The organism is Streptomyces sp. B6B3, assembly GCF_039871525.1.
Lineage (GTDB): Bacteria > Actinomycetota > Actinomycetes > Streptomycetales > Streptomycetaceae > Streptomyces.
In genome coordinates, this window is the sequence record NZ_JBDPLU010000023.1 from 1 (window position 1) to 57,671 (window position 57,671).

At 70.9% G+C, this 57,671-nt stretch carries 44 protein-coding genes (1 of these 44 running past the window's edge); 11 read left to right on the top strand and 33 right to left on the bottom strand.

The features are described from left to right. Window positions 1-255 precede the first annotated feature (255 nt). From ABGB06_RS32805 to ABGB06_RS32820, 4 genes are all read left to right on the top strand, one after another. Window positions 256-1,545, top strand: a complete 1,290-nt coding sequence (locus ABGB06_RS32805) for an extracellular solute-binding protein (RefSeq protein WP_347596810.1) — start codon at window positions 256-258, stop codon at window positions 1,543-1,545. 2 nt (window positions 1,546-1,547) lie between these two features. Continuing rightward, complete coding sequence (locus ABGB06_RS32810) at window positions 1,548-2,519, top strand: sugar ABC transporter permease (RefSeq protein WP_347596813.1); 972 nt, start codon at window positions 1,548-1,550, stop codon at window positions 2,517-2,519. Then, a complete protein-coding gene (locus tag ABGB06_RS32815; protein WP_347596816.1) occupies window positions 2,516-3,373 on the top strand; it encodes a carbohydrate ABC transporter permease in 858 nt (285 codons plus the stop codon). The genes ABGB06_RS32810 and ABGB06_RS32815 overlap by 4 nt, the downstream gene beginning before the upstream one ends. A 217-nt stretch (window positions 3,374-3,590) precedes the next feature. Continuing rightward, entirely contained in the window at window positions 3,591-4,616 is a 1,026-nt protein-coding gene (locus ABGB06_RS32820; protein WP_347596819.1) for a LacI family DNA-binding transcriptional regulator, read from the top strand. Window positions 4,617-4,650: 34 nt separating this feature from the next. Here the strand turns inward: ABGB06_RS32820 and ABGB06_RS32825 are convergent, their stop codons facing one another. From ABGB06_RS32825 to ABGB06_RS32850, 6 genes are all read right to left on the bottom strand, one after another. Further along, the gene (locus tag ABGB06_RS32825) at window positions 4,651-6,675 is read right to left on the bottom strand and encodes a TIM-barrel domain-containing protein (RefSeq protein WP_347596822.1); all 2,025 of its coding nucleotides are present in this window, start codon (window positions 6,673-6,675) and stop codon (window positions 4,651-4,653) included. 73 nt (window positions 6,676-6,748) lie between these two features. Next, a complete protein-coding gene (locus tag ABGB06_RS32830) occupies window positions 6,749-7,579 on the bottom strand; it encodes a carbohydrate ABC transporter permease (protein ID WP_347596825.1) in 831 nt (276 codons plus the stop codon). After that, on the bottom strand, window positions 7,576-8,463 hold the full coding sequence (locus ABGB06_RS32835; protein ID WP_347596828.1) for a sugar ABC transporter permease: 888 nt from the start codon (window positions 8,461-8,463) through the stop codon (window positions 7,576-7,578). Before ABGB06_RS32835 ends, ABGB06_RS32830 begins: the two co-directional genes overlap by 4 nt. Before the next feature lie 109 nt (window positions 8,464-8,572). Further along, entirely contained in the window at window positions 8,573-9,781 is a 1,209-nt protein-coding gene (locus ABGB06_RS32840; protein WP_347596831.1) for a sugar ABC transporter substrate-binding protein, read from the bottom strand. 149 nt (window positions 9,782-9,930) lie between these two features. Next, window positions 9,931-11,211 (bottom strand): nickel-dependent lactate racemase, encoded by a 1,281-nt coding sequence (gene larA / locus ABGB06_RS32845; RefSeq protein ID WP_347596834.1) that lies wholly within the window; start codon window positions 11,209-11,211, stop codon window positions 9,931-9,933. Between the two features lie 289 nt (window positions 11,212-11,500). After that, window positions 11,501-13,147 carry a ricin-type beta-trefoil lectin domain protein gene (locus ABGB06_RS32850; RefSeq protein WP_347596837.1) on the bottom strand — a complete coding sequence of 549 codons (1,647 nt, stop codon included), beginning with the start codon at window positions 13,145-13,147 and terminating at the stop codon, window positions 11,501-11,503. A 670-nt stretch (window positions 13,148-13,817) separates the two neighbouring features. On the opposite strand from ABGB06_RS32850, the gene ABGB06_RS32855 reads away from it, so the two are divergent. Beyond that, a complete protein-coding gene (locus ABGB06_RS32855; protein ID WP_347596840.1) occupies window positions 13,818-15,158 on the top strand; it encodes a mucin-2 in 1,341 nt (446 codons plus the stop codon). Window positions 15,159-15,320: 162 nt separating this feature from the next. Then, window positions 15,321-17,786 (top strand): non-reducing end alpha-L-arabinofuranosidase family hydrolase, encoded by a 2,466-nt coding sequence (locus ABGB06_RS32860; RefSeq protein ID WP_347596843.1) that lies wholly within the window; start codon window positions 15,321-15,323, stop codon window positions 17,784-17,786. A gap of 64 nt (window positions 17,787-17,850) precedes the next feature. On the opposite strand, the gene ABGB06_RS32865 is transcribed toward ABGB06_RS32860, so the two are convergent. Together ABGB06_RS32865 and ABGB06_RS32870 are read right to left on the bottom strand one after the other, a co-directional pair. Continuing rightward, a complete protein-coding gene (locus ABGB06_RS32865) occupies window positions 17,851-18,903 on the bottom strand; it encodes a LacI family DNA-binding transcriptional regulator (protein ID WP_347596846.1) in 1,053 nt (350 codons plus the stop codon). 253 nt (window positions 18,904-19,156) lie between these two features. Next, on the bottom strand, window positions 19,157-19,930 hold the full coding sequence (locus ABGB06_RS32870) for a FadR/GntR family transcriptional regulator (protein ID WP_347596849.1): 774 nt from the start codon (window positions 19,928-19,930) through the stop codon (window positions 19,157-19,159). A gap of 336 nt (window positions 19,931-20,266) precedes the next feature. Between ABGB06_RS32870 and ABGB06_RS32875 the strand changes: the two genes are divergently transcribed. Then, window positions 20,267-22,282, top strand: a complete 2,016-nt coding sequence (locus tag ABGB06_RS32875; RefSeq protein ID WP_347596852.1) for a right-handed parallel beta-helix repeat-containing protein — start codon at window positions 20,267-20,269, stop codon at window positions 22,280-22,282. 83 nt (window positions 22,283-22,365) lie between these two features. Here ABGB06_RS32875 and ABGB06_RS32880 read toward each other — a convergent pair whose 3' ends face one another. From ABGB06_RS32880 to ABGB06_RS32910, 7 genes are all read right to left on the bottom strand, one after another. Further along, on the bottom strand, window positions 22,366-23,490 hold the full coding sequence (locus ABGB06_RS32880) for an arabinofuranosidase catalytic domain-containing protein (RefSeq protein WP_347596855.1): 1,125 nt from the start codon (window positions 23,488-23,490) through the stop codon (window positions 22,366-22,368). A gap of 125 nt (window positions 23,491-23,615) precedes the next feature. Beyond that, complete coding sequence (locus ABGB06_RS32885) at window positions 23,616-26,750, bottom strand: ThuA domain-containing protein (RefSeq protein ID WP_347596858.1); 3,135 nt, start codon at window positions 26,748-26,750, stop codon at window positions 23,616-23,618. 46 nt (window positions 26,751-26,796) lie between these two features. Then, complete coding sequence (locus tag ABGB06_RS32890) at window positions 26,797-27,666, bottom strand: sugar phosphate isomerase/epimerase family protein (RefSeq protein WP_347596861.1); 870 nt, start codon at window positions 27,664-27,666, stop codon at window positions 26,797-26,799. Next, window positions 27,663-28,877 carry a substrate-binding domain-containing protein gene (locus ABGB06_RS32895; RefSeq protein WP_347596864.1) on the bottom strand — a complete coding sequence of 405 codons (1,215 nt, stop codon included), beginning with the start codon at window positions 28,875-28,877 and terminating at the stop codon, window positions 27,663-27,665. Before ABGB06_RS32895 ends, ABGB06_RS32890 begins: the two co-directional genes overlap by 4 nt. Further along, window positions 28,874-29,839, bottom strand: coding sequence for an ABC transporter permease (locus ABGB06_RS32900; protein ID WP_347597017.1), 966 nt, complete (start codon window positions 29,837-29,839; stop codon window positions 28,874-28,876). Before ABGB06_RS32900 ends, ABGB06_RS32895 begins: the two co-directional genes overlap by 4 nt. A 65-nt stretch (window positions 29,840-29,904) precedes the next feature. Then, window positions 29,905-30,957: an ABC transporter permease gene (locus tag ABGB06_RS32905; RefSeq protein ID WP_347596867.1), complete on the bottom strand. Its 1,053-nt coding sequence runs from the start codon at window positions 30,955-30,957 to the stop codon at window positions 29,905-29,907. Then, window positions 30,957-32,453, bottom strand: a complete 1,497-nt coding sequence (locus ABGB06_RS32910) for a sugar ABC transporter ATP-binding protein (RefSeq protein WP_347596870.1) — start codon at window positions 32,451-32,453, stop codon at window positions 30,957-30,959. The genes ABGB06_RS32905 and ABGB06_RS32910 overlap by 1 nt, the downstream gene beginning before the upstream one ends. 139 nt (window positions 32,454-32,592) lie before the next feature. Between ABGB06_RS32910 and ABGB06_RS32915 the strand changes: the two genes are divergently transcribed. Beyond that, window positions 32,593-33,798: an ROK family transcriptional regulator gene (locus tag ABGB06_RS32915; protein WP_347596873.1), complete on the top strand. Its 1,206-nt coding sequence runs from the start codon at window positions 32,593-32,595 to the stop codon at window positions 33,796-33,798. Here ABGB06_RS32915 and larA (ABGB06_RS32920) read toward each other — a convergent pair. From larA (ABGB06_RS32920) to ABGB06_RS32940, 5 genes are all read right to left on the bottom strand, one after another. Then, a complete protein-coding gene (larA, locus tag ABGB06_RS32920; RefSeq protein WP_347596876.1) occupies window positions 33,793-35,022 on the bottom strand; it encodes a nickel-dependent lactate racemase in 1,230 nt (409 codons plus the stop codon). The genes ABGB06_RS32915 and larA (ABGB06_RS32920) overlap by 6 nt on opposite strands. A 115-nt stretch (window positions 35,023-35,137) precedes the next feature. Next, window positions 35,138-36,394 (bottom strand): mandelate racemase/muconate lactonizing enzyme family protein, encoded by a 1,257-nt coding sequence (locus ABGB06_RS32925; RefSeq protein WP_347596879.1) that lies wholly within the window; start codon window positions 36,392-36,394, stop codon window positions 35,138-35,140. A 1-nt stretch (window position 36,395) separates the two neighbouring features. Further along, entirely contained in the window at window positions 36,396-37,223 is an 828-nt protein-coding gene (locus tag ABGB06_RS32930; RefSeq protein WP_347596882.1) for a carbohydrate ABC transporter permease, read from the bottom strand. Next, entirely contained in the window at window positions 37,223-38,068 is an 846-nt protein-coding gene (locus ABGB06_RS32935; protein WP_347597020.1) for a sugar ABC transporter permease, read from the bottom strand. The genes ABGB06_RS32930 and ABGB06_RS32935 overlap by 1 nt, the downstream gene beginning before the upstream one ends. Window positions 38,069-38,189: 121 nt before the next feature. Continuing rightward, window positions 38,190-39,455: an extracellular solute-binding protein gene (locus ABGB06_RS32940; RefSeq protein WP_347596885.1), complete on the bottom strand. Its 1,266-nt coding sequence runs from the start codon at window positions 39,453-39,455 to the stop codon at window positions 38,190-38,192. Between the two features lie 630 nt (window positions 39,456-40,085). Here ABGB06_RS32940 and ABGB06_RS32945 point away from each other — a divergent pair. Further along, on the top strand, window positions 40,086-40,847 hold the full coding sequence (locus tag ABGB06_RS32945) for an SDR family oxidoreductase (RefSeq protein ID WP_347597022.1): 762 nt from the start codon (window positions 40,086-40,088) through the stop codon (window positions 40,845-40,847). Window positions 40,848-40,928: 81 nt separating this feature from the next. Continuing rightward, window positions 40,929-42,272: a glycoside hydrolase family 43 protein gene (locus ABGB06_RS32950; RefSeq protein ID WP_347597025.1), complete on the top strand. Its 1,344-nt coding sequence runs from the start codon at window positions 40,929-40,931 to the stop codon at window positions 42,270-42,272. Window positions 42,273-42,352: 80 nt separating this feature from the next. On the opposite strand, the gene ABGB06_RS32955 is transcribed toward ABGB06_RS32950, so the two are convergent. From ABGB06_RS32955 to ABGB06_RS33005, 11 genes are all read right to left on the bottom strand, one after another. Then, the gene (locus ABGB06_RS32955; RefSeq protein WP_347596887.1) at window positions 42,353-43,288 is read right to left on the bottom strand and encodes a PHB depolymerase family esterase; all 936 of its coding nucleotides are present in this window, start codon (window positions 43,286-43,288) and stop codon (window positions 42,353-42,355) included. A 68-nt stretch (window positions 43,289-43,356) separates the two neighbouring features. Then, complete coding sequence (locus ABGB06_RS32960; protein WP_347596890.1) at window positions 43,357-44,298, bottom strand: PaaX family transcriptional regulator C-terminal domain-containing protein; 942 nt, start codon at window positions 44,296-44,298, stop codon at window positions 43,357-43,359. 62 nt (window positions 44,299-44,360) lie between these two features. Continuing rightward, window positions 44,361-44,816 carry a MaoC family dehydratase gene (locus ABGB06_RS32965; RefSeq protein WP_347596893.1) on the bottom strand — a complete coding sequence of 152 codons (456 nt, stop codon included), beginning with the start codon at window positions 44,814-44,816 and terminating at the stop codon, window positions 44,361-44,363. A gap of 34 nt (window positions 44,817-44,850) precedes the next feature. Next, complete coding sequence (locus ABGB06_RS32970; RefSeq protein ID WP_347596896.1) at window positions 44,851-46,359, bottom strand: long-chain fatty acid--CoA ligase; 1,509 nt, start codon at window positions 46,357-46,359, stop codon at window positions 44,851-44,853. Window positions 46,360-46,382: 23 nt separating this feature from the next. Continuing rightward, the gene (locus ABGB06_RS32975) at window positions 46,383-47,270 is read right to left on the bottom strand and encodes an amidohydrolase family protein (RefSeq protein WP_347596899.1); all 888 of its coding nucleotides are present in this window, start codon (window positions 47,268-47,270) and stop codon (window positions 46,383-46,385) included. Beyond that, window positions 47,270-48,244: an SDR family oxidoreductase gene (locus ABGB06_RS32980; protein WP_347596902.1), complete on the bottom strand. Its 975-nt coding sequence runs from the start codon at window positions 48,242-48,244 to the stop codon at window positions 47,270-47,272. Before ABGB06_RS32980 ends, ABGB06_RS32975 begins: the two co-directional genes overlap by 1 nt. Before the next feature lie 62 nt (window positions 48,245-48,306). Then, window positions 48,307-49,359, bottom strand: coding sequence for a branched-chain amino acid ABC transporter permease (locus tag ABGB06_RS32985; protein WP_347596905.1), 1,053 nt, complete (start codon window positions 49,357-49,359; stop codon window positions 48,307-48,309). A 32-nt stretch (window positions 49,360-49,391) separates the two neighbouring features. Continuing rightward, on the bottom strand, window positions 49,392-50,252 hold the full coding sequence (locus ABGB06_RS32990) for a branched-chain amino acid ABC transporter permease (RefSeq protein WP_347596908.1): 861 nt from the start codon (window positions 50,250-50,252) through the stop codon (window positions 49,392-49,394). Beyond that, window positions 50,249-50,977, bottom strand: coding sequence for an ATP-binding cassette domain-containing protein (locus ABGB06_RS32995; protein WP_347596911.1), 729 nt, complete (start codon window positions 50,975-50,977; stop codon window positions 50,249-50,251). Before ABGB06_RS32995 ends, ABGB06_RS32990 begins: the two co-directional genes overlap by 4 nt. Next, complete coding sequence (locus ABGB06_RS33000) at window positions 50,967-51,770, bottom strand: ABC transporter ATP-binding protein (protein WP_347596913.1); 804 nt, start codon at window positions 51,768-51,770, stop codon at window positions 50,967-50,969. Before ABGB06_RS33000 ends, ABGB06_RS32995 begins: the two co-directional genes overlap by 11 nt. Further along, the gene (locus ABGB06_RS33005) at window positions 51,767-52,954 is read right to left on the bottom strand and encodes an ABC transporter substrate-binding protein (RefSeq protein ID WP_347596916.1); all 1,188 of its coding nucleotides are present in this window, start codon (window positions 52,952-52,954) and stop codon (window positions 51,767-51,769) included. Before ABGB06_RS33005 ends, ABGB06_RS33000 begins: the two co-directional genes overlap by 4 nt. A 231-nt stretch (window positions 52,955-53,185) precedes the next feature. Here ABGB06_RS33005 and ABGB06_RS33010 point away from each other — a divergent pair, with 231 nt between their 5' ends. Beyond that, complete coding sequence (locus ABGB06_RS33010) at window positions 53,186-53,605, top strand: MarR family transcriptional regulator (RefSeq protein ID WP_347596919.1); 420 nt, start codon at window positions 53,186-53,188, stop codon at window positions 53,603-53,605. 60 nt (window positions 53,606-53,665) lie between these two features. Here the strand turns inward: ABGB06_RS33010 and ABGB06_RS33015 are convergent, their stop codons facing one another. Together ABGB06_RS33015 and ABGB06_RS33020 are read right to left on the bottom strand one after the other, a co-directional pair. Further along, entirely contained in the window at window positions 53,666-56,695 is a 3,030-nt protein-coding gene (locus ABGB06_RS33015; protein ID WP_347596922.1) for a family 16 glycoside hydrolase, read from the bottom strand. 216 nt (window positions 56,696-56,911) lie between these two features. Further along, a protein-coding gene (locus ABGB06_RS33020; protein ID WP_347596925.1) for a cellulase-like family protein crosses the window boundary here: on the bottom strand, window positions 56,912-57,671 show its 3' portion. Its footprint extends 506 nt past the window's final position; 760 of the gene's 1,266 nt are visible here — the last part of the coding sequence; its start codon lies beyond the right edge, outside the window; its stop codon occupies window positions 56,912-56,914.

The following is a 57,671-nucleotide window of genomic DNA, read 5'->3' on the forward strand; positions in this document are numbered from 1 at the left end:
GAGCGAGACCCCGACGTGTTCGGCGATCTGCGCGATGGTCAACGGACCGCTGGGCGGCTCGTCGGGCGCCTCGTTCGCCCTGACGCTCCCAGGTGCTGAGGTCATGCCACGCAGTGTAACCCCCGGGGTAAGTGACCGTTTCGGGAAGCGAACCGGTCACAGCAGGATCTTGACCGCGTCGTGAAGCACCTTCTACAGTTCCGGCCACGTAAATATTCGATCTGTTCATCGAAAAGATCAGGACAGGGGCGTCCGATGATCAAGAGGAAGACCTCCACCGGGCTCCATGGCGTGTCGATCGCGCTCGCCCTTGCCCTCGCTGCCCTCACCAGCGCCGGCTGCTCGACCGCGAACGAGCCGGGAAGCGGCGACGGCAGCTCCTTCGAGTTCTGGTCGTTCACCGGCATCGACCAGGGGACTCCGGTCGCGGAGTACGAGCAGGCCCATCCGGATGTCGACGTGAAGCTGACCGAGGTGGGCAGCACGGTGGAGACGGCGCAGGCGCTGACCATCGGGCTCGCCGGCGGCAAGGTCCCCGACCTGGTGCTCATCCAGGGCGACGACATGCCCCGGTTCGTGGACCAGCCGCAGAACTTCCTCGACCTGCGACAGTTCGGCGCCGACGAGATCCAGGGCGACTACCTGGACTGGGTGATGAGCCAGAGCATCGCCGAGGACGGCTCGATCATCGGCGTGCCGACCGACGTCGGCGGGATGGCGATCGCCTACCGGACCGACCTGTTCGCCGAGGCCGGCCTCCCCACGGACCGTGACGAGGTCAGCCAACTGTGGCCGACCTGGGAGGACTTCATCGCCACCGGGGAGCGGTACACCGCCGCCACGGGCGAGCCGTTCGTCGACAACGCCGCCACCAGCGTCTTCTACCAGGCGGTCAACCAGGTGTCGCAGAAGTACTACGACGACGAGGGCGAGCTGATCTACGACGAGAACCCCGAGATCCGCGACGCCTTCGAGCTGGCGCTCCAGGCCATGGAGGCGGGCATCACCGCCCGGCAGAGCACCTTCACCGAGGGCTGGAGCGCCGCGATGAAGCAGGGCGACTACGCGGTGGTGTCCGCCCCGTCCTGGATGCTCGGCAGCATCCGCAGCAACGCCCCGGACACCGAGGGGCAGTGGGACATCGCCACGATCCCCGGCGGCGGCGGCAACTGGGGCGGCAGCTACCTGGCGATCCCGGCCGACGCCGAGAACCCCGAGGCCGCGTGGGACTACATCAGCGAGATGCAGTCCCCCCAGGGCCAGCTGGAGCACTTCACCACCTCCGGCTCCCTGCCCACCACTCCCTCGGTCTACGAGGACGAGCGCCTCGCCTCGCACACCGACCCGTTCTTCTCCGACGCCCCGATCGGGCAGCTGTACACCGACTCGCTGCTGGGTCTTGAGTCGTTCCACATCGGCCCGGACAGCGCGCCGATCGGCCAGGAGTTCCTGAACGCCCTCACGGACGTCGAATCAGGCTCGGGTGATCCCGACGAAGCCTGGGAGAACGCGCTCCACAACATCTACGTCTCCATAGGGGAGTGACCGTGACCACCACACGGCTTGACCCGGAGCCGGCGGAGGCTCCCGTCTCCGCGGCGCCCACGCGCCGGGCCGGGAGAGGCGTCCGCCACGGGATCGTCGAACGCGTCGCCCCCTACGCCTACATCGCGCCGTTCTTCCTGATCTTCGCGGTGTTCGGGCTCTTCCCCCTGCTGTTCACCTTCTACATAGCCCTGTTCGACTGGAACCCCATCGGCGACCACACCTTCATCGGCTTCGACAACTTCACCCGCCTCTGGGAGGACGGACGCTTCTGGAACGCGTCCGGCAACACCCTGAGCATCTGGCTGCTGTCCACCGTCCCCCAGCTGGCGCTCGCCCTCGGCCTGGCCCACCTGCTCAACCACGCCCGCCTGAGGTACGCCGCGTTCTTCCGCATGACGATGCTGGTCCCCTACATCACCTCGGTCGCCGCGACCACGATCGTCTTCGCCCAGATGTTCGATCGCGACTACGGCCTGCTGAACTGGCTGCTCGGACTCGTCGGTATCGGCCCGATCAACTTCGTCCAGTCCGTCCCCGGCAGCCACCTGATGATCGCGACGATGGTGATGTGGCGCTGGTTCGGCTACACCACGCTGCTCTACCTGGCCTCGCTGCAGGCGATCCCGCGCGAGACCTACGAGGCCGCGGCCGTGGACGGCGCCGGCGGATTCAAGCAGTTCTGGCACGTCACCGTGCCCTCGCTGCGGCCCGTCATCATCTTCACCGTCGTGACCTCCACCATCGGCGGCCTCCAGATCTTCACCGAACCGCTGCTCGTCTCCCGCGCCGCGCCACTGACCTGCGGGCCCGCCCGGGAGTGCCAGACCCTCACCCTCTTCCTCTACGAACAGGGCTTCGGCGTCTTCGAGTTCGGATACGCGGCCGCCGTGGGCGTGGCGCTCTTCGTCATGGTCGTCGTCCTCACGCTGATCAACTACCTGGCATCCACCCGTATCCGCTCGGAGCGATGATGACCACCACACCACAACCGCGCTCCCACCGTCCCGTCGACCGGGTCCGCTGGTGGACCTACGCCCTGCTGGTGCTGGGTTCGGGGGTCTGTCTCTTCCCCGTGTACTGGATGTTCGTCGTCGCCTCGACCGACACGGCGACGGCCACCGAGATGCCCCCCGAGATCGTCCCGGGCGGCAACCTGCCGCACCTCATCGACCTCGTCTTCACCACCGTCCCGTTCCTCCAGGCCCTGATCAACAGCGTGATCGTCGCCGGCCTGATCGGCGTGGGGCACGCCGTCCTGTGCTCCCTGGCCGGCTTCGCCTTCGCCAAGCTGGCCTTCCCCGGCCGCGACACGCTGTTCCTGATCGTCGTGCTCACCATGACCGTGCCGACCCAGCTGGCGATCATCCCGCAGTTCCTGATCGTCGCCGAGCTGGGCTGGGTGGACACCCTGCAGGCGCTCGTCGTGCCCGGCCTGGCCAGCGCGTTCGGCATCTTCTGGATGCGGCAGCACCTGACCACCGTGCTCAGCGACGAGCTCATGCAGGCGGCCCGGATCGACGGCGCGAACAGCTGGCAGATCTTCTGGCGCATCGCCTTCCCGATCGTCCGCCCCGCCGCCTACGTCCTCGGGCTCTTCGGCTACGTCACCGCGTGGAACGACTTCCTGTGGCCCTTCGTCGTCCTGAAGTCCCCGGACAACTACACGGTCCAGATCGCCATCAAGGCCCTCCAGAACAGCTTCGACGTCGACCTGGGCCTGGCCATGGCGGGCTCCTTCGTCGCCACCCTCCCGCTGCTGGTGCTGTTCGTCTTCGTCGGCCGCCGCATGGTCGCCGGGATCATGGACGGCGCCTTCAAGGGGTGACGCGGGTTCCCGCGACTCGAAGGGACTCTCGTTCGGCGTCGTCTTCGAAAGAAGTTCTCGCGCGAACGACCGCGAACGACCGCGAACGACCGCGGAGGACCGCGAAGGGCCCGGAGAGCTCTCGCGGAGCGCCGTCGCGGCGCCTCGGGGGGCGGCGTCGCGACGGCCTGGCCGCGGTCCGGTGCGCCCGTGCCCGTGCCGCTCTACAGTGGCCGTCATGGCGACGATCCGGGACGTGGCCGCCGACGCGGGTGTCTCTCGCAGCACGGTGTCCTACGTCCTCACCGGCAAGAAGCGGCTGAGCCCCGCCACCATCGCGCGCGTGCGGGCCAGCATGGCCAAGCTGGGCTACCGTCCCGACCCGGCCGCCCGGGCCCTCGCCCTGGGCCGGACGGGCATCCTCGGCCTCCTCGCCTCGGTCTCGACGACCCGGCCGGAGACCGGCGTGGAGATCTTCATGCACTTCGTGCGCTCCGCGATGTACTCGGCGCGGGAGCGCGGCTTCGACCTGCTGGTGATGGGCAAGGGGGACGACGAACTGGCGGGGGACATCCTCGCGGACGCCCTGGTCGTCATGGACGTCCGGATCGAGGACCCGCGGCTCCCGTTGCTGAAGGAGATCGGGCTGCCGGCCGTGCTGATCGGTTACCCGGAGGACGCGCGGGGCCTGAGCGCCGTCGATCTCGACTTCGAGGCGGCGGCCCGCACCGCGGTGGCGCATCTGGCGGAGCTGGGCCACGAGGAGATCGCCGTGCTGGGCTTCCCCGAGGAGCCGGGGGCCGAGCTGTCGTTCGTCACGCGGTTCCGCCGCGGTATCGGCGACGAGGCCGCCGCGCACGGCGTCGCGACGAGGTTCCTGGCCTGTGAGCCGGACCGGGAGGGCGTCGAGGCGTGGCTGGCCCGGGTCGTCGGGGAACTGCCGGGGCTGAGCGCCGTCGTCGTGCTGGAGAGCAACGGGCTGCGCCCGCTGCTGGACATCTTCCACGAGCGCGGCGTCGTGGTGCCCCGCGACTGCTCGGTGCTCACGCTCTCCCCGCACCCCGTCGCCGCCCACCAGCGGCAGCCGATCACCTCCATCGACCTGCCGGGCGGCGAGATGGTCTCCCGGGCGGTGAACCGGGTGCTCGACGAGATGGCGGGCACGGCCGAACCGGGGGCGCTGGACCTGCTGCCCCCGGCCCTGAAGAACAACGGCTCCACCGCCCCCCGGCTGACCGGGGGGCGCCGGAGCCCGCTGCTCTGACCGCCGTCTCCGAACCGACGGTCGCGCTGTCGCCTCAGACGGCGCCGACGAGGTCGGCCAGCGCGCCGTCGCGGGCGAACACCGGGATCCGCTCCAGCGGCGCCTGCGCCTGCACGGCCTGCCCGCCCTCGTACACCTTGCCGGTGTGCAGGTCCGTCCACGACGCCCCGCGCGGCAGGTAGACCCGCCGCGAGTCCGCCCCCGCCTCCACCACCGGCGCGACCAGCAGGTCCGCGCCGAACATGTACTGGTCGCCGGGGAGTCCCCAGCAGGTGAGGTCCTCGGGGAACTCGTGGAACATCGCGCGCATCAGCGGCTGCCCGTCGTGGTGCGCCTCCGCCATCAGCCGGCGGACGTAGGGCCGCATCGCCTCCCGCAGCCGCAGGTACCGGGTCAGCACCTCGTACACCTCGTCGCCGTAGCTCCACAGTTCGTTCGCCGCGCCGGAGTGGCAGCGCCTCGTCCCCGTCGCGTCGCGCACCTCCTCGACCGGCCTGCGATCGCCGTGCATCCGCATCACGGGGCAGAACGCCCCGAACTGGAACCACCGCACCAGCAGCTCGTGGAACGCCGGATCCGCCACGTCCCCGCCGTGGAAGCCGCCGATGTCCGTGGTGAACCACGGAATGCCCGCGATCCCCATGCTGATCCCGGCGGCGATCTGCCGGCGCAGCGCCCAGAAGGTGCTGTGGATGTCGCCCGACCACACCAGCGCCCCGTACCGCTGGCTGCCGGCCCAGGCGCACCGCACCAGGTTGACGACCTCCTCCTGGCCGGCGGCCCGCTGGCCCTCGTGGAACGCACGGGCGAACGCCTGGGGGTAGATGTTGCCGACCTGGACGTTCGGGCCGAGGTGGTAGCGGTAGTTGTCGAAGTCGTAGACCCCGTACTCCGGCTCGGCCTCGTCGAGCCAGAAGATGCCGATGCCCCGGTCGTGGTAGTTCCGCCGGCAGATCTCCCAGACCCGCTCGCGGGTGCGCGGGTTGGTGACGTCCAGGAACATGCTGGGCCCCTGGAAGGACATCTGCACGTCGCCGCCGCGCTCGGCGCGCACCAGCAGGTTGTCGCGCCGCAGCGCCTCGAAGTTCTCGGACTCCACCGACACCTGCGGCCAGACGGACACCATCAGCTCGATGCCCAGCTCCCGCAGCTCCGCGACCATGGCGTCCGGGTCCGGCCAGAACTCCTTCTCGAAGCGGTAGTCGCCCATCTTCGGCCAGTGGAAGAAGTCCGCGACGATCACGTCGAGCGGCAGGCCGCGGCGGTGGTGCTCGCGCGCCACGTCCAGCAGCTGCTCCTGGTTCCAGTAGCGCAGCTTGCTCTGCCACAGGCCCAGGCCGTACTCGGGCATCATCGGCACGTGCCCGGTGGCGTTGGCGTACGCCGCCGTGATCTCCGCCGGGGTGTCACCCGCGGTGATCCAGTAGTCGAGCTGCTCGGTGCTCTCCGCCACCCACTCGGTGCGGTTGGTGCCGAACGTGGCCCGGCCGATGGCCGGGTTGTGCCAGAGGAAGCCGTATCCCCGGCTGGACAGCACGAACGGCACCGACGCCTGCGAGTTGCGGTGCGCCAGCTCCAAAGTGCTGCCCTTCACGTTCAGCAGGTCGTGCTGGTACTGGCCCATGCCGAACAGCTTCTCGTCCGGTTCGGCCGCGAAGCTCGCGGTGAGGTGGTGCGGCCCTCCGAGGAGCGCCCGGTAGGCCCGGGCCCGGAGCTTGAGCGAGCCGCCGGGGTCGAGCTCCCGCAGCAGCGGGTTGCCGTGGCGGTCCTGGAACGCGACGGAGCAGCGGAAGACGCGGTAGCCCACCGCCTGGTCGACGCGGTCCTCGGCGGTCAGCACCGCCGTGATGTTGCCGTTCGTCAGCCGCGCCTCGGCGCCGTCCGTCACGATCGTCGCGTCGGTGGGCGGCTGCGGCAGCAGGGCGAAGTCGGTGTCGGAGACGTCGGCGGACCGCGTGGCGCGCACCCGCAGACTGTGGCGGCCCCAGGGCTCCACGACGAGCGTCTCGCCCCCGCCCCGCCATATCAGCCGGTCACCGGCACATTCGAACACGGTCACGGAGAACTCCTTGGAAGGTTTTGCCTGAAGAGAAGATGAAGAGAAGAGAAGGACGAGGGCCGGGGGCCAGGGGTCAGTCCTTGACGGCCCCGGCCGTCACCCCGACGGCGACGTAGCGCTGGGCCACGATCAGCAGCAGCGCCGCCGGCACGGAGGCGAGCACGGCGGTGGCCATCACCGCGTTCCAGTCCGTGGTCTGGGCGCCGATGTAGCGGTACAGCCCGAGCGTGAACGGCACGATGTCGTTTCCCGACGTCAGCGACGCGGCGTGCAGGAAGTCGGCCCAGGCGAAGAGGAACGAGAACAGCGCGGCCGTCACCACCGCGTTCCGGCTGATCGGCACCACGACGGACACGAACGCCCGCACGTTGCCCGCCCCGTCCAGCTTCGCTGCCTCCAGCAGCTCGTCGGGGATCTGGAGCATGAACGCCCGCAGCACGATGACGGCCAGCGGCACGGCCGCGGTCGCGTCCGCCAGGATCAGGCCGGCGTACGAGTTGAGCAGCCCGACCGACTGGTAGATCGTGTACAGCGCCATCACGGCCACCACGCCGGGCAGCATCTGGGCCAGCAGGAAGAGGAACATCACCAGGCCGGAGCCGGGCGCGCGCAGCTTGGCCATGGCGTACGCGGCGGGCAGCGACACCGCGAGCGTCAACGCGACCGTGCCCAGGGCGATGACCAGGCTGGTGAGCAGGTGCGGAAGCTGGCTGTCCAGGGCCTGGACGTAGCCGTCGAACGTCGGGTTCGTCGGCAGGAACCGCGGTGGGTTCCTGATCAGCTCCGTCGGCTTCGTCAGCGAGACGTTGACCATCCAGTACAGCGGGAACAGCAGGACGGCGCAGACGGCCAGCCCGATGCCCGTGTCCGTCCACCGACGCCAGGTGGGTCGCCGCGTGTTCATGCCCTCAACTCCCTGCGCTGCGCCCGGATGTAGATCGCCCCGAAGACCAGGGCGACCAGCACGAGCAACTGACCCGCCGCCGCGCCCACCCCGAACTCCAGGTCGGTGAAGGAGAACTGGTACGCCCAGGTGGCCATCGTGTTGGAACTGTTGACCGGGCCGCCCTTGGTCATGATCCAGATGACGTCGAACACCTTGATCGTGTAGACGAGCCCCAGCAGCAGCGTCACCGACGTCACGGGGCGCAGCAGCGGCCACGTGATGCTGCGGAACGCCCGCCACGACGAGGCGCCGTCGATGGCCGCCGCCTCGTAGAGGTTCTGCGGGATCCCCTGGAGGCCGCCGTACAGCAGGACCATGTTGAACGGGATCCCCAACCAGATGTTGGTGATGATGACCGTCCACAGGGAGATGTCGGGATCGGAGAGCCATCCCACGGGGTCTGGCAGGAACGCGTTGACGATGCCGAACTGCTCGTTGAACATCCAGCGCCAGGTGGTCGCGGAGACGATCAGCGGCAGCAGCCAGGGGAGCAGCAGCAACGAGCGCAGCGTGACGGACAGCGGGAAGCGCCGGTTGAAGAACAGCGCGAGCGCCATCCCGATCGTGAACTGGCCCACCAGCGAGCACACGGTGAACAGCACGGTGTGCCAGACGATCGTTTCGAAGAGCGGATCGTTGATGACCCGCTCGTAGTTGTCCAACCCGACGAAGTCGGCCTCTCCGGTGACGAACGACGCGGCGGTGTAGTCCTGCATGCTGAGCAGGACCACGCGCCCGATCGGATACACGAAGAAGATCGCCAGGAAGACGAAGACCGGCGTCATGAAACCGATCGCCGCGACCCGGGTGCTGATCACCCAGCGCCCGCGAGGCGCCGACACCGGTGGCTCCTTCGACGGCCCGCCGGCCCGGGCCCGGGGCGGTCGGTTGGCCCCGGTGCCCCGGGCGGCCCCGGTCGTCTCGGTGGTCTCGGAGGACATCCGGCGGGCCCTACTCGGCGGCGGCCGTCGCGGCGGCGTCCGTGAGCGCCTGATCCGGCGACTTCTGTCCGCTCAGCGCCTCCTGGACGGCCGTCCACAGGGCCTCCGAGGTCTGCGGGTAGGCCGACCCCAGGTCGGCGGTCCGGCCCTGGGCGGCGGAGACGGCCTCGACCCACGGCTCCAGCGCGGGGTTCTCCGTCGCCTGCGCCGCCGCCTCGTCGGCGTAGGGCTGGATGTACGTCTGCCCGTCGGTCCACACCTTCAGGTTGTCGGGCTTCACCAGGCACTGGACGAACTCCGCGGCGAGGTCCTGCTGGTCCCCGACCACGACCTCCATGAACTCACCGCCCAGCGGGCTGGCTGCCGTCCCGCCGTCCTGCGCCGGCAGCGGCACCACGCCGTAGTTGATGCCGTTCTCGTCCAGTGAGGCGAGCTGCCAGGTGCCGTTGACCATCATGGCCAGCTTCCCGGCCAGGAACTCGTCGCGGACGTCCTGCTGGGTGGCGTTCAGGTTCGACTGCGACGCCGCACCGGAGTCCACCAGGTCGGTCCACAGCGACAGCGCGGCCGCGGCCTCGGGCGACCCGATGTCGGCCAGATCGGCCCCCGCCCCCCAGAAGAAGGGCAGGAACTGGAACGTGCCCTCCTCCGAGGCGGCCGCCGAGAAGCCCAGCCCGCGCACGTCCCCGTGGGTCAGCTCCGCCGCGGCGTCGGTCAGCTCCTGCCACGTCGTGGGCGGCGCCGTCCCGGCCTCGTCGAACATGTCCTTGTTGTAGAACAGCGCCAGCGAGTTGGCGCCGAGGGAGGCTCCGTAGGTCTCGCCGTCGAACCGACCGGCGGCGAGCACGTTGTCCATCATCCCCGAGGTGTCCAGGCCCGACTCGGAGTTCGGGACCAGCAGGCCGGTCTCGGCGAACTGCGCCACCAACGGGTTGTCGAGCACCACCAGGTCGGGCGTGGCCCCGGACGACGCCGACTGGAGCAACTTGCTCGACAGGTCCGCCTCCTGGGTCCGCTCGATCGTGATCCCCGTGTCCTCCTCGCACGTGCTGAGCAGCTGCCCGTACGGCGAGGCGCCGTCGTACTGGCTCCACGAGTCCCACAGCTCCAACGTGCGGTCGTCGCCGCCCCCGCCGCCGCTCCCACCGCATCCGGTGAGAACGAGCGCACCGACGACGCCGATCGCGGCCACGACGGTGGCCCTGGACTCTCTGTTCACGGTCGTTCCTCCTCGAACCCGTACGTCGTGCGCGCACCGTGGCGGGGAAGGTAGCAACGTCTGGTGGACCGGTTCAATAGGTGGTGAACCGGTTCACCAGATGTTGCCGTTCCGTTATTTCCCCATGTCGAGGACCGTGGCGGGAGCCGTCAGGCGTCGTCCGGCAGATAGGGGATTGTCTGCGGTCCCTCGGGCAGAACGCACACCCGGGCGCCGTCCCCGGCGGCGGCGAGCGCGTCGGCGACGGCGGCCGAGACGTCCGGGGCGTGCCCGAGATGCGCGGCGGCCAGGTCGCCGGCGTCCAGTCCCGAGGTGTGCACCAGGACGCGGGCGTCGCGTTGGATGCGGGCCTGGATCTGGGCCTGCCACTGGTCGGGCACGGTCTCGGTGCGCCGGGCGAGGGCGTCCAGCAGCGCCTGCGGCGACTCGGCGGACGCCAGGACGTCGCGGTAGGAGCCGTGGTCGGGGAAGCCGTCGCGGCATTCGGCGGCGCAGATGATGGTGCCGCCGGGCCTGACCACCTTGTGTGCGGCGGACATGCCCTTGACGCACTGGTAGAGGTTCTGGTCCAGGGGGTAGCCGGCGTTGGTCGTGACCACGACGTCGAACAGGGCGTCCACCGGCCGCATCGCGGTGCGCCGGGCCGCCTCGGTGGCGGTGGCGTGCATGGACAGCAGGTCGCCGCCGAAGGCCGCGACGATGTCCTGGTCGCGGTTGAGGACCACGTCGAGGGAGAAGGTGACCCCGGTCGCCTCCGCGATGGCCCGGACGTCGTCGTGCACCGGGTTGCCGTGGATGACGCCCCAGGTGGCGCGGGGATCGCCGATCCGGGCCGCGTCGTGCAGGACGAGCACGGTCTCCAGGGCGGCCAGGCCGGGGGCGACGAGCTTCGGCCCGCCGGAGAAACCGGCGAAGAAGTGCGGCTCCACGAAGCCGGTGGTGATGCGGACGTCCGCCTCGGTCCACTCCCGGTTCAGCCACACGGGCACGCCGTCGCCGAACGTTCCGCACCAGGCCAGGCTGGCGCGGTCGCGCGCGTCGTGGTTGACGACGCGCACGGTGTCGACGACCTGGTCGCCGAACATGCGGCGCAGCTCCGCGTCCGTGTTGCCCCGGTGGGTGCCGGTGGCCACCAGGATCACCACGTCGTCCGGGTCGACCACGCCGTCCAGCTCGGCCAGGACCGCGGGGATCATCAGATGCCGGGGCTGCGGCCGCGTGCCGTCGCAGGCGGAGATCGCCACCGTCTGCCCCGGTCGGACCCGGTCGCGCAGCGGCGGTCCGGAGACGGGGGAGCGCAGGGCCCGGCGCAGGGCGGCCGTCTGGTCGTCGGCGGCCGGATGGTGCACCGGGGTGATCACCGTGGCCGCGGCCGGGTCGACGCGCAGTTCCAGGCCGGTCTCGCCGTAGGCCAGCGGCACGGTCAGCACGGCGTCTCCCCGGCGGTGTGCGGCGCGCGGCGGATGCGGGCGCCTCCTCGATCAGTCAGTGACACGCGCCGCAGCATAACCAGGAGATCCCATGTCCAGGGAGGCCCCCTGAGGAAGTTTGCGTGATTTGCTCGGATATGTGAACTCGATGAATGGGATGACTTCCGAATCCATCCCGTGTTTGTCCGTCCGCCGTGGCTCCCCGTCGCCGCACCGGCCGGGCGCGTGCGGCGCGCCCTCCGGTGCGGCGGGGGGCCGGGATCGGCGCCCGGATGACCGGACGCGGGTGTCAGGTACGTGTCCACCTCTGGCTGGACTGGCCGTTGCAGGTCCACAGGACGGCGGTGGATCCGTTCGCGGTGCCTGCCTGGTTGACGTCCAGGCACAGGCCCGACTGGACGTTGCGGATGGTTCCGTCGGAGCCGAGGGTCCACTTCTGGTTGTTCTGGCCGTTGCAGGTCCAGGTGATGACGCGGGTGCCGTTGGTGGTGCCCTGTTCGTAGGCGTCCAGGCACTTGTCGCCGTAGACGCGGATCTCGCCGCCCTCCCAGGTGGTCCACAGCTGGTTCGCGGCGGTGTGGCAGTCCCAGATCAGCACGGTGGCGCCGGACGCGGTGGAGGCGTTGTCGACGTCCAGGCAGCGGCCCGAGCCCGCGCCGCGCAGCCGGTCGGTCTCACTGTCCAGCGGGCTGCCGCCGGACACCCGGTACGCGACGACGCCGTGCGCCGGCACGCTGGCGGTGATCTGGCCGCCGGTGCTGGAGGTGGCGCCGCTCCACAGGTCGGTCAGGGTGAGGGAGGAGCCGGACAGGCCGATCTGCGCCGCGGTGGTGCTGATGGTGGTGGCGGCGTCGCCGCGGTTGAACAGGCCGACGGCGACGGAGCCGTCGGACAGGGGTTTGGCGAACACCTCGACGGCGCCGTCGTCGCGGACCCGTCGGCCGCCGGCGCCGAGCGCGTCCTGGTTGACGGCGATCAGGCGTGGGTTGCGCAGGGTCGCGCTGATGTCGGAGGACATGGTGCGGATGTCGTTGCCGGCCATCAGGGGTGCGCCCATCAGGGCCCAGAGGGCGAAGTGGGAGCGCGACTCGGTCAGGGAGAGGCCGGGCCGGCCGACGACCAGCATGTCGGGGTCGTTCCAGTGGCCCGGGCCGGCCTGGGCGGCGAGGGGGGCGTTGACGTCGACGACGTTGCCCACGCCCATGGGGTAGCTGTTGGTGTTGCCGTTCTGCCAGATGTCGAGCAGGTCCTCGGTGGTGCGCCACAGGTCGGCGACCTCGCCCCAGTTGTAGGTGGAGCCGGTGATGGCGTGGAAGCTGTTGGGGTTGATGCTGTAGACGATGTCGCGTCCGGTGGCGCGCAGCGCGTCGCGCATCAGGGAGAACCGCTGGATCTGCTCCTCGCGGGTGCCGTCGGGGGAGCACCAGTCGTACTTGAGGTAGTCCACGCCCCAGGAGGCGAAGGTCTGGGCGTCCCGCACCTCGTGGCCCATGCTGCCGGTGGAGCCGGGGTGGGTGCCGACGCGTTGGGCGCAGGTGCGTTCCGTGGGCACCTGGTAGATGCCGAACTTCAGCCCTCGGCTGTGGATGTAGTCGCCCAGGGCCTTCATGCCGCTGGGGAACTTGGTGGGATGGGCGCGGAGGTTGCCCTGGGAGTCGCGCTGGGGGTCGAACCAGCAGTCGTCGACTACGACGTACTCGTAGCCGGCGTCCCGCATCCCGGAGTTGACCATGGCGTCGGCGGCCTCGCGGACCGCCGCCTCGGTGACGCCGCAGCCGAAGCTGTTCCAGCTGTTCCAGCCCATCGGCGGGGTGAGCGCCGGGCTGCCCGGGGCGGCCTGGGCCGTCGGCGGGTCCTGCACCGGGGAGAACAGCAGGGTCAGTGCGGCGACCAGGGCCGCGAGCAGCGGTAGGCGTCTGCGTGATCGAGTACGCATCGAGTCCCTTTCCGGATCGATCTGGATCGAACGGAGGGTGTGCTGACGTGCGCCGGCCGGAGGACCGGAGGGTCGATCGTGTGCCGTGTCGTTCGAGATGACGAACGACGATCGAGTCATCAGACACGGATCATAGGGAGCCCGGGCTGTGCGTCAACCTCTTCGCGCCGAGCTTTCGGCCTGTCAGGCGAAATCAATCGGACCGGAGTCGCCGCGTCGGTGGTTCCTCGGTGGCTCCTCGGCGGACCCGCCCGAGGGGACGCCCGCCGTCCTGAGGGGGCGTGCGGCTCCGCTCGGGCCCGGACGGACGCCGCGGACGGCTGGCTGCCGGCGCCTCGGCATGGCGAGCCCTCCTCGGTCACGGACCGTTCTTGTTTCGTGAGGAACGACGAAAAGTATGTGCCCGAAAGGTGTTGACGCTGTCCAGGGAACGCCTATCTTTGACCCGTAGCGTCTGATGCACCGAGCGACGTTCGGAATTCCGAACGACATGAAGCCGTTCCTGGTCTGCGCCCGTCACGCAGGCCGTTGCACGACCGCACCGCACGGGCTGTTCGTTGGTTCTCCCCCACGCGCCGCCGGGCTCCCCCGGGGCCGGGGGAAGCCGCCCCGGCACCCGCTGAAGCCGCACCGTCCTCAATGCGCCACCGAACCACTTGAGGAGACCCCCATGCCAATGAGACGGCGTTCCGTCCTGGGATCGATGTTCACCCTGAGCGCGGCCGGGGCGGCGGGCGCGAGCGCGTCGCTGCTCGGCGCGACTCAGGCCCGTGCCGCCACCGCCGCGTTGGACGCGCCCACCACCCGGTTCGCCATCGGGGTGCGGGAGTACGCCTGGAGCCGCGGCAGCCGCCGGCTGACCACCCGGATCTTCTATCCGGCCACCGGAAACCCGGGCGGCAATCCCGTCACCAACGCCCCGGTCGCCAACGGTGTCTTCCCCGTCTGCGAGTTCAGTCACGGTCTGGGCGGCAATCCGGAGAGCTACGCGCCGTTGGTGCGTCCGCTGGCCGAGGCCGGGTTCATCGTCCCCGCGCCGGTGTTCCCCACCACCTCCTCCGGGACGGAGGGGAACATCCAGGACGTCTACAACGGCAACCAGTCGATGGACGTCTCGGAGGTCATCACCCGCACCCTGGCGTTGAACACGGCCTCGGGGGATCCGTTGGCCGGGCATGTCGACACCGCGGTCGGGGTCGGGGTGGCGGGGCACTCACTGGGTGGGATGACCACCCATGGTCTGCTGACCGCCTGGCCGGACGAGCGGATCGCCGCGGCCGTGCCCTTCGCCTGCGTGGACATGGGCAACCCGGACGGCACGGTGAGCGCGAACGTGCTGTTCGTGCACGGCGACCGGGACTCGATCTGCCAGTACTCCTCCGCCCGCACCGCCTACGGCGAGTTGGCGGCGCCCAAGGCGTTCCTGACGCATCTGGGCACCGGGCACGACGAGTACATCTGGAGCGGCTACAACCACACCCAGACCGTGGCGACCTACCTGGACTGGATGCGCTGGAGCCTGTACGCCGACACCGCCGCCCGCGACCGCCTCCAGACCGACGCCACCTCGGGCACCACCACCACGCGATGGGAGTCCACCCTCGCGTCCCTCCCCTCGTCCGTGACCGGTCTCCGCTCGCGCGCCAACGCCCAGTACGTCTGCGCGGAGAACGCCGGAGCGGGCGAACTCGTCGCGAACCGCGCCACCCTCGGACTCTGGGAACGTTTCGACCTGGTCGACCTCGGCGGCGGCGACGTCGCGTTGCGCGCCCACGCGAACGGCCAGTACGTCTGCGCGGAGAACGCGGGAGCCGCGCCGCTCATCGCCAACCGCGCCTCCGTCGGCGCCTGGGAGACCTTCCAGCGCGTGGACAACGCCGACGGCTCCGTCAGCCTGCGCGCGCGGATCAACAGCCGCTACGTCTCCGCCGCGAACGGCGGGGCCGCGCCGCTCGTCGCGAACGGTACGACGGTCGGTGCCGAGCAGTCGTTCGACCTGATCAGCGGCTGATCCCGCCCGACGCCCCCAGCCCGGAACCGGCGCTCTCCCGTCGCGCCACGGAAGCCCGACGCCCGTATGTCATGCCCAGGACATGCTGCCCGGTTCCGCATTCCCGTGGGCGGCCTCGGTCGCCCACGGGCGGTCACACCGTGTTCCAAGAAGGGACGACAGATGAAGCACCTGATGGGGGCGGGCGCACGGCCCGCTCGGTGGAGACGGTTCAGAGCGCTGTCGCTGATGCTCACCGCCGTGCTCCTCGCCTCCGGCATGACCCTGGCCCTCTCCGGCTCGGCCCAGGCGGCCAGCACGTTGGGGGCGTCGGCGGCCGAGAGCGGGCGGTACTTCGGCACCGCGGTCGCCGGGGGCAAGCTCAGCGACGGCGTCTACACCTCGATCCTGGATCGGGAGTTCAACAGCGTCACCGCCGAGAACGAGATGAAGTGGGACGCCACCGAACCGAACCGCGGCTCGTTCAACTACAGCTCGGGTGACCGGATCCGGGACTACGCCCTGCAGCGCGGCATGGACGTGCGCGGACACGCCCTGCTCTGGCACTCCCAGATGCCGGGCTGGGCGCAGGGGATGGAGGGCAGCTCGCTGCGGTCGGCGATGATGAACCACGTCACCCAGGTCGCCAGCCACTACCGCGGCCAGATCTACGCCTGGGACGTGGTCAACGAGGCCTTCGCCGACGGCAACAGCGGGGCGCGCCGGGACTCCAACCTGCAACGCACCGGGAACGACTGGATCGAGGCCGCGTTCCGCGCCGCCGACGCCGCCGACCCGAACGCGAAGCTCTGCTACAACGACTACAACACCGACGGCATCAACGCCAAGAGCACCGCGATCTACAACATGGTGCGCGACTTCCTCTCCCGCGGCGTGCCCATCGACTGCGTCGGGTTCCAGTCGCACCTGACCAACTCGGTGCCCAGCGACTACCAGGCGAACCTGCAGCGCTTCGCCGACCTCGGCGTCGAGGTGCAGATCACCGAGCTGGACATCTCGGGCTCGAACCAGGCCAACGTCTACTCCACCGTCACCCGGGCGTGCATGGCCGTCGAGGCCTGCACCGGCATCACGGTCTGGGGCATCCGGGACAGCGACTCGTGGCGGACCGGTCAGAACCCGCTGCTCTTCGACAACTCGGGGAACAAGAAGGCCGCCTACACCGCGGTGCTGAACGCGCTCAACGAGGGCGAGGACCCGGACCCGCCCACCGGAGACATCGACACGACCGCCTGGTACGTGCTGGTCAACCGCAACAGCGGCAAGGCGCTTGACCTGTACAACCTGGCGACGAACGACGGGGCGCGGATCACCCAGTGGTCGCGCAACGACCAGGCACAGCAGCAGTGGCAGTTCGTCGATTCCGGCAACGGCTACTACCGGCTGAGATCCAGGCATTCGGGCAAGGTGCTGGACGTCTACAACTGGTCCACCGCGGACGGCGCGTCCGTCGTCCAGTGGGCCGACAACAACGCCGCCAACCAGCAGTTCCGGCTCGCCGACTCCGACGGCGGGTACGTCCGGCTGATCAACCGCAACAGCGGCAAGGCGCTGGAGGTGCAGGGCGCCGCCACCACCGACGGCGCGAACGTCGTCCAGTACGCAGACTGGGGCGGCAGCAACCAGCAGTGGCAGCTCGTCCCGGTGGGCGGCGGCGATCCGCCCGACTCGTCCCTGCCGTCGTCGTTCCAGTGGAGCTCCAGCGGGGTGCTGGCCGGCCCGAAGTCGGACGGGAGCCACGACATCGTCGCCATCAAGGACTACTCCGTCGTCCGGCACAACGGCCAGTGGCACGTCTACGCCACCACCGCCAGCCGAAGCGGCGGCTGGAACCTGGTGCACTTCGCCGCACCGGACTGGAACCAGATGGCCAACGCCCAACACACGTTCCTGGACACCGCCTCCGGAGTCGGCACCGGATACCGCGCCGCCCCGCAGGTGTTCTACTTCGCACCACAGGGACTGTGGTACCTGGTCTACCAGACCGGACTGCCCTCGTACTCGGTCAGCAGCGATCCCAGCAATCCGCGGTCCTGGTCGACGCCTCGGAACTTCATGAGCAGCATGCCGGACATCGTCCGGCAGAACATCGGCAACGGGAACTGGCTCGACTTCTGGGTCATCTGCGACACGGCCAACTGCCACCTCTTCTCCAGCGACGACAACGGCCACATCTACCGCGCCCAGACCTCCATGGCGAACTTCCCCAACGGCTTCGGCAACACCGTCATCGCCCTCCAGGACTCCGCCTACAACCTCTTCGAGGGCACCGCGGTCTACAAGGTCGGGGATACCGACGATTACCTGCTGCTCCAGGAGGCCATCGGATCCACCGGCCGCTACTACCGGTCCTACACCTCCAACAGCATCAGCGGCCCATGGAGCCCGCTGGCCGCTTCGGAGTCCAACCCCTTCGCCCGGTCCAGCAACGTCAGCTTCCCGTCCGGCGCCTGGACCCGGGACATCAGCCACGGCGAGCTGCTCAGGTCCGGCAGCGACCAGACCCTCACCATCAACCCCTGTGACCTGCAGTTCCTCTACCAGGGAATGGCGCCGGGGTCGGGCGGCGACTACAGCCAGCTGCCCTGGCGGATGGGCCTGCTCACCCAGACCAACTCTCCCTGCTGACCCCGACCGGCGCCCCCGCACCCGGTGCGGGGGCGCCCGGGGCAGGTCCCGGTCCGCCCAGCTCTCAGTCCGCCGCGCCGCGCGGCGGGGCCGTGCTGTCGCGGACGACGAGTTCGGTGCTGAGCTCCACGCGCTTCTGGTCCAGGTCGTCCCCTCGGGCGAGGGCGACGGCCATGGCCGCGGCCGAGGCGGCCATGGCCGCGAGCGGTTGGCGGACCGTGGTCAGCGGCGGGGTGAGCCAGTTGGACGGGAAGAGGTCGTCGAAGCCCACCACGCTCAGGTCCCGCGGGACGCGCAGGCCGGCCTCGGCGGCCGCTCGGTACACGCCCAGCGCCGCCCCGTCGTTGCAGGCGAACACGGCGGTCGGTGGTTCGGGCAGGCGCAGCAACTCCCGGGTGGCGGCGATGCCGTCCTCGACCCGGAAGCCGGCGACCCGCACCAGCGTCTCGTCCACCGGAGCGCCCCCGATGTCCATGGCGGCCCGGTAGCCGTCCAACCGGGCGCGGCTGGCGAGCGCGTACGGCGGGCCGGCGACCACCGCGACGCGCCGGTGCCCGAGCTGGAGCAGGTGCCGGGTGGCGGACATCCCGCCGCTCCAGTTGCTGGCGCCGACCGACGGGCACTCGGGGGGCGGTTCCTCGGTGGGATCGAGGTGCACGAACGGTATTCTCCGGCTGCGCAGTTGGCTCGCCTGGGCGTCGGTGAGCGCGGAGAATACCGTGATGACTGCCGTGGGCCGGCGGGCCAGCACGCCCTCGACCCAGCCCAGGCCCGGTGTGTGGCGGCCCTGGAGCTGGGTGACCGCGACGGCGAGTCCGTGCTCGCCGGCGATCTGCTGGGCGCCCTTGACGATCTCGACCGGGTAGGGACCCGCGAGCTCGTGGAAGACCACCTCCAGCATCGGCGCCGGTTCTCCCGCCTTCTTCTGCCGCCGGTACCCGTGGCGCCGGATGAGCTCCTCCACGATCTCCCGGGTCTCGGCGGCGACCTCGGCCCGCCCGTTGACCACCTTGGAGACCGTCGCCATGGAGACGCCCGCGCGCTCCGCGAGCTGCGCGGTGGTCAGGGGCTCGTGACGCGCGCCGTCGGCGGAGGGGCTCGTGTCGGCAGAGGTCATCCGAGCAGTCTACGCATCGCGCTCCGACGGCCCCGGTGTCCCGTTCGCGCTCGTCACCGGGCCGCGCCACGACGTACCCGGTCCTGTGCGCGACGAACCGGGGCGCTCCTGCCAGTCCGCCGTGGCGCGGCGGCTCGGTTCACGATCAGGATCCTAGGCGCGGCAGGGCCGCTCGGCATACGTCGTACGTATTTTTTACTTTCTCTTGGGACGCGGGCGATGCGTCACCGGTTCGTCGCCTGGGGGCGCGTCGCTATCGCTGCAGCCGCACCGGGGCGCCCGGGGCGCGACGGCGGACGAGCCAGGCCTCGGTGATGTGCGTGAACATCGCCTCGGCCGCGCAGTGGGGATCCCCGTCCGCGATCCGTTCGTAGATGCGGCGGTGTCCGCGGTTCGACTCGACGCACGAGCCGCGGTCGGGCTCTCCCATGTACCGCGCGGTGTGGATGACCTGGCTCTCCAGGGACCGCACCACCGCCCGCGCGATGCGGTTCTCGGACGTCTGCATGATCAGGTCGTGGAAGGCCCGGTCGTACTCGGCGTAGGCGACGTGGTCGTCCACGAGCTCGTCCATCCGATCCACCAGGGCGCGGAGTTGGTCGGCGACCTCCGGAGTGATCAGCCGGGCCGCGACGTTCGCCATGTCGGACTCGAGCAGGCGCCGCGTGACGACGAGATCGTCGAGGATCTCCAGGGACTCGTCCTCGGCGATGGTCGACGCCAGGACGTGCTCGTCGAGCATGTTCCACATCGTCGGCGGGGTCACCATGGTCCCGGCGCCCTGCCGGACCTGCACCATGCCCTTCTCCTGGAGGACCTTCACGGCCTCCCGGATCACGGTCCGGCTCACCGAGAACGCCTCGCACAGCGCGGGCTCGGACGGCAGCGGGGAGCCGGGCGCGTGCACGCCGCGCACGATGCGTCCCACCAGCTCCGCCGTGACGGCGCTCGCCAGGTTGGGCGGTCGTCGTACCCAGGCGGGTGTCGTCACGGGGAAGCTCGCCGGTGCCGGCTGCGATGCGGTCATGGTCCCTCCGATGAGCCTCGCGACCACGCGGCGCCACGAGTCATGTGACATTATACGCAGGCTGCCTTGACCTGATACGTCATACGAGTTATGTTCCAGCTCAGCGAGGGCAGCCGCCCCCCGTCCGTCGTCCGGACGACGTGACCTCGCGACCTCGGACAGCCAACGCTCGGCCGGAGAGTGCCGACGACCTACGACGGGTGACCGTCGTCGACCGCACCCGGGTCGTTCCGCGCCGCATCCCAGAACGCCAGCGCAACGCCGCACCACGCTCGCCGCTCACCGGTCAGGCCAGGCCCGCCCAAGACCAGCCCGCCGTCACGAAAGGACAGAGCCGTGCCTCCCCCCCACGCACCATCGGTTCGAGCGTCCGCGGCAGTCGCCGCGACCCTCGCCGCCGGTCTCCTCGCCGCCGCCCTGCCGTTCTCCCCGGCCCAGGCCGCGCCCACCGAACACGTCCTCGTCGTGGCCCCGACCGGCACGGCGCACGCCGCCGACGACGGTCCGGGCACCGCCGAGGAGCCGTTGCGAACCCTGGCCGAGGCCCAGCAACGGGCCCAGGACCTCATCGCCCGAGGCGACGGCGACGTCTCCGTGAAACTCATGGACGGGACCTACCGCCTGAGCGAGCCGCTGCGCTTCGACGCCGACGACTCCGGCCGCGACGGGCACACGGTCAGCTGGCAGGCGATGCCCGGAGCGGACCCCGTGGTCAGCGGCGCCGAGCCGGTCACCGACTGGGAACTCGACGATCCGGCCACCGGCATCTACCGGTCCGACGTCGGCACGGGCTTCGACAGCCGGCAGCTCTACGTCGACGGCCAACCCGCCCAGCGCGCGCGGACCGAACTGGCGGACTCCGACATCACCCTCAACCCCGACGGCTTCACCCTCAACAACCCGAACCTGGGCTACCTGGCGACGCTGCCCGACCAGCAACGCATCGAGTTCCAGGGCATGCTGTCGTTCACCAACCGGTTCGCCCCGGTGCAGAGCATCTCCGGCTCGACGGTCACCATGCAGCAGCCGGCCTGGGACAACAACACCTACGGGTACGACACCCTCCAGTCCCCGTTCCGGAACCCCACCTACTCCCTGCTGAACTCGAAGAGGTTCCTCGACGAGCCGGGCGAGTGGTATCTGGACACGACGGCCGGGACGCTGTACTACAAGCCGTTCGACGGGCAGGACATCAACGAGGCGCAGGTCGAGCTGCCGCGCCTGGAGACCCTGCTCGAGGTGGGCGGCACGTACGACGAGCCGGCCCGCGACCTCGCCTTCGAGGGCATGACCTTCGCCGGGACCACCTGGCTGCACCCCAGCTCGCCCAACGGATACGCCAACCAGCAGACCGGCGCGTTCATCACCGGGGAGCAGCAGCACCGGCCCTCCGACGCGTTCACGTCCTGCGCCGTCGGCTGCAAGGGATTCGAGGGCGCCCGCAACAACTGGGCCCAGGCGCCCGGTGCCGTGCAGGTCTCGGCGGCCACCGGCATCAGCTTCGCGAACAACAGCTTCGTCAACCTCGGCTCCGTCGGGCTCGGCATCGGCAACGACGCCAACGCCCACGCCTCCGGGGTGGGCCTCGGCGCCCAGAACGTCTCGGTGGTGGGCAACACGTTCACCGCGAGCGCCGGTGGCGGCATCGTGGTGGGCGGGGTCCGCCCCGACGCGCACCACCCGTCCGATCCCCGCATGACCAACAGCGACATCCTGATCAGCGACAACGAGATCTACTCCACGGCGCTGGAGTACCTCGACCAGGACGGCATCTTCGCCAGCTACGTCAGCGGGCTGTCGATCGAGCACAACTCCGTCTATGACCTGCCGTACTCGGGCATCGGCGTCGGCTACGGATGGGGCGCCAACGACCCGGGCGGCAGCCCGGAGTACATCAACCGCGGCCTCTACGACTTCCAGCCGATCTACGACACGCCGACGACGCTCCGCGACGTCCACGTCGTCGGCAACCACGTGAGCGACGTCGTGCAGACGATGTTCGACGCCGGCTGCGTCTACTCGCTCTCCGCGATGCCCGAGAGCACCATCGAGGAGAACCTCTGCGAGAACAGCGGGCAGCTCGGCCTGTACTTCGACGAGGGATCCCGCTATCTCACCGCGAGCACCAACGTCTTCCTCAACACCGCCGGGCAGTGGGCGCACGCCAACAACCAGAACGGCAACCGCACCGGCAACCTGACGCTGACCGGGAACTACACGACCAACCCCGCCATCACCGGACTCACCAACGGGGACCGCGGCAACGTCGTCCAGGGCACCGTCACCTTCAACCCCGGCAACGTCCCCGCGGAGGCCAGCCGGGTGATCTCCGACGCGGGCCCGAGGGAGTGAGCTGAGCCCGTCGCCCGAAACCCGCGCGGGCCACGACGGGGTTACGCCGTGGTGGCCCGCTCACCGCCGTGCCGAGGGCAGTCTCACCGCCCGCCGCTCAGCGGCCCGTACGTGGCGGCCGTGATGTTGGCCTGCACCGCGTCCTCGGTCTCGTCGGAGGGGTAGCCGGCGACCATGGCTCCCTCGTAGAAGGTGCCCTCGCTGAGGTTGGCGCCGCCGCCGGGCTTGCAGCAGTCGCCGCCGCTTCCCAGGACGATGGCGCCCTGCTTCTTCATCGGGCTGTACCCGGGCGGCAGCGAGCCGTCCCACAGCGTGGTGAGGCTGCCGGCCTGGGCGTCGCCGCCCTTGAGGGCGAACCGGGTCGTTCCGTTGTTCTTCAGCATCGCGGTGACGTACGGGTTGGTGAAGTCCCGTTGGTTGGGGTTCCACTGCTGGCTTCCGCCGGGGTAGAGGCCCCATTCGAGGTCCGCCTGGACCCAGGGACCCGTGCCCTGGCATCCGCCGAACCAGCACTGGGTGCTGAAGTTGATGGCGTCCATGGTGCCGGCGCCGTCGGCCATCCGGGTCGTCTCGCTGTTCCCGTAGTCGAAGCAGCAGCCGCCGTTGACGTGGGTGCCGCTGGTGACCATGTACATCCCCTCGGGCTCGCTGCCGGTCGGCACGCCGGTCAGGTGGCCGTCGCGCCAGTAGCTGTTCCCGGGCTTGATGTAGAGCGAGTAGACCTTGTTGCCCGAGACGGTGAGCGATTCGGTCATCGCGTCCGCGGGGCTGCTCTGGTCGGAGCCCGGCACCTGGTCCGACCCCTGGTACCAGAGGTCGTTGCCGTGCCCCGACTGGTCGTAGAGGACGGTGACGACGCACGAGGTGCCGGCGCAGAACGCGTCCTGGGCCGTGCCGTCGGCGGGACCGCCGGCGGCCACCACGCCGATGTCCAGGGTCGCGTCGTCCGACGCGCGCCTGATCTGGTAGAGGTCGCCGTCGTACGAGCCGTAGAGCGCGCGCGTGGTGCTGTGCGCGGCGACGCAGGGCGTGCCGCCCGTTTCGTAGATGTCGCAGGGGCCCGCGGCCTGCGCCGACACCTGTGCCGACGCGGTCAACGTGGTCGCGAGCAGCGTGACCAGCACCGCCACCGCGGACGCGACGACGGCCACCGGTGAACGTCGCCCGCGGCTTCCATGGCCCGGGCGGTGGAGGGACGTGAGTTTCATACGGTGCTCCTCTGTGGGGGTGGGGGGTGTGGGGGGTGTGGGGGAGGGGCCGATCGACGGAGAACGCCGGGCGGGGGACGTCGAACGTCCGCCCGCCCGGCGCGGGCGTGGGGTCTCGGGAGGCGCTAGGACGTCTGGAACTCGATGGCGTCCACGTCGTAGCTGTTGGCCTGTTGGGTGGTGAAGACCAGGTACAGGGTGTGGGTGCCGGCCAGGTCCGCGACGGAGACCGGATCGGTGGACCGGTAGGTGTCCCAGCCTCCGGTGGCGGGCACCGGCGTGCTGGCGAGCAGTTCCCCGTCGGGCGCGTCGGCGCGCAGTTGGATCGCGCCGCCGCCGCCGGGCGAGGAGAACCGGTAGCTGACGGAGTCGACGTCCGCCACGCTCATGGTCTGGAAGGCGATCCAGTCGCCGTTGCTGATGTCGCCGATGCGCTGGCCGTTCTCGGCGCCGCCCTGGGAGACGATCCTGGTGCCCGACTGGCTGTCGTGGTACTCCGCCTGCTTGTGCCGCGGTTGCAGGATCGAACGGGCGTAGCCGGTGAGCTCGCTGGCGCCCTCGGCCCCCTGGTCGGTGTACTCGGCGTTCAGCACGTAGTACAGGTCGGCGCCCTCGGGATGGCCGCCGAGGTCCCCGGTGTCCACCGTGCCCGAGCAACCGTGCAGGTCGGTGGTCGGATGCTCGTGGTCGGCGTGCCCGAGCGCCGGGTTGACGATGACGTTGGAGCAGTCGATCTCGCCGTCCTCGGGGTCGGTCACGGTGACCTCGTACGGGATCTGGTCCCCGAAGTCGATCATCGTGCCGCTCACCGGTATCTCCAGGGTCACCGTCGGGGCGGTGTTCCCGGCGGTGATGGTGAGGTTGTCGAAGGCCGTGAGCCCGTCGGGGTCGGTGACCCGCAGCTGGGCGGTGAAGTCACCGGCGGTCTGGTAGGTGTGGGTGGGGTTGGCCTGTGTCGAGTCGGAGGTTCCGTCGCCGTCGAAGTCCCATGCGTAGGAGAGCGACTGCCCGTCGGGGTCCTCGCTGCCCTCGCTGGAGAAGGTGACCTCGAGCGGGGCCGGACCGCTGGTCACCGAGGCGCTGGCGTGGGCGACCGGCTGGCCCTCGGCGCCCCCGTAGTCGATGCGGTACAGGCCCGAGTCGTTGTTGCCGCCGCCGAAGGAACTGCCCCACTCCAGGAGGTAGAGCGCTCCGTCGGGGCCGAAGGTCATGTCCATCGGCTTGGCGAACGACACGTCGGACATGAAGTCGTTGATCGAGTCCAGCCCGCCGCCGTCGTCGAAGCGCATCTCCTTGACGTAGTTGCGCTCCCACTCGTAGAAGAACGACGAACCGTCGAGCGACTGCGGGAACTTGGTGGGGGAGGGGTTGTCCGCGTCGAAGCGGTAGACGGGCCCGGCCATCGGTGCGATGCCGCCGGCGCCGAGCTCGGGGAACTGCGACGACCCGTCGTAGCCGTACCACACGGTCGGCAGCTGGATCGGTGGCAGGTCGGTGAGGCCGGTGTTGTTGGGGGACTCGTTGACGGGGTTGGCGCAGTCGAACTTCGCGCCGACCTGGCCGGTGTCGGGGTTGTAGGGGGCGTAGGGCTGGTTGTCGCCGTGGCAGAAGGGCCAACCGTAGTTGCCCGGTTCGGTGATGACGTTGTACTCGCCCATGCCGGCGGGGCCGCGGTTGTCGGTCGTGCCGTGCCGGTCGGGGCCGTAGTCGGCCATGTGCACGGCGCCGGTGGCGGGGTCGACGGAGAACCGGAAGGGGTTGCGGAAGCCCATGGCGTAGATCTCGGGGCGGGTGTCGGCCGTGCCCTCGGCGAACAGGTTCCCCTCGGGGATGGAGTAGCCGCCGCCGTCGGTGGGCTGGACGCGCAGGATCTTGCCGCGCAGGTCGTTGGTGTTCCCGGCGGTGCGGGCCGCGTCCTGCATCTCGTGGCCCGGGCGCCAGTCCAGCGGCGCGTACCCCTGCCAGGCCGAATCCAGGTTGGGCGCGACGTCGTCTCCGGTGCCGATGTACAGGGTGCCGTCGGGACCGAACTCGATGCTGCCGCCGGTGTGACCCGGTTCGGGGAAGGTGCGGTCCCGGTAGGCCGGGACGTCGATCACCACCTCCTCGCTCCCCAGGTCCAGGGTGTTGCCGTTCAGGGTGAAGGCGGACACCCGGTTGACGTCCTCCGCGCTGTCGGCGGGGGAGTAGTTGAGGTAGATCCGGTTGTTGGTGGCGAAGTCGGGATCGAGGGCCAGCCCGACGAGCCCGTCCTCGCCACCGGTGTACACGTCCAGCGTTCCGGCGGTGACGGTGGACTGGGTCGCCGGGTCGAAGACGCGCACCTCCCCGCCCCGCTGGACGTAGATCACGCGACCGTCCGGCGCCACGTCCAGCTCCATGGGATCGGCGGTGTCGTCGTCCAGCGTCACCTTGTCGAACGTGTCCGCGGCGGGCGCGTCCGACCCGCAGTCACCCGGCTGGTTGCCGGACGCCCACCGCACGCCGCCCATCAGATGGTCGCGGAAGCCCTCCTCGGAGTAGGACTCGGCGTAGTGCCCCATGGCGGTGGCCCACACCCGGCCGCCGGAGTCGACGCTGCACCAGGAGATGGGGTGGTCCTCGCCCATCGCGAACTCGCCCGGGTCGTACGTGGACTCGTCGACCGTGGCGAGCACGTGGACGTTGGACCGCGGGTTGGGGTCGAAGTTGTACCACTCCTCGGACCGCGTCCAGGTCTCGGGCAGCGCCTCGGTGGACGGATGGTCCGGGTCCTCGACGTGGACGGTGCCGTTCTGCGGGCCGTAGGCGTGTCCCGGCATGTGGGCGCCGCCGTTGATGACGTCGTCCCACCAGGGGAACTCGCCCTCGATGCCCGCGTCGAGGGCGTTGTGGACGGCCACCACGCCCCCGCCGCCGGCCACGTAGTCCTGCATCGCCTGACGTTGGGCGTCGGTGTCCCAGACCATGCCGGAGTTCTGGAGCATGATGACGACGTCGAAGCCGGCGAGCTCGGCGTCGTTGAAGACGGCCGGATCCTCGGTCTGGACGAGCTCGAAGTTCTGCTCGGCCGCCTCCTCCTGGAACATCTGGATGCCGGCCGGTATGGAGTCGTGCACGTAGCCGACGGCCCTGGTGAACAGCAGGGCCCGGAACTCGGCCTGCGCCTGGGCGGTGGACGCGACCGCCGTCAGCGTGCCGGCCGCGAGCAGTGGCGCCAGGGCGAGCGCCACGAGGGCACGTGGACGTTTCCGGTGCCCGCTTCTCAAGTGGATTCTCATGTGGGGGGCTTCCTCTCCGGTGTGATGCGGCTCCCGGCTTCGCCGGTCAGAGAAGGGAGAGCATCTTCCGCAGGAAGGCCAGGCCATCGACGGCGATGGCGTCCTGGGAGGCGGCCAGCGGGCGCCAGACGGAGGCGGCGGTCGCGATGCTCTCGTTGTGCGCGGTGAATGATTCGATGCACAGCGGCCCGTCATAGCCGCTGGTGAGAAGGGTCCGGAGGAATCCGGGCCAGTCGAGGTGATCGCTGCCGGGCGTGCCCCGGTCGTTGGCACAGACCTGGACGTGCGCGATGCGCCCGGCCGCCTGGCGGGCCGCGATGTCCAGCCCGCGCTCCTCGATGTTCTGGTGGTAGGTGTCCAGCGCCACGCCGACGGTCTCGGTCGGCAGCCCGTCGAGCGCCTCCAGGGTCTGGGCCACCGTGTTCAGCACGCTGGTCTCGTAGCGGTTCAGCGGCTCCACGGCGAGCCGTACGCCGGCGGCGCGCGCGTGCTCCACCACCGGTGCCAGCGCCTCCCGGAGCTCGGCGTAGACGGCCGCCCGCTCCTGGTCGGCGATGCGCCAGGTTCGGCCGACGGCGGCGTACAGCGGCCCGGCGACGACGGGGGCGCCGACCCGCCGCGCCGCGTCCACGCAGCGCACCAGGTACTCCTGGGTGGCGCGCACGGTCGCCGAGGAGGCGCGCACCAGGTCACGCCCCGGCGGCATCACGGCGATGACGGCGGCGGGCCGGACCTGGCAGCCCGTCAGCAGTTCCGTGGTGAACGACGGTGTCCAGTCGTCGGGCTGCTCCAGGGGCAGTTCGACCGCGTCGAAGCCCCAGTGCGCGAGCCGCGGGATCGTGGCGGCGAGGTCGGCGTCGGTGACGGGAGAGTGCCAGATCCAGGGGTTCGCCCCGATCGGCAGCGTGACGCTCACTCCTCGCCACCCCAGTCCTCGGGGTAGCCGGGCAGGTCCTCGCAGCCGCACATGGCGTAGTGCAGCGGCGGCATGCCCTCGTCCAGGTAGTCCGCCAGGTTGTCCTGGGTGATGGTGGGCTGCGGCAGCCGCCATTCGGCCGGCACCTCCTCGCCGGCGAGCACCCGCAGGGCGGCGATGACGGGGGTGCGCCACTGGAACGTCGGGTAGGTGGGGGCGATGGCCGTCAGGTCCTTGTCGTGCCAGGCCTGGAGGAAGTCCTGCTGGTCCTCGCCGGTGATCGGCGGCACGTCCTCGCCCGCGTCCTCGAACGCCTCGACCGCCGCCACCGAGGTGGCGCCCGAGTCCATCCAGACCCCGTCGATGTTGCCGTGGCGCTGGATGGCGTCGGTGACGATCGACTTCGTGGTCGCCGGGTCTCCCTCGGTGAACTCGACGTCCACCACCTCGAGGTCGCTCTCCTCGAACGCGATCTCGGCCGCGGACCAGCGGTTCTCCAGCACGTCGACGCCGGGGGAGATGCGCAGCGCGAGGATGTTGCCGCCCGGCTCGACCGCGTCGACGAGGAAGTCAGCGGCGGCGGCACCGTAGGCGTAGCCCCCGACGGGATGGACGAACGTGACCGGGCAGTCGGTGTTGACGCCCCGGTCGAAGACGATGACGGGCAGCCGACCGCACGCCTCCTCCACCGCCGGGGTGAGGGTGGCGGTGGTGTTGGGGGAGACGATGAGGGCGTCGCAGTCCTCCCGGCTGCTGAGGTCCTGGATGTCGGAGATCTGTTTGTCGTCCTGCCCCTCGGCGTCCAGCACGGTGAGGGAGACGCCTTCGTGGAGCGCCACCTCCGCCCGCAGCGTCTCCAGGCCGACCTGGCGCCAGGGGTTGAACACGCCGGCGTTCGAGAAGCACAGGTTCACCTCTCCCTCGGGGCCGTCCGGGAGGGCGTACTCCTCGGTGTCCACCATCTCGGGACGCAGCATCTGCTCCCAGGGCCGGTCGGCGGGCCCCTCCGGCGTCTCCAGACCGAGCTCCAACTGCCGCTCGTACTCGCCGCGTTCGAAGAACTCGGCCTCGTCGGCCGCGCCGTCCGCCCCGGGACCGGCCGAGCCCGCCGGCGTGCTGGGACCGTCCGTGGGCGTGTCGCTGGTACAGGAGGTGAGGAGCGCGGCCGCCAGCAGGGTGGTGGCCAGGACGGCGGGGATGGGCCTGTTCATGAGGTGTGGCCTCCGGTGGATGGTGAGCGGCGCCGGCGGGACCAGTCGGCGGCCCCGAGCGCGACGGCGGCGATGACGATCACGCCCTGGACGGTGGACTCCAGGGCGCCCGATACGCCTCGCAGGTTGAGCAGGGTGAACAGCGCGACGAGGCTGAAGGCGCCCGCCATGGCGCCGGCGACCGAGCCCCGGCCGCCGCCGAGCACCACACCGCCGAGCACCACGGCGGTGATGGCCTCGAACTCCATGCCGGAGCCCGCCTGCGCGGAGACGCCGGAGAAGCCCCCGACGAGGATCGCGGCCAGCGCGGCGGCCACGCCGGACAGCACGAACGCGACGGTGCGCACCCGCACCACGCGGACGCCCGCCAGGGCGGCCGCCCGTTCGTTGTCGCCGGTGGCCACCAGGGTGCGACCGAAGGGCGAGCGCATCAGCACGACCACCGCGGCGCCCGCCGCCAGGCACACGAGCATGCCCCACGGCAACCAGCCGAACAGGTCGTCGCGGCCCAGCGCGCGGAAGTCGTCGGGCAGGTAGCCCTGCGGAGAGCCGCCGGTCCAGTAGAAGACGCCGCCCTCCACCATGAGCATCATGCCGAGGGTGGTGATGAACGACGGCACCCCGAGCAGGGTGGTCACCAGGCCGTTGACGAGGCCGACGGCGGCGCCGGCGAGCAGCAGCGCGCAGCAGACCACCGGCCAGTGCGCCCCGGGGAACTCCTGGTAGAGCTCCGCGGCCACCACCACGCCGGCCGTGACGATCGCTCCGACGGAGAGGTCGAACTCCCCGCAGACGATGACCAGGTACTGGCCGGCGGCCAGGATGACCAGCGGGGCGGCGCGCCGAACGAAGGCCAGGAGTCGGTCGGGCTCGTAGAAGCCCGGGTCGGTGACGGCCAGCGCCGCCAGCAGCACGAGCAGCAGGCCGTACACGGGGGCCGCCGTGCCGAGCGCCGTGGCCAGTCGCGGAGGACGTGGCGGTGGCGTGTGTTCGGCCGAGGCGGGGGCGTCGGCGCGGTCCGCGGTGGTCACGCGGTCCTCCTTGAGGGGCGGCGGCTCCGTGCGTGGAGGGCGACCGCGGCGATGAGCACCACGCCGCGCAGCACGTTCTTGACGAAGGGGTCGACGGAGAGCTGGTCGAAGACGGAGTCGAGCACCGCCAGCACGACCACGCCGCCGAGCGTTCCGGCGATCCCGCCCCGGCCGCCGGCCAGGATCGTGCCGCCCAGGACGACCGCGGCGATCGACTCGAGGTCGTACCTCGCCTCGGTGCCCGCCCAGGGAGACCCCGCCCCGAACCGGGCGGCCAGGAAGAGCGCGGCGGCGCCGGCGCACAGCGAGCACAGGACGTGCGCGATGACGACGGTCCGGCGGGTGCGCACCCCCGAGAGCCGGGCCGCGTGTGCGTCGCCGCCGGTCGCGTACAGGTGGTGACCGAACCGGGTGCGCCGGCAGACGAACCACAGCGCCAGCGCGACGGCGGCCAGCAGGAACACCGAGACGGGTACGGGCCCGATCCGGTCGTAGCCCAGGCGTCGGAAGGTCGCGGGCACCGAGCCGGCCGGGCCGGTGTAGTGGTCCTCGATCCAGCCGCGCAGGATGAGCGCGGTGCCCAGGGTGGCGACGAACGCGTGGACCCCCAGCCCGGTGACGATCAGTCCGTTGGCCAGCCCGACGGCCGCGGACAGCGCGAGGACGGCGATGATCGCGGTCAGGATGTTGCCGTCCTGCCCCGCCATGGTCTGGGCGGCGACGAGCGTGCCCAGGCTCACCAGGTAGGCCACGGAGAGGTCGAGCGAGCCGGTGAGGATCACGAGGGTCTGCCCCAGCGCCACCAGCCCGAGCGCCACGCAGCTCTGGAGGATCCCGGTGACGTTGGGCTGGGTGAGGAAGTCACCGCCCCGGGCGGTGACGACGATCCAGCCCAGCAGGGTGACGCCGAGCGCCGCGATCCAGATCCCCACCGCCGGGTCGGTCAGCCGTGCCGCGGCACGGCCGGAGGCGGTACCCGCACGGGTCGGCGGGCGCTCGCGGCCGGCGCCGCGGGCGGGCCGGCGTGCCTGGGCCGGTTCGGTGGCCATCACGCCGCTCCGGCCGCGCGGTCGGACGGGCGCCGGTCGGCCGTGGCCAGGCGCATGATGTCCTCCTCCGAAGGGCCGGCGGGGAGCTCACCCACCACCCGCCCGTCGGCCATGACGAGGACGCGGTCGCTCATGCCGATCAGCTCGGGCAGTTCCGAGGAGATCAGCAGGACGGCCAGCCCTTCGCGGGCCAACTCCCGCACCAGACCGTGGATCGCTGCCTTGGCGCCGACGTCCACGCCACGCGTGGGCTCGTCGAAGAGGAGCACCCGCGGCCGTGCGGCGAGCCATTTGGCGATGACGACCTTCTGTTGGTTGCCGCCGGAGAGGTACCGCACCTCCTGCTCGACCCCGCGGGACACCAGCCGGACGTGTTCCAGCAGCTCCGTGAGCGCTCGCGTCAGCGTCGGCCGCTCCCTGGCCGGCAGGGCGCGGACGACCAGCAGCGCGTTGTCCCGAACGGACTGGCGCAGGGCCAACCCGTCGGCCTTGCGGTCCTCGGGCACCAGCGCGATACCGCCGCGGATCGCCTGCCACGGCCTTCGTGGCCGCACGCTCCCGCCGCCGACGGTCATGGTGCCGCGGGTGAACGGCGCGGCGCCGAACAGGGCGCGGGCCAGCGCCGAACGTCCGGAGCCCTGCAGACCGGCGATCCCGACGATCTCCCCCGCCCGCAGCGCCAGGCTGATGTCCGACAGCCGGTCGTTGCCGCCGCCGCTGACGGTGAGCACCGCCCCGCCCACCTCGTCCGGGGCCGCACGTGGCGGGTAGTAGGCGCTCAACTCGCGTCCGACCATGGCCCTGACGACCTCGTCCGCGTCGGTGGCGGAGGTGTCGAGCGTGGTGACGCGGCGACCGTCCTTGAGCACCGTGATCCGTTGGGAGAGGTCGAACACCTCACGCAGCCGGTGCGAGATGTACAGGATGCCCAGGCCCCGGGCGGCCAGCCGACGGACCAGATCGCGGACGACCACCACCTCGTGCTCGGCCAGGGCCGCGGTGGGCTCGTCCATCGCGAGGATGCGCACGTCCGAGGCGAGCGCCTTGGCGACCTCGACGGTCTGCTGCCTGGCGACCGTCAGGTCACGCACCAGCGTGCGGGGGCTGATACCGGTCGCGTCGAGCTCGTCGAGCAGGTCGGCGGTGCGCCGCTCCATGGCGGCACGATCCACCAGGCCACGCCGGGTGGGCTCGCGGCCGAGGTGGACGTTCTGGGCCACGGTGCGATCCGGCAGCAGCGAGAGCTCCTGGTGGATGACGCCGATGCCGGCGGCCTGGGCCTGGGCGGGGTGGCCGAACGAGCGGGGTACCCCGTCGATCTCGATCCGCCCGCCGTCCGGCTGGTACTCGCCGGCCAGCAGCTTCATCAGCGTGGACTTCCCGGCGCCGTTCTCGCCGACGATCGCGTGCACCTCGCCCGGGCGCAGGTCGAGGGAGACGCCCTGGAGGACAGGCGTGCCCAGGAAGCTCTTTGTCATGTCCCGCATCCTCAACACAAAAAGCAAGCTACTTGCGAAAGTTAGCGAAGACAAGGGCGTAAGTCGGGAGTGATTGAGCAAAAGTCGGGGCGACTTACGTCGGTGATCGAATCAAGTAGTCTGAGTTGACCGCGAATGACCGGCGGAGGGAGGCGGTATGCCCGCGATGTCGGGGCCACACGGTGGAACGGCGAATGTGCTCGGCCCGTCGTCGGGTCAGGTCCTCGCCCTGATCACCGGCGGCGTCGCGGAGACCCGCGCCGACATCGCTCGCGTCACCGGCCTGGCCCGTTCGACCGTCACGCACCGGGTGGAGGCGCTCGTCTCCCACGGCTATCTCGACGAGTACGAGGACGGTCGGTCGACGGGCGGCAGACCGTCGCGGCGGCTCCGCCTGCGCACCAGGGACCGGGTGACCGTCGGCGTGGACCTCGGAGCGACGCACTACCGGGTGTCGCTGGTGGACGTCGGCGGCGCGGAACTGGCCGTACGGGAACAACCGATGCGGATCTCCGAGGGACCGGACGCGGTGCTGGAGCACGTGGCGCACGCGATCCAGGAACTGCTCGACGAGGCCGGCCAGCGGCTCTCCGCCCTGTGCGCGATCGGCGTCGGGGTGCCGGGACCGGTCGAGTTCGCCACCGGAACGCCGGTGGACCCGCCGCTCATGCCCGGCTGGGACCGGTACCCCATCCCGCGCTTCCTCGGCGACCGGTTCGGGGTCACCGCACTCGTCGACAACGACGTGAACGTGATGGCGCTCGCGGAGTGGCGTCGGGTGCTCCCGCACACCAACCATCTCCTGTTCGTCAAGATGGGCACGGGCATCGGCTGCGGCATCATCGCGAACGGAGAGCTCTACCGCGGGGCCCAGGGATCGGCCGGCGACATAGGCCACACCCGGGTCGGCGTTGACGACACGCCCTGTCGGTGCGGCAACACCGGCTGCCTGGAGGCGGTCGCGGGCGGCGCGGTGCTCGCGCGCCGGATCGGCGCGGGGCCGGGCCCCGGCGCGTCGACGCGCGAGGTCGTGGACCGGGTCACGTCCGGTGAACAGGAGGCGGTCCGCATGGTCCGCGACGCCGGTCGGGCGGTGGGAGAGGTGCTCTCCGCGCTGATCAACTTCGCCAATCCCGAGGCGATCGTGATCGGTGGTGCGCTCGCGGCGGTGCACCGTCCGCTGCTCGCCGGCGTTCGGGAGGCCGTCTACCGGCGATCCCATCCCCTGGCCACCCGGCATCTGCTGATCGAACCCAGCCGCCTGGGGGAGAACGCGGCGACGCTGGGCGCCGCGTTCCTGGCGATCGGCCATGTCCTGGCTCCCGAGCAGGTGGACACCGCGCTCCTGGCGGTCGGTTCATAAGGCCTCCACATAGGGGATGGTCCGGGGTCCCTCCGGCAGCACGCACAGCCGGGCCTCGGGGCCCGCCTCGTCGAGCGCGGCGCGGGCGCTGGCGGCGACGTCGTCGGTGTGGTCCAGACGGGCGGCGGCCAGGTCCGTGGCGGTCAGGCCGGCGCTGTGCACGATGGTCCGGGCGCGTTGCCGGACCGTGGCCTCCATGTGGGCGTGCCACGGATCCGGCACGGCGGTGCGGCGGCCGTGGTCGGTGAGCCCGTCGCGGCACTCGGTGGCGCAGATGATGACGCCGCCGGGCTTCACCACCTCGGCGGCGGTGCGCATGCCGTTGACGGACTGGTAGAGGTTCCGGTCGAGCGGGTGGCCGGCGTTGGTGGTGACCACGACGTCGAACCGGCCCTCGACGGGCCGCAGGGAGAGGCGCCGCGCGGTGGCCGTGGCGGCCGCGTGGGCGACGAGCACGTCACCGCCGTAGGCGCCGATGACGCGCTGGTGGCGGTTCAGCACCACGTCCAGGCCGAAGTCCACCCCGGTGGCCTCGGCGATCGCCCGGATGTCGTCGTGTACGGGGTTGCCGTAGGTGATGCCCCAGCGGGCCTTGGGATGCGCGATCCGCTCGGCGTCGTGCAGGGTCAGCACGGTCTCCAGCCCGGCCAGCCCGGGGGCCACGAGCTTCGGACCACCGCGGAAACCGGCGAAGACGTGCGGTTCGACGAGCCCGGTGGTGACGCGGACGTCCGCGCCGGCCCACCGGCTGTTCAGCGATACCGGGACGCCGTCCCCGTGCGTCCCCAGCCAGGTCAACGACGCGTCGTCGCAGGCGTCGTGACTGACGATGCGGAGGCTGTCGGCGATCCGGTCGCCGAACATCGCGCGCATCTCGGCGGTGGTGTGGGGCCGGCGGGCGCCGGTGGCGACCAGGACGGTGACGTCGTCGAGGCGGACGACGCCCTCCAACTCGGCCAGGATGGCGGAGACCATCAGCCGGCGGGGCTGGGGCTGGACGCCGTCGCAGGCGGCTATCGCCACCGTCTGGCCCGGCCTGACCAGCTCGCGCAGTGGTGGTCCGGCCAGTGGCCGGCGCAGCGCGGTGCGGAGCGCGGTCCTCGGGTCCGGCGCCGGCTCGCGGTACTCGGGCGTGACCACGACGGTGGTCTCCGGCGGGTGTTCGGGCGGCCCGGGGAGGTCGACCACCAGGCCACCGGTGCCATAGGCGAGGCAGACTCTCATCGCGCCGACTCCTTGTTCGGTGGTCCAACGTCTCGTTGGACGGCTCCGCGCTGGGCGCACGGGGCCGGGATGACGGGTGGTGGGCGGTTGACGGTGGCTGGTTGGCGGTGGCGGACTAGGCCCTCTCGTCGTGGAGCGGCGCCACCGACATCTCGGTGGGCAGCGGGGTGTGCGGCACATGGCCGGCCGACCACGGCGCGTGGGGGTTCGGGTGGTGCCGCGGTCGGGGGCGGGCCACGGCGAGGAGGCGTCGTCCGGCGCCCTCCGGTCTGATGTGCGGGCCGCCGGGGACGGGCGTGCGCTGTCGGTGTGACGCGACGATCTCGCCCTCGTTGACGCGGATGCCGAGGCCCGGCGAGTCGCCGAGGAGGAAGGCGCCGTCGGCGATGTGCAGGTCGAGGGCGAGGCCGGCCGGAGGCTGCAGGTCCTGCAGCTCGCTGACGAGGTGGTTGGGCACGGAGGTCGCGGCGTGCAGCAGCCCGAGCGGCGTGTTGCCGATGGGGCTGACCGGCAGGTCGTGGGCGTGTGCCAGGGTGGCCACCCGGAGGAAGTGGGTCACGCCGTAGACGGCCGCCGTCTGGACGACGTCGACCGCGCCCGCCGCCAGGAGGGGGCGGTACTGCTCGAGCCCGGTGAGGTTCTCCCCGCTGGCGACGGAGGCTCGGATGCCTCGCTGGACGACGGCGAGCCCTTCGGCGTCCCAGCGCCGGACGGGCTCCTCCACCCAGGTGAGATCGAGCGTGCTCTCGAGTTCCTGGATGTGGCGGACCGCCTGTTTGCGGTTCCAGGACTCGTTGGCGTCGAGCATGAGGCTCGGCCGCATCCCGTCTCCGGCCTCGGTGAGCACGTCTCTCACCAGGGTGAGGCGGCGCCGGTCCCACTCGACGTTGAGTCCGCCCTTGAGCTTCGCAGCGCGCAGGCCGCGCGCCGCGTAGACCTGGTAGGCCGCGACCAGTTCGTCGTCGGTCAGGTCGATGTCGAGTCCCGAGGCGTAGGCGGGCACCCGCCGGTCGCTTCCGCCGAGGAGCCGCCACAACGGTTCCCCGGCCGCCTGCGCCTTGATGTCCCACAGGGCGGTGTCGAGCGTGCCGATGGTCCCGAACAGGGCGCCGGCGTGGCCCGCCTTGAACGTGTGCCGCAGCATGCGGTCGTACAGCGCGGTCACCGAGCGCGGGTCCTCGCCCTCGATGGCGTCGAAGACGGTGTCGAGCTCCACATGGGATCCCAGCCCGACGCCGGTGATCCCCTCGTCGGTGTCGACCAGGACGATCGGCACTGAGGTGACGCCGTCGGGGAAGACCCCGTTGGCGTCGCCGATGGGACGGCCCCATTCCTGGACCGTCGTCAGGGTGCGATAGCCGGTTATCCGCATGTCAGCCCTTCGTGGAGCCGGCGGTGACTCCGTCGGCGATCTGGCGCTGGAAGAAGAGATAGAGCACGAGGACGGGGAGCGCGGCGATGAGCACTCCCGAGGCGAAGGTGGGGATGTCGTCGGAGTACTGGCCGCGCAGCGAGGTGACGCCGACCATGAGGGTGCGATGTTCCGCGGACGGCATCAGCAGCAGGGAGATGAGGACGTCGTTCCAGCAGAACAGGGCGTTGAGGATGCCCACCGAGAGCAGCGCGGGCCGGCCCATCGGCAGCATGACGCGCCGGTAGACGCCGTACGGCGTGTTCCCGTCGATCCTGGCCGCGTCCAGGAGTTCGGCCGGAATCGCGCTGTAGTAGCTCGTCATCAGGAAGATGGTGAACGGGAGGAACTGCGCGACGTAGGCGAGGATCAGCCCGGCGTGGGTGTCCATGAGTCGGACGTCCGCCATGATCCGCACGAGCGGAACCATGATCACCTGGAACGGGACGAAGAGCGCCGCGAGGCAGCCCAGGAAGATCGCGCGTGACCCGCGGAACCGCAGATGGCTCAGGGCGAAACCGGCCATCGATCCGAACAGCAGGAGAAGCGCGACGCTGAGCGTCACCACGACGACCGAGTTGACGAGGTACCGCTGCATGCCGTCGCTCGTCCACGCCGCGTCGAGGTTGTCCAGGTTGGCGGAGCGGGCCAGCGAGAACCGGTCGAGTACGTAGTCGTGCCGGGTCTTCATCGCGACGTTGGTGGTGAACACCAGGGGATAGATCGTCGCCAACGCGAGGGCCGCCATCGGGACGGCCATCACCCATCGGCTCGGACGGAGACCACGCATCAGCGTTCCCTCCCCGAGCGGCGGAGCAGCGAGAGCTGCAGGAAGCCCACGACGAGCATGACCAGGAAGAGGACGGTCGAGGCGGCCGAGGCGAGCGCCGGGCGGTTCATCTGCCCCTGCTGGATCCAGATGTAGTACTCCGGCAGGTAGGTCGAGCCCTCGGGCCCGCCGCTGGTCATCACGTAGAGCAGGCCGAACATGGACGTCAGCATCCCGATCATGGTGGTCACGACCACGAACTGGATGGTGCGGGACAGACCCGGGACGATCACGTGCCAGATCAGCCGGGGGAGCGAGGCGCCGTCGATGCGGGCGGCGTCCAGGAGAGCGGAGTCCAGGGTGGCGAACCCGGCGAGGAAGACCACCAGGGCCATCCCGAACGTCGCCCACACGTGCACGCCGACGACGGTGATCATCGCGATGTCCGGATCGCCGAGCCAGTCGACCGATCCGATGCCGACGCGTCCGAGGAACGAGTTGAACGGGCCGTCGACGGCCAGCAGCAGGTTGAAGATCGCACCGACGATCACCGGGGAGAGCACGGCCGGGAAGAAGTAGACGCTCCGGAAGAACCGGTGTCCCGGCACGCGCAGGTGGATGAACGTCGCGAGCAGGCCGGGGATCGCCACCGCGACGGGCAGCAGCAGCACCAGCAGCCCGACGTTCTCCAGCGCGTCGCGGAAGAGCGGGTCCTCGAACAGCTCGACGTAGTTGTCCAGACCCACCGGCATCCCGTCCCGCTCGCCGTCCCCGGTGAAGGAGAAGTTGACGCCGAGGATCAGCGGGTACAGCCGGAATCCCACGATGATCAGCAGTGCCGGGGCCACCAGGACGTACGGCGCCAGACGTTCGGCCCGCCGCCCGCCGCGCCGGGCACGCCGGGCGCGGACCGGGTGCACCGGTTTGACGGGGTGGACCGGTTTGACGGGGTGGACCGACGGCGGCGATCCGCTCAGTGGCACGGGATCAGTCCGCCCGCTCGGAGTCGGCCAGTTGCCGCAGGGCGTCGTCGACGCTCACGGAGCCGCTGAGCAGTTGCTGGGAGAGCCTGCCCATCAGGTCGAGGGTCTCGGAGGAGAGCGCGACGTGCAGCGCCGGCCTGCCGGACTCGATGGCCGGCACGATGGCGTCCAGGGCCGGGCCGCCGGCGGCGGTGTCGACGGTCGTGTCGGAGACGATCGCTCCGGCGTCGGCGTGGAAGGCGGTCAGCGCCTCGGTGGAGGTCAGCGATCGCACCAGGTCGGCGGCCAGCTCCGGTTGGTCGGTCGACTTCGCGACGGCGTACCCGATCCCGCCGTCGTACGGCAGGCTGGGGCTGGCGTCGGCGGTGACGAGCGGTGCCGGCATCACGCCGACGTTCTCCTCCCCGAGGAACTCGCCGAAGTCCTTCCAGTGACCGATGTCCGACATCAGGCCGACCACGTGCGCGGCGTCGCCGGACTCGAAGAGCGCGAGGGAGTCGTTGAACAGCGCGGTGGAGTTGACCCCGTCGTTGTTCAGGCCCGCCTCGTCGACCTCCTGCCAGAGCTCGAAGATGCGCCGCACGTGCGGAGAGGTCCAGTCGCGGTCCCCGGCGATCCAGTCGTCGTACTCCTGCGGCGTGAGCACCGCGGAGCCCAGCCCGGAGAGGAAGAACTGGATGCCGTAGCCCTCCTTGTTCCCCGTGGCGAAGCAGCTGGCTCCGGTCTCCGCGGCGATCGTCCCGCAGTCGTCGAGGAAGCCCTCCCAGGTGGTCGCCGGGCTGTCCGGGTCGAGTCCGGCCTCCTCGTACAGCGTCCGGTTGTAGTAGATCGGATGTCCCTGGAGCGTCACCGGCGCGGCGTAGACGGTGCCTTCGTGGGTGAACGCCTCCCATCCGGCCAGCCGCTCCCGGTCCTCGGCCACGTGGTCGTCCAGGGGGAGCAGCGAGTCCACCCGGTCGCGCAGCTGACCGCCCCCGTTGAAGAGCATCACGTCCGGTCCCGCACCGGACCGCATGGCCGTGCCGAGCAGTGTGTAGTACTGGTCGAACGGCTGCGCCACGAATTCCACGGTCACGTCGGGATGCCGCGCGGCGAAGTCGGCCTTCGCCTCCTCCAGGTAGGCCGCGGCCGTCTCGTCGCCCGACTTCCAGTCCCAGACGACCAGCGTGTCGTCCGAGGAGCCGGACGAGGCACCCGATCCCGCGCTTCCGCAGCCAGTCAGGGCCAGAGCTCCGACCAGGACGGTTGACCACAGTATTCGCTGCTTCATGGCTGCTCGCTCTCCGGAGGGCACCGGTGCCCACCCGTCCGTGTCCAGGTGGACCGGAAACGTAACTCGTATGATGTCTCAGGGTCAAGAGGATGGACGCGTCGGTGCAGGAGAAGGGCCGAGTCCGCTGGTTACTGGCCAGAGGAAGGGCTGCGATCGAATGGTTGGCCGAAAAGACACGTACGACGTATGTCGAGCTGCTGGCCGAGGCTCTATGATCCCAGGTGTCTGAAGTGCCAGTCAGCGTTCGGCATGACGAACGGATGATCTGGTGGATTCTGGTCCGTGTCCGTCCCACGGACCGTCAGGCGACAGTTGGCGCACCATCCGTTTGTTCCGGGGTGGGCTCTCCCGCCGAGACCCGCCGAGACCCGCCGTGTCATGGCGGTTGGCAGCAGCGAACCAGTCGGCAGGAAGCCGGCGTTCCGCTGTGACACGGCGTCGGTGCCACCCAGGGCCAGCACGCCCATCCGACAGTCCCTGCCGGCTGGCCCTGGGCTGGCGCTGGATGCGTGCGCCCCTGACCGGGTGCGGGCGCCACCAGGCCGCTCGACCGCCCCACGAAGGACTGATGTGTACAGGAACGCGAGACGGCCGATGGCCGCGGTGTCCGGCTCGTCGTTCGGCGCGATGACCTCGCCGTTCGACCTCTTCGGACGCGTCGCCGTCGTGACGGGTGCCCGTCGCGGTGTCGGGCTGGCCATGGCCGAGGCCCTCGCCCGGGCCGGTGCCGACATCGTCGGGGTCTCCGCCGGGATGGAGCCGAGCGGGAGCGAGGTGGAGTGCCGCGTCCACGCGGCCGGCCGCCGGTTCACTCCCCTGAGGGCCGACCTCGCCGACCGGCGGGCCGTGCGGCGGCTGATCGGGGAGATCAACGCGCTCGGTCCGGTCGACATCCTGGTGAACAACGCGGGCACGATCGCGCGCACCCCCGGCCACGTCCACCGCGACGGCTCGTGGAACCACGTCATCGAGGTGCATCTCACGACCCAGTTCGTGCTGAGCCGGGAGATCGGCCTCGAGATGGTCAGGAGGGGCCGGGGGAAGATCATCCTGACGGCGTCGCTCCTGAGCTCCCAGGACGGCATCAGCGTCCCGGCCTACACGGCGGCGACATCGGGACTGGCCGAACTGACCAAGGCGTTGGCGAACGAATGGGCCGGCCGGGGAGTGAACGTCAACGCCATCGCTCCGGGCTACATCGCCACGGACGACACCGAGGCGCCACCCGAGGACCAGGACCGCAACCCGTCGGCGCTCGCGCGGATTCCCGCGGGCCGGTGGGGGCGGGCCGACGATCTCGGCGGGGCCACGGTGTTCCTGGCGGCGCCAGCCTCGGACTACGTCAACGGCGTCATCCTGCCCGTGGACGGGGGATGGCTGGGCCGTTGACGCCGACCGTCAGCAACGACCCGAGGAGTGACCGTGCATCGTTCGGTACGGCTCAGATCAAGGGCCGGGGCCAGGCGCCGCATCGCCTGGCTGACGGGCCTGTTGTGTGTCCTCACGCTGTTCCAGCCAGCCGTGGCCAGGGCGGACAACCCCATCGTCCAGACCATCTACACGGCCGATCCGGCTCCCCTCGTCCACGACGGCCGGGTCTACCTCTACACCGGACACGACGAGGACGGCTCGACGTGGTTCACCATGAAGGAGTGGCGGGTCTACTCCTCCACGGACATGGTGAACTGGACCGACCACGGCTCCCCGTTGAACCTCGCCACCTTCAGCTGGGCGAGCGCGAACGCGTGGGCGGGCCAGGTCATCGAGCGGGGCGGGAAGTTCTACTGGTACGTCCCCGTGACGAACCGGGCGACCGGTCGGATGGCCATCGGGGTGGCGGTCGCGGACAGCCCCACCGGCCCCTTCAGGGACGCCCTGGGGCGTCCGTTGGTGGAGAACGGTGAGATCGACCCCACGGTGTTCGTCGACGACGACGGCCAGGCCTATCTGTACTGGGGCAACCCGAACCTCTGGTACGTCAGGCTGAACTCCGACATGGTGTCCTACTCGGGCGGCCCGACCCAGATCCCGCTCACCACCCAGGGCTTCGGCACCCGGAACGGGAATCCCGATCGTCCGACCCTGTTCGAGGAGGCGCCCTGGGTCTACCAGCGCGACGGCCTCTACTACATGGTGTTCGCGGCCCAGTGCTGCTCCGAGTTCATCGCCTACTCGACCGCTCCCGGTCCCACGGGTCCCTGGACCTACCGGGGAACGATCATGCCCACGCAGGGCAGCAGCTTCACCAACCATCCCGGGGTCATCGACTACCGCGGGAACTCCTACTTCTTCTACCACAACGGCGCGTTGCCGGGCGGTGGCGGCTTCACGCGTTCGGTCGCCGTCGAGCAGTTCTCCTACCGGGCCGACGGCGGCTTCCCGACGATCAACATGACCACGACGGGCGCGCCCCAGGTGGGCACGCTGGATCCCTACGTCCGGCAGGAGGCCGAGACCATCGCCTGGGGTTCCGGCGTCGAGACGGAGGCGTCGAACGAGGGCGGGATGAACGTCGGGTGGATCGAGAACGGCGACTGGATCAGGGTTGAGGGCGCCGCCTTCGGCGCCGGCGCCAGGTCCCTCGACGCCAGGGTGGCGTCGGCCACCAGCGGCGGACGGATGGAGATCCGCCTCGACGCCCCCGGCGGCACGCTGGTGGGGACGTGCGAGGTGCCGGCGACGGGCGGCTGGCAGAACTGGACGACGGTCTCCTGTCCGGTGAGCGGTGCCACCGGAACGCACGACGTGTACTTCAGGTACACCGGCGGGAGCGGCAACCTGTTCAACGTGAACTGGTGGAGGTTCTCGGCCTGAGCCGGGGAACCGGGTCCGACCACGGGAGGACTCCCGTGGTCGGACCCGGGCACGAGCGGACCGGCGTCAGGGGGCGCCGATCAGCCGGCGATGCCGAAGAACGTTACGGCCGCGGCGGCCATGCCGCTCATGGGCAGGCTGTGGCCGGCGCCGGAGACGTCGATGGCCTCCACCTGTACGGTGCCGCTGGAATCGGCGTACCGGTCCCGGGTCCAGCTGGGCTGCGGCTGGTCCGTCGAGCTCGGGGTCTGGCTCAGCCCGAACACGTTGGTCCACTGGTCGACCGCCTCCTGCTGCAGCTGGAACGGCACGAGGGGGTCCGCGGTGCCGTGCCACAGCTGGACCCGGGGCCGGGGACCGGTGTAGCCCGGGTACGCCGCCCGGACCGCGTCACCCCACTGCTGCGGGCTCCGGTTCATGCTTCCGTTGACGCACTGGCTGGTCCACGGCGGGAAGTCGGCCTCGTTCGCGAAGCAGGTGAAGGGCACGCCCATGAACGACGCGCCAGCCTTGAAGACGTCCGGGTAGACGGCGAGCAGGGCCTGGGTCTCCATGCCGCCGGAGGAACTGCCGGTGGCGAAGACCCGCGCCGGGTCGCCGCCGTACTGCTGTTCCGCGTAGTCGACCATCGAGACGATCGACGCGGGATCGCTGCCGCCGCCGTGGGTCTTGGACTCCTGCGACCACACGTCGAAGCAGTTGCCCATCGCCGTCTGCTTGGTGGCGGTCGGGTAGATGACGATGAAGCCGTGCTGGTCGGCCAGCGCGTTGAACTCGCTGGACTGGGCGAAGCCGGGGCCGTTGCCGCCGCAGCCGTGCATGGCCACCACGATGGCCGGGTTGGCGGGCGTGGCGTCCGGCACGTACGCGTGCATCCGCAGATTCCCCGGGTTGGTCCCGAAGTTGGGGACCTCGACGAGTTGGGCGGCGGATGCCGGAGCCGGCAGGGCGATGCTGGCGAGGGTGATCAACAAGCCGCTGACAACCGCGGCGAGTGCGGCTCGTGTTCGAGTCATGCTGTCTCCTGTCGGATGCAGCCCCCACCGTCAAGTTAGGCGAATCTCGAACGAGCGTCAATGAAATGTCAAACGATGGCCGAAGAACGCGGTGCCTGCGCGTCCGGGATGGTCGCGAGCCCCGCCGCGGCCAGTTCCTCCGCCGGGCCGACGAGTTGGGACTGCAGGCTCCGGAACAGCTCCTGAGCCCGGATGCCCGGCCACTCCGCCGGTAGCAGCGCGCGCGGCAGCCGGGGGTCCCGGCGGATCAGCAACAACCACTCGGCGGTCAGCCGGGTGCGCCGTGACAGGTCGTCGAGCGCGTCCAGCTCGGCCGACGCGTCGCCTGACGCGCCGCCCGACCAGCGGTCGAGGAAACGGCGGTAGCCCGCGGCGATCGCCGGGAGATCCCATGCCTCCTGGGCGATCCGTGCCGGATCCGTCCACAGGGTCGCCTCGGCGCGGAACACCTCGGCGTGGTCGAGCAGGTCGAGCTCGGCCAGGATCCGGGACACGTCCGCCGCGCGCGGGGAGACCCACACGCCGCTGCGCAGGCGCGCGAATCCGGCCCAGCCCAACCGGGTCCGCAGCGCGTGGCGGTCGGCGCGCCGCGTCTCGGGAACCGAGAAGGCCAGCATCGTCCAGCGGCCGTCCCAGTCCCGGTCGACGATCTCGGCCTCCAGCCGGCGCCGGCCGTCGCGCAGCACCGCGACCGCGCGCGGTGTCAGCCCGAGGAACACCTGACGGCCCTGCCGCACCGACCGCAGGAGATCCCGCCGCGTCATCCGGGAGACCGTGGCGCGCGTGGCGTGCTCGCCGACCCCCAGGCGGTGCAGCACCGCGATGATGCTGCTCGTCGACACGGCCACACCGCGGTCGAGGAGCTGGTCGCCCAACAGCGCCAGCAGCAGCGTCTCGGTGCGCACGCCCTGCCCGTTGTCGCCGGGGTCCTCGCGGGTGTCGTCGCGGGTGTCGTCGATGGCGTCGTCGTCGGCGTCCTCGATGACGTCCTCGGGCGCGCGTCCCTCCACGGTCCCCTCCCACCGGTACGGGTCCGCGAAAGGGTACCGCCACCACCGCGACCGGCGAGGCGTCAGGCGTGGAGGCGGGTGATGCTCTGCAGTACGGCGGCCGGTTTGCCGCCGCCCTCGATCTCGATCGTCCCGTCGACCACGGTCTGGACACCACCGGGTACGTCCTCGACCGAGGCGAGCGTGGCGGCCAGCCGCAGCCGGGAGCCGCACGGGACGGGGGAGGGGAAGCGGACCCGGTTCAGGCCGTAGTTGATCTTGCTGGTGACGCCCCTGACGTCCAGCAGTCCGGTGAAGAGGGGGATGAAGAGGGACAGGGTGAGGAAGCCGTGGGCGATGGTGACGCCGAAGGGGCCGTCCTTGGCCCGGACCGGATCGGTGTGGATCCACTGGTGGTCGTCGGTGGCGTCGGCGAAGGCGTTGACGCGCTGCTGGGTGATCTCGATCCAGTCGCTGGTGCCCAGGCTGCTTCCGGCGAGCTCCCGGAGTTCGTCGAGGCCGTTGACGGTGATGGTCATGCGCGGGGTGTTCCGTTCTCTCGGGTGCCGGGGGTCAGCGCGTTCCGTACAGGTCGCGGACGCGTGGTCGCAGGAGCTTGCCGGTGGCGGTGCGCGGCAGTTCGCCGACGATGACGACCGATTTGGGGATCTTGTATCGGGCGAGGCGCCCGGACAGCGACGCGAGCACCGCGACCGGATCGAGGTTCGCTCCCGCACGGGGGACGACGACCGCGCGGGGCACCTCGCCCCACCTCGGGTCGGCCGTGCCGATCACGACGCAGTCGGCGACGTCGGGGTGGGCCAGCAGCAGGTTCTCGATCTCCGCGGGGTAGACGTTCTCGCCGCCCGAGATGATCACGTCCTTGATGCGGTCGACGATGTAGACGTAGCCGTCGTCGTCGACGCGCGCTACGTCGCCGCTGCGGAACCAGCCGTCCTCGGCGAAACAGGCCTCGGCCCCCTCGGGCTGCTGCCAGTAGCCGGGCATCACGTTGGGGCCGCTGATCTGGACCTCGCCCGTCTCGCCGGTCCGGACCGGGGTGAGGTCGGGCCGGACGACCCGGATCTCGGTGAAGAAGTGCGGGACGCCCGCCGAACCGGCCTTGGCGACCGCGTGCTCGCGGTCGAGGAGAAGCGCGCCGGGCGCGGTCTCGGTCATCCCGTAGCCCTGCTGGAGAGCCAGTCCCCGCTCCCGGTAGGTCGCGATGAGCGGGGTGGGGAGGCGGGCGCCGCCGCAGGTCAGGGTGCGCAGCGAGGACAGGTCGGCGTACGGCCAGCGGGCGTGGCTGGCCATCAGGTCGAACATCGTGGGCACGCCGAACATGAACGTGATGCGGTGCAGCTGGATCAGGTCCAGCACGGCGTCGGGATCGAAGGACTCGACCAGGACGCAGGTGCCGCCCTTGAGCAGCACGGGCAGGGTGAGCATGTTCAGCCCGGCGCAGTGGAACAGCGGCGCGACCGCCAGGGCCCGTTCGTCGGCGGTGAGGTCGAGGTCGATGAGGGCGTTGATGGCGTTCCAGATGAGATTGCCGTGCGTGAGCATGGCGCCCTTGGGCAGTCCCGTCGTTCCCGAGGTGTACATGATGAGGCAGGTGTCGTCGCGCCTCACCCACTCGTCGATCGGCTCGGTGGGCGCCGCGGCCAGCAGGCTCTCGTACTCGGAGCCCACGCCGAGGAACGTGCGCACACCGGTGTCCGTGCCGCGCAGCTCGGCCACGAGCGGGGCGTGTGACGCCGCGTACACCAGGACCCCTGAGCCCGAGTCGTCCAGCTGGTGGGCGATCTCGCGGGCGGTCAGGCGGGTGTTGAGGCCGACGAACACCGCGCCCAGCACGCTGGTCGCGAAGAGGGTCTCCAGGAACGAGGGGTGGTTCGGGCCGAGATAGGCGACGCGGTCGCCGTGGCACACGCCGAGCCCGCGCAGGGCGTGGGCGAGGCGGGTGGTGCGTTCGTGCAGCTCGGCGTAGCTGATTCGCCGGTCGAGGTGAACCAGGGCGGTGCGGCGAGGGGTCATGCGGGCGCGGCGTGCCGGCCAGGACCCCAGTCCCTCGTTGCGCATCGTTGGGTCTCCTTGCGGGTGGGCTAGCGGGTGAGCCCGAGCAGTCGGGCGGCGTTCTCCTTGAGGATCTTGGGCCTGACGTGGTCCTTGATGTCGAGCCCGGCGAAGTCGGCCAGCCAGCGGTCGGGGGTGAGCACGGGGTAGTCGGAGCCGAAGAGGACCTTGTCCTGCAGCAGCGAGTTGGCGTACCGCACGAGCTGCGGCGGGAAGTACTTCGGCGACCAGCCGGACAGGTCGATGTGCACGCCGGGCTTGTGGGTCGCCACCGCCAGGGCCTCGTCCTGCCACGGGAAGGACGGATGCGCCAGGATGATCTTCAGCTCTGGGAAGTCGGCGGCGACGTCGTCGACGTGCAGCGGGTTGGAGTACTTCAGGCGGATGCCGCCCCCGCCGGGGACGCCGGCGCCGATGCCCGTCTGGCCGGTGTGGAACAGCGCGACGGCGCCGGCCTCCTCGATCGCCTCGTACAACTCGTAGGCCAGCGCTCGGTCGTTGGGGAAGAAGCCCTGGATGTTGGGGTGGAACTTGAATCCCCTGACGCCGTACTCCGTGACCAGGCGGCGGGCCTGCCGCACGCCCGCCCGGCCGCGGAAGGGGTCGACGGAGGCGAACGGGATGAGCACGTCGGCGTTGGCGGCGGCGGCCTCGGCGATCTCCTCGTTGGGCACCGGTTCGGTGCCGGTGGCGTGCTCGGCGTCCACGGTGAAGACGACGGCGGCCATCCGGCGCTCGCGGTAGTGGGCGGCGATCTCCTCCAGCGTCGGCCGGCGGCGGCCCGCCACCCCGAAGTAGGCGGACGACGCGCGGTGCAGCCGCTCGTCCAGCGAGGCCCTGCCCGTTCTGGTGGAGACCTCGGCGTGGGTGTGGACGTCGATGGCGACCAGGTCCTCGACGCGTAGTGTGCCGGCCATCACGCCTCCGGGAGCCGCGGCGCGGGGATGCCGACGCTCTGCGGTTCGGCGCCGACCGAGGTGTGCCAGGCGGTGGCGATCGTCTCCGGGGTCCAACCGCCGCGCGCGTACGAGGTCCTGATCTCCTGGGGGTGTGACCACAGGGCGAGCCGGTCGCCGCCGATGCCGATGCACTGGCCGGTGACGTCACGGGCGGCGTCGGAGGCCAGGAAGGGAATCAGGGCGGCGCAGTCCTCGACGGTGCCGAAGCCCTCGCCCTGGCGCAGGAAGTCCGGCAGCGGTTCGCCGTTCCGCATCGCCTCGATGTAGGGGGCGAAGGCCGGGATGGTGTCGGTCATCGCGGTCGCGGCCACCGGGACGACGGCGTTGACGGTGATGCCGGCACGGGCCAGTTCCATGGACCAGGTACGGGCCATGGCGGCGATTCCGGCCTTGGCGGCGGCGTAGTTGGTCTGACCGAAGTTGCCGCGCTGTCCGGCCGGGGAGCCGACCAGGATGATCCGGCCGCCGTCGCCCTGCTCGCGCATCCGGACGGCGGCGGCGCGGGCGCAGGTGAAGGTGCCTCGGAGATGCACCGCGACGACCGTGTCGAAGTCGTCGTCACTCATCTTCCACAGCACCCGGTCGCGCAGCACGCCCGCGTTGGTCACCAGGATGTCCAGTCGGCCGAACTCGGCGACGGCACGGGCCACCAGGCGGTCGGCCGCCTCGGTGGTCCCGACCGCGACCGGTTCCGCGACGGCCCTGCCGCCCTGTTCGGTGAGGGACGCGGCGGCCTGTTCGGCGGCGCCCTGGTCCACGTCGTTGACGACGAGGCTGGCGCCGGCCGCGGCGAGCGCCCGGGCGTAGGCCAGGCCCAGACCCCGGCCGCTGCCGGTGACCACGGCCACCCGCCCGGCGAGATCGATGACGGGGAACGAAGGGGTCGAAGGGGGCGAAGAGGAGGAAGAGGAGGAAGAAGGGGAATCGGACATGGTGGCAACTCCCTGGATCCGTGGCGGGTGCGGCGGGCGGCTCGGACGGTGGATCCCCTGGGTCAGCCGGGATCCGTTCGCCTCGTCCTGCCCCTCAGCAGCCGCCTTGCCTGGGACGGCACGGACACCAGTCCGCGGGGCAGCAACAGGACGACGACGATGAGCAGCGTGGCGTAGACCGCGTAACTGAGGATGCTGGGCGCGCTGGCGGGCATGCCGGGCATCGTGGCGAGGTCGTTGAGCGCCTGCACCAGCAGGGTGATGGACGCCGCGCCCAGCAGCGCGCCCCACAGGGTGCCCAGCCCGCCGACGACGACCATCACCAGGAACTCGACGGACAGCAGCACGGGGAACGAGTGGGGGGCGACGTAGCCGATGAAGAACGCGTAGATGGCGCCGGCGAGTCCGGCGAACGCGGCGGCCAGGGTGAAGACGGCGAGCTTGTAGCGGGCCACCGGCACGCCGCTGGCGCTCGCCGCGGTCTCGCTGGTGGCCAGCGCGCGCAGGGCGCGGCCGGCGCGCGAGGTCGTGACGTTGTGCGCGACCACGAGCACGAGGGCCAGCGCCGCCCAGGTCAGATAGGCGTAGTGGAGGTCCTCGTCGAGTTCGAAGCCGCCGACCGACAGCAGCGGGATGCCGGACACGCCGACCGAGCCGCCGGCCCACTCCCACTCGCCCAGCAGCGAGACGAGGATGAGCTGCAGGGCGATGGTGGCGAACGCCAGCTGGTGGCCGCGCAGTCGCAGCAGCGGCCCGCCGACCACGGCGGCGCAGCCGGCCGCCACCACCGGCGCGGCGGCCAGGCCCAGCAGCGGCGGCGCGTCGTGGGAGCTCAGCAGTGCGGCGGTGTAGGCGCCGATGGCGTAGAACGCGGCCTGACCGATGGACACCTGTCCCGCGTAGCCCATGAGCAGGGTCAGGCCGACCGCGACCATCGCGGACAGGCCGAGCAGGACGAACACCGACAGCTGGCTGCGGTCCAGCATCGGCGGCAGCGCCAGCGTGGCGGCGGCCACCGCGGCAGCGACGAACAGGGTCGGGCGCCGGCCCGGCTCGGCGAGGCGGCGTCGGGTCGACGATTCCGTGGCGACGCGGCCCGGAACAACGGCGTTCATGGAAGCTGCCTTTCTGGTGGGCATCGGCCGCGTCACCCGGCCTCGGTCAGAACGCTGCGGGTGCGCGCCGACTGCCACATCAGCAGGGCGAGGATCAGGCAGAGGGCGACGACCGTCTGGTAGGGGGCGTAGCCGTAGCCTGCGACCATCGCCTGGGCCACGCCGAGCAGCAGCGCGCCCGCCAGGGTGCGACCGATGTGGTGCAGCGAGCCGACGATCGCCGCCGCGAAGCCGTTGATGATCAGCGACACGTCGGAGTCGAACGACATCGAGCGGGTGGGCACGAGCAGCACCCCCGCCAGGCCGCCGAGGCCGCCCCCGACGGCGAAGGCGAGCAGGCCCATGCGGGTGACCGAGATGCCGACGACCCGGGCCGCGTAGGGGTTGGCGGAGCAGGCCGACAGGGCCTTGCCGGTGTCCGTGCGGTCGAGGAGGAGCGCGAGGGCGACGAAGAGCGCCACCGTGACCGAGATGACGAGCAGATAGTGGGACTGCAGGCGGGCGCCGAACAGGGTGACGGCGCCGGACAGCCCGTCGGCGGACCGGCCCTGATCGCCCCAGATCAACACCTCGACGGCGTACGCCAGCACGCTGACCCCGAGGGTGACGATGAGCGCGGCCTGCGGCGAGGTGCCCCGGCGGCCGATGGCGATCAGCCCGGTCACCAGGCCCACGACGGTGGCGGTGGCGATGCCGAGCAGTTCGGCCGCGCCGTGCGGCACCCCGGCCTCCAGCAGCGAGACGGCGGTGAGGGCGCCGATGACGGCGAACGTGCCCTGGGCGAAGTTGACCACCCGGGTGACCCGGTGGATCAGCACCAGGCCGCTGCCGACCAGGGCGATGCCGCAACCGGTGCCCAGACCGGTGACGAGGTAGTCGAGGAGATCGCTCACGGTGCCCCGCCCTCCCCGCCGTCCCTGGGGGCGCCGAGGTAGGCGCGGGCCACGTCGGTGCTGGCCGACAGCTCGGCGCTGCTGCCCTCGGCGGTGATCCGGCCCGCCTCCAGGACGTACGCCCTGCCGCACAGGTCGAGGGCGAGCCGGGCGTTCTGCTCGATGAGGAGCAGGGCCGTGCCCTGTTCCCGGTTGAGCCGGGCCAGCTGCTCGGCGAGGCCCGCGACGACGACGGGTGCGAGGCCGAGGGACAGCTCGTCGATGGCGAGCACCCGGGGCCGGCTCATCAGCGCGCGGCCGACCGCCACCATCTGCTGCTCGCCGCCCGACAGGCCGCCCGCCCTTCTGCGGCGCAGCCGCACCAGCCCGGGCAGGATCTCGTAGATCCAGGAGGTGTCGCGGGCCGTGCGGCGTTCCCGGAACCGGCCGGGCAGGCGCCAGGCGCCCAGGCGCAGGTTGTCGTCCACGGTGAGGTCGCCGAACACCTGCCGTCCCTCGGGCACCTGGGCGAGCCGGCCCCGCACCTCGACGGAGCCGGAGGCGGGGGAGTGGATGCCGGACAGGGTGTTGACCAGGGTGGACTTCCCCGCGCCGTTGGGCCCCACCAGCGCGACCATCTCGCCCGGGGCGACGCAGAGCGACACCCGGTCAAGGGCGGTGGCGGCGCCGTGCCGGACCACCAGGTCGCGGACCTCGACGACGTGCGGGCCGGCGTTACCGCTCATCCCGCCCGCCCGCACCCTCGTCGCGAACCGGTTCCGTGCCCAGATAGGCGCGCACCACCCTCGGGTCGGCGCGGACCTCGTCCGGTGAGCCCTCGGCGATGACGTGGCCGAGTTCGAGGACGGTCACCCGGTCGGCGAGACGGGACACCAGGCCGACGTCGTGGTCGATGAGCATGATGGTCACTCCCTCGGTGCGCAGCTCCTCGATCAGTCCCGCGAGTCGCTCCCGCTCGGCGGCCCGCAGCCCCGAGGCGGGCTCGTCCAGCAGGAGCAGCCGCGGTTCGGAGCAGAGGGCGCGGGCCAGCTGAAGGGCACGCTGCTGCCCCAGCGGCAGCAGCTCGGCGGGGTGGTCCGCCCACTCCGCCAGGCCCACCCGGCGGACGGCCTCGCGCGCCCGCGCGGCGATCACGGGTTCCTCACGGCGGTGGCGGGGCAGCCGCAGCGCGGCGGTCACGAACCCCGCCCCGGTGGTCGCGTGGGCACCGACCATCGCGTTCTCCGCGACCGTCATGCCGTGGAAGACGCGGGCGCCCTGGAAGACGACCGCGATGCCGAGGCGGGCCCGCGCGTGCGGCGGCAGCCGGTCGATGCGTCGTCCGGCCAGCCGGATCTCGCCACGGTCGGCCGGCAACTGCCCGCTGATCAGGTGGAACAGGGTCGACTTGCCGGCGCCGTTGGGACCGATGACCCCCAGCGTGCTGCCGGGGGCGACGGCCACCTCCACCCCGTCGACGGCGTAGACGCCGCCGAACGCGCGGGCCAGCCCGGTCCCCTGGAGCAGTGGCCCGGTCATTCGGCCACCCGCTCCAACTGGTCCAGCGACCAGTCGGTCGGTACGAACGCGCCGTCGACGACGGTGTTCACCGAGACGTAGTCGGGGGACAGACCCGACCGGTCCTCGGCGCTGTAGTGGTAGGTGCCGTTGGGCGTGGTCAGGCTCAGACCCTCCAGGGCCTGGCGGATCGCCTCGGGGTCGGTGCCGCCGGCCTGTTCCAGGGCGGCGGCGAGCACCATGACACCCGTGTAGCCGTCCTGGGCGAACTGCGGTGGCTGGTAGCCGTACTCCGCCTCGAACGCCGTCGACAGCTCCTCGATGGCCCGCCGTTGTTCGCCCTCGGGGAGGTGGTCGCCCACCACGCCGATGGCGCTGGCCACCGTGGTGCCCTCGGCGGCTTCCCCCGCCGGGTCCAGCCACAGCCGGCTGGCCTGCGATCCGGTGAACGCGATCGGCAGGTCGAGTCCCGAGGCCTCGTACTGCTTGACCAGCGTCACCGCGCCACCGCCGGACAGCCAGACCACCATCGCCTGGGCGTCGGTGCCCCGTACGTGGGTGAACACCTGGCTGAAGTCGTCGGCGTCGTACTGGATCTCCTCGGTCCTGACGATCTCGATGCCGTAGTCGGAGGCCAGCGCCTGCATCGCCTCGTTGCCCGCCAGGGGATAGGTCGTCTCGGTGTCGTGGACGACCGCCAGTCTGCTGATCCCCTCCGCCTGGTAGTAGCGCAGCAGCGCCTCGGCGTAGTGCGAGGCGAGCGCCGGGATGACGAAGACGTACGGATGGTCCTCGGTGACCTGCTCGTCGGTCGGGGTGAGCGAGAGATAGGGGATCTCGGCGCGGTCCACCGAGGGGAGCGTGGCGCTCGTCACGAGCGAGGAGGAGGATCCGAGGACGGCCGCGACGCCCTCGTCGGCGAAGGAGTCGAGCGCCAGCACGGACTGCTCCGGCTTGCCCTGGGAGTCCTCGACGACCAGCTCCAGCTCCCGGCCGTCGATGCCGCCGTCCTCGTTGACCTGATCGACCGCCAGTTCGGCCGCCTTGCGCGCCTCCGTGCCGAGCGACTGCAGCGGGCCGGTCAGTTCGGCGATCATGCCGATTCTGATCGTCCCGTCGTCATCGGTGGAGGCGTTGTCGCCGCACGCCGTGGCGGTGAGCGCCAGCACGGTGGCGAGGACGGCGGCGGGGATACGAGGGTGCACGGGACCTCCCGGTGTCGTGGGGAGACAGCGAGCGCGGGCGGTGGGGCTCCATCGACATGGAAGTTAAGAGCAATAATTGTTGACGTCAATAGTTGCGGAGCCGATACGCCTGGGTCATGCTGGTCGCGCGTCACCCGTCGCTCTGGTTAGGAGGCAGTCATCGCCACCGCCCGCCGGCCCGCCGATCCCCCGGGGGACGCCCCCGAGGCCGTGGACACCGCCGAGCCATGGATGCGTTCGCTCCACTCGGACAGCGGCTATCTGCTCTACCGGCTCGGCCTGCGCTCGGGGCAGTTGTTCAACGCCACGCTCCAGGAGTCGGGCCTCCGCCTGCGGCACTACGCCCTCATGCGCTATCTCTCCACCGTCTCCGGCGCGTTGCAACGGGAACTGAGCTCCCGGCTGGGCTACGACCCGAGTGCGATCGTCAGCCTCGTGGACGATCTGGAGCGCTCGGGCCTCGCCGAACGACGCCCCGATCCGGCGGACCGCCGCGGCCGCGTCGTCGTCCTGACCGACTCGGGACGGGTCTTCCTGCGCGACAGCGACACCGCCGCCCAGCGCGTCACGGACGATCTGCTGGCTCCGCTGGCCCCGCGGGAGCGCCGGACGTTGCACGACCTGCTGCTGCGCATCGCCGTGCCCGAGTGACCGGCCGACAGGCGGTGGGTACCGCCTGTCGGCCGGGGTGAGTGAGGGGGTGGGTGCGGATTACACGGGTTGGATGGTGAGATCGCGGTAGCGGACCGGGTTGCCGTGGTCCTGGAGCCGGATCGGGCCGGCCGTCGGTCCCTCGGACGAGCCGCCGGCCGTCGGGCCGGTGAGCGCCACGTCGTCGTGGACCGTGACGCCGTTCCACACCACGGTGACGCGCGCGTCCTCCGTCTTGGTGCCGTCGCTGTCGAAGCGGGCGGCGCGGAAGGTGATGTCGTACGTCTGCCAGGTCCCCGGCGGCTCGGCCGCGTTGACGTCGGCGGGTTTCTGCTCGTAGATGGCCGCGGCCTCGTTGGCGGCCGGCGTGTCGTCGCCGTAGGAGTCGAGGATCTGGATCTCGTAGCGATCCTGCAGGTAGACGCCGCTGTTGGCGCGGTCCTGCCCGGTCACGTCCGGCGGGAGTTCCGGCAGCCAGTACTCCACGTGCAGCTGGAAGTCCTGGTACGCCTGTTTGGTGCGGATGTCCCCGCAGCACACCTCCATCGCGCCGTCGCCGACCAGCGGCCACTCCACCGTGCCGCCGTCGGTGTGTTGGAAGGCCGACCGGTCGGCGCCGTCGAAGAGCGTCACCGTACTGCCGGACGGATGGACGGTGAGCAGGTCGAGGTTGACGTGGCCGGTGTCACCGCTGTCGACGGCGTAGGTGATGGTGTTGCTGCCGGCGCGCAGCGGTAGCTGTTCGGTCTGGGTGGACCACTGGTCCCAGGTGCCGGTGCTCAGCAGGCTCGTCTGTCTCGCCTTCTCCCCGTTGACGTACACGCTCAGCGTCTTGGTCCCGGTGAAGGGGTCGGGGCCGTTGGAGTAGCGCACCCCGACGTCGTAACTGCCGGCCTCCTCCGCGTCGACCGTGAAGGTGGTGCTGGCACCCTCGGTGCCGTAGCCGGCGACGAAACCGCGTCCCGAGTACGCCGAGTGGTCGTCGGCGAGCGTCGCGCCGCCGTCGAGCTGAGCCTCCTCCGCCTCGTACAGCGACGGCCCGGACTCCTGCGCACCGGGGATGTGGTTGAGCGTGTACCACGCCTCGGTGTTCCACAGCTCCTGGCCGCTCTCGTCGGTGAACGGACGCGGCGAGCGCACGTGGACCACGTGGTCCGGCTTCAGGCCCGGGATCTCCAGGGTGACGGTCTTTCCGTCGGGCGAGAGGGTCGCCGAGCTCACCGTGAGGGTCTCCTCGTCGACCTTCGGCCCGCCGTACTCGGCGGTCGGGACGTAGCGCCACTGCTCGACGGCGTAGCTGGCGGCCAGCGCGTCGGCGGTCTCCTGGGAGAGCGGCTGGGTGTACTCCAGCTCGAAGCCGGTGCTGGTCGCGCGCATCTCCAGGATGTCGAAGGCGTCGCTCCCGGTCGGCATCAGCTTCTGCAGGCCGTGGGTCAGCTTGCCCGCCTGGCCCCAGTTGCCGCCCGCGCCGATGCCGCCGGCGTAGATGGCGCCGTCCGGGCCCATGCTGATCCGGTTGACGCCGGCCTCCAGGCCCTGGGTGAAGCGGAAGACCGCGCCCTGGTAGTCGCCGCCGACCTCCTCCAGGTACGCCCGCTGGATGCCGCCGTAGGTCACGTCGCCGAAGATCATCTGCCCGGCGAACGTTCCCTCCTCGAGGTAGAGCGGCGTGCTCGGCGAGTTGGCGATCTCGTTCTGCGGCAGCCACAGCACGGGGTCGCTGACGGGCTGGTCGTCGAACGGCCCCGCGGGGTTGGTGTAGTGGTTGAAGAAGTCGTCCTGGTCGACCTCCACGAGCTTGGACGAGGGGAGCCAGCCGCCCTGGTTGTCGGTGACGAACAGGGTGTCGTCGGGCCCCCAGCCGATGCCGTTGGGGGTGCGCAGGCCGCCCGCGACGTAACTGACCTCGCCGGTCTCTCGGTTCACCTTGATGGTGGTGCCGCGGTTCTCCGCGGGCTGCGGGTCCGTCGTGGCGCCGCCGAGGTCGATGGCGACGGACAGGTTCAGGTAGAAGTACCCGTCCTTGTAGAGCAGGCCGAAGGCGAACTCGTGGAAGTTGCCGCCCCACGGCCAGGTGGCCACCGTCCGGTACTCGTCGGTGACCTCGTCACCGTCGAGATCCAAGAGCTCGGTCAGCTCGTGCTTCTGGGAGACGTAGAGCGAGCCGTCGACGTACTTCAGGCCCTGCGGCTCCCGCAGCCCTTCGGCGACCTTCTTGATGGTGACCTGGTCGGGGCTGGTGGCGCCGGTGACGTTGTCCAGGAGGTAGACCTCGCCCTCGGTGGGCTGCTCGTCCGGCGAGCCGCCCCCGCCCCAGGTGGCGACCGCGAGTCGGCCGTCGGGGAGCCATTCCATAGCGGTGACCTGCGGCTCGAAGCCGCTGGGCCGCAGGTCGGTCAGCTCGTAGTCCGGGTGCACGCCGTCCAGCGGCAGCCCGTCGCCCGGCGAGTCCTGGGTGCCCTCGCACTCCTTGCGGCCGGGGGCGGTGACCCGGACGACGCCGGCGTCCGTGCTCAGCACCGAGTTCGGCACGACGGAGAAGCCGCTCGCGCCCGGCGGCTGCCAGGAGAGCGTGAGCTGCTGCCCACCGCCGGCCTCGAAGTGCTCGATGAACAGGGAGTGGTAACCGGCGGTCAGCTCGACCGTGCCGTCCTTGGGCTCGGCACCGTGCAGCCCGTCGTGGTCGATGACCTCCTGGTCGTCGACGAACAGCCGCGAGCCGTCGTCACTGGTGAGGCGGAAGGTGTAGGTGCCGTCCTGCGGCACGTTGATGTTGCCGATCGCGTGCGAGACGAAGTTGTCCTCAAGGCCGAAGTGGTCGGCCGTGGTCCAGTCGATGTCGGTCATCAGCTTGTCGACGTTCGGAGTCTGCCCGGACTTGAGCGTGCAGATCTCGTCGAGCGGCGTCTGCACGTCGTAGCTGCGCATGGTCACCCCAGGCTCCTGGGGCGGTAGGTCGGCGAGCGGCTCGGGCTCCTGTCCGGCGGCGGGTGCCGCCCAGGCGGCCCCGGCGAGGACGGACGCGGCGAGCGTGCCCGCCAGTCGGCCGCGGAGACTTCGAGGGTGCCGGCGGTCGTGCGGTCTGGTCATTGCTCCTCCTGACGCGGACGGCGAGGGGAGAGCCCGGAATCCAGGCTGCGCGGCGCAGAGACTAGGGACTTTGTCTTGTGGCGTCCATACTTTGTCCAGGATCCGTGGAAACTTCTCCGGTCGGCGTCGGAGTTCCGCAGGACCGCGAGGTCAGGCGTCGCGGTAGGCCCGCAGGGCCGGCGGCGCCCTCCCCTCGAAGTCGAACAGCGTGGTGTGCTAGGCGCGGAGCAGCGCCGCGCAGTCCCGTTGCAGGGTGATGTCCCGCCACATCGGATGCTGCGGCGCGGCGTTGGAGCACACGACCGTGCCCCAGGCGCCGACCCGGGCGGCCGCGGCGACGGCGCGCCGGCAGAACGCGGCGCCGACCGGGCCCTCCTCGAACGTCCCGTGCAGCGGGGTGTAGCCGATCCAGCCCTCGCCGAAGACGAGCGGGACGCCGGCGCCCGCCGCCCAGTCGGCCGCCGCGTCGATCCAGATGTGCAGCCGCTCGGCCATCACCAGGCGGTAGCTGGCGTACCGGTCGTACAGCCACGCGTCCCAGGCGTCCGGGTCGCACCAGTCGTGCACGTACACCTCGCGCCGGCCGACCACGGTGGCCTCCAGCCGCCAGCGGTCCTCCTCGGGAGGCAGCCAGTCCGCGAGGTCCGGCGCGCCGGGGCGCAGCAGCTCGCGTCGGGCCAGCTCCTGCGGGAAGGGGCGCTCGGCGTCGCGGAGCGCGAACGTCTCCAACAACTCGTCGAGCACACCGTAGACGTAGGGGTGGAAGACCGCGACGTCCATGCCCTGGGGCAGGCCGCGCAGCGAGCCGACGGGGACGTGGGCGTAGTTGACCGTGACGGGGCGCTCCGGGTGCCGCTCGCGGAACCGGGCGAGTCCGCGTTCCAACCGGGGCCTGAGCGCGAGGACGGCGTCCCCGGCCGGCAGGCCGTCGGCGAGCCGCCCGGCCTGCACCTCGTTGTGCAGCTCGGTGAAGGCG

What these genes read in the sequence shown, in the direction of transcription:
- ABGB06_RS32945 (WP_347597022.1), top strand. Translation starts at nt 40,086, where the DNA reads ATGACCTCGCCGTTCGACCTCTTCGGACGCGTCGCCGTCGTGACGGGT.
- ABGB06_RS32805 (WP_347596810.1), top strand. Translation starts at nt 256, where the DNA reads ATGATCAAGAGGAAGACCTCCACCGGGCTCCATGGCGTGTCGATCGCG.
- ABGB06_RS32815 (WP_347596816.1), top strand. Translation starts at nt 2,516, where the DNA reads ATGATGACCACCACACCACAACCGCGCTCCCACCGTCCCGTCGACCGG.
- ABGB06_RS32975 (WP_347596899.1), bottom strand. Translation starts at nt 47,270, where the DNA reads ATGGCCGGCACACTACGCGTCGAGGACCTGGTCGCCATCGACGTCCAC.
- ABGB06_RS32860 (WP_347596843.1), top strand. Translation starts at nt 15,321, where the DNA reads ATGAAGCACCTGATGGGGGCGGGCGCACGGCCCGCTCGGTGGAGACGG.
- ABGB06_RS32855 (WP_347596840.1), top strand. Translation starts at nt 13,818, where the DNA reads ATGCCAATGAGACGGCGTTCCGTCCTGGGATCGATGTTCACCCTGAGC.
- ABGB06_RS33015 (WP_347596922.1), bottom strand. Translation starts at nt 56,695, where the DNA reads ATGACCAGACCGCACGACCGCCGGCACCCTCGAAGTCTCCGCGGCCGA.
- ABGB06_RS32915 (WP_347596873.1), top strand. Translation starts at nt 32,593, where the DNA reads ATGCCCGCGATGTCGGGGCCACACGGTGGAACGGCGAATGTGCTCGGC.
- ABGB06_RS32830 (WP_347596825.1), bottom strand. Translation starts at nt 7,579, where the DNA reads ATGAACACGCGGCGACCCACCTGGCGTCGGTGGACGGACACGGGCATC.
- ABGB06_RS32930 (WP_347596882.1), bottom strand. Translation starts at nt 37,223, where the DNA reads ATGCGTGGTCTCCGTCCGAGCCGATGGGTGATGGCCGTCCCGATGGCG.
- ABGB06_RS32955 (WP_347596887.1), bottom strand. Translation starts at nt 43,288, where the DNA reads ATGACTCGAACACGAGCCGCACTCGCCGCGGTTGTCAGCGGCTTGTTG.
- ABGB06_RS32940 (WP_347596885.1), bottom strand. Translation starts at nt 39,455, where the DNA reads ATGAAGCAGCGAATACTGTGGTCAACCGTCCTGGTCGGAGCTCTGGCC.
- ABGB06_RS32965 (WP_347596893.1), bottom strand. Translation starts at nt 44,816, where the DNA reads ATGACCATCACCGTCAACGGCCTCGACGAACTCCGGGAGCTCGCCGGA.
- ABGB06_RS32970 (WP_347596896.1), bottom strand. Translation starts at nt 46,359, where the DNA reads ATGCGCAACGAGGGACTGGGGTCCTGGCCGGCACGCCGCGCCCGCATG.
- ABGB06_RS32850 (WP_347596837.1), bottom strand. Translation starts at nt 13,147, where the DNA reads ATGCGTACTCGATCACGCAGACGCCTACCGCTGCTCGCGGCCCTGGTC.
- ABGB06_RS32870 (WP_347596849.1), bottom strand. Translation starts at nt 19,930, where the DNA reads ATGACCGCATCGCAGCCGGCACCGGCGAGCTTCCCCGTGACGACACCC.
- ABGB06_RS32885 (WP_347596858.1), bottom strand. Translation starts at nt 26,750, where the DNA reads ATGAGAATCCACTTGAGAAGCGGGCACCGGAAACGTCCACGTGCCCTC.
- ABGB06_RS32985 (WP_347596905.1), bottom strand. Translation starts at nt 49,359, where the DNA reads ATGAACGCCGTTGTTCCGGGCCGCGTCGCCACGGAATCGTCGACCCGA.
- ABGB06_RS32880 (WP_347596855.1), bottom strand. Translation starts at nt 23,490, where the DNA reads ATGAAACTCACGTCCCTCCACCGCCCGGGCCATGGAAGCCGCGGGCGA.
- ABGB06_RS33000 (WP_347596913.1), bottom strand. Translation starts at nt 51,770, where the DNA reads ATGACCGGGCCACTGCTCCAGGGGACCGGGCTGGCCCGCGCGTTCGGC.
- ABGB06_RS32925 (WP_347596879.1), bottom strand. Translation starts at nt 36,394, where the DNA reads ATGCGGATAACCGGCTATCGCACCCTGACGACGGTCCAGGAATGGGGC.
- ABGB06_RS32995 (WP_347596911.1), bottom strand. Translation starts at nt 50,977, where the DNA reads ATGAGCGGTAACGCCGGCCCGCACGTCGTCGAGGTCCGCGACCTGGTG.
- ABGB06_RS32895 (WP_347596864.1), bottom strand. Translation starts at nt 28,877, where the DNA reads ATGAACAGGCCCATCCCCGCCGTCCTGGCCACCACCCTGCTGGCGGCC.
- ABGB06_RS32865 (WP_347596846.1), bottom strand. Translation starts at nt 18,903, where the DNA reads ATGACCTCTGCCGACACGAGCCCCTCCGCCGACGGCGCGCGTCACGAG.
- ABGB06_RS32820 (WP_347596819.1), top strand. Translation starts at nt 3,591, where the DNA reads ATGGCGACGATCCGGGACGTGGCCGCCGACGCGGGTGTCTCTCGCAGC.
- larA (WP_347596876.1), bottom strand. Translation starts at nt 35,022, where the DNA reads ATGAGAGTCTGCCTCGCCTATGGCACCGGTGGCCTGGTGGTCGACCTC.
- ABGB06_RS32980 (WP_347596902.1), bottom strand. Translation starts at nt 48,244, where the DNA reads ATGTCCGATTCCCCTTCTTCCTCCTCTTCCTCCTCTTCGCCCCCTTCG.
- ABGB06_RS33010 (WP_347596919.1), top strand. Translation starts at nt 53,186, where the DNA reads ATGCGTTCGCTCCACTCGGACAGCGGCTATCTGCTCTACCGGCTCGGC.
- ABGB06_RS32905 (WP_347596867.1), bottom strand. Translation starts at nt 30,957, where the DNA reads ATGGCCACCGAACCGGCCCAGGCACGCCGGCCCGCCCGCGGCGCCGGC.